A 56,370-nucleotide genomic window follows, 5' to 3' on the forward strand; every position below is an offset into this window, starting at 1 on the left:
AACCTTTATAGGCAGCGTCGTGAACTTTGTTCGGAACAAAGCGTCCCGAACCCTTTTGTTCTTTTTCGTCCTCGTACCGGGTGTGAATGCGCTGGGCGCTGATTTCGTCCTTGACAGCTATCATCCTAAGCTCAACGCGGTACCCAGCCTCTTTCAGCCTAGTCGTGAGCGCTACCAAAGAGTCCGGGCTTTTCGACGTCTGGTCGATAATAAGGTTGCGCCGGCCCTCAATGGCGTCGGTGGTCAGCTGTTTAGTCCATTTTGAGGCGTCAGAATGCGTGAAGTCGGCGGCCTCACGGTCGTTCGCGCGCATGAGCGCTCTATGCTTTGGGTGTTCCGGCCTGAGCAGGTCGGGATCGACAAGAACATAGCCACCTTGCTTTGCCATTTCTTTTTGTGCGTGCGCTGTGATGCCACCTTTGCCTGACCCCGGCTAGCCACCAGTGATCACCGCCATGGGCTTTTCTTGTGGTTCGACGCCTGAGAGACGCCTTTTCGCAATTTCCGCGTAGATCCTGTTGTGATCCACTTTGTCGAGTTCGTGGGATTTTCCATCCTGAGTTATTCCTTCGCGTTCAACGCACGGAGGATGGGCCCATAAGTAGCATTGACCTTGGCGATCCCCGCCGCATCCTCGACGTCCAACGCTTCAAGCAATAGCCTGAGTGACTCTTTTTCATCCTGCCATTGCGTTATCTTCGCCAGGTCGGGCATAGCCTTCTGCTCTTCTTCATAAACAACCTCCGAGTAGTAATCTACCAGGTCGAGTAAGGTACTCTGGGCAAAGTCGTGCTCCCTCCATTTTTCGCGATCGCTCATTCCATTCCTTCCTTCCTATGTGCGCGGTCTTGAAATCGTCCGGCGTCTTCAATACGGTGCGCTTGATTCAAAATTGATAATAATAACCGCCCAATGGGCATTCATGTATAAGGGAATGATATTGGGGAACGCCGCGTGCTCGCAGGCTTTTTGGGAGTTCCCAAACTTACGGCGAAGGTTCGGTTCTCTTCACCCGTTCCAGATCGCCCGGATGAATGACGTTTCTGCCTTGCGGGGATCTCACCAAGCCGCTTTCCGGTCTTTCCGATGCGTCTTGACTCTGGGGCGATCAGTGGGTCTCGCTCATCGCTCCGCTCCCGTTCCGGGTGTGCTTCGCGTGTCGCTTCGCGTTACTCGCGCACTTGTATTTGGGGTAGCTCGCCCCGCTCGATACTTTTCACAATATTTTCCTTGATACGTGCAGAGACGTAGGCTTTCTGCTCGGGTGTCAGGCCATCGGCCTGCACGCGCTTTTCCATTGCAGCGGCGGCGGCATAGGCGCCCGCCAATTCGGGATGCTCCTTGATGCCTTCTCCGGGCGGCTTTTGTGTAAAGGCTTGGACGCGTGCTTGTGCCAGGGCAGTTGCCTGGTCGACGCCGGTGCCGGCGGCAAGATGCCTGCTGTCCGCATTCCGTCCCTGCGCTGTCGTTGGTGCCGAAGCATGCAGCGCATCCTTGGCAATGGCACCATTGGATTCATGCTTGTGCTCTTCCGATTTCAGCTTAAGCTGTGCCTCTGTCAGTAGATGTCGCCCGTCCGCAAACTCTGTCTCCTTTGCCGGATCGAGTACAGGCTTCAGATTCGAACATTGATCGGCCGAAAGGGCTGGCGATGTGCCGTTGATAAAGGCGGCTGTATCGACTGCGGTAACTCTTGCGTTCATAGTGCTGCCTGCATTCCCTGCATGCGATCGAAAGACGAGGCCGCAACAGCTTTGTTCACTTCTTCCAAGGAGCCAGTTGTTTTGTAGATTTCCTTGAACACATCTTTTGTTATGCCGTTGATGGACGGGATATCGTTGTTATTCAATGCTTCACGTAATTCGACCTGGGCAAAGACACGGTCACCTCTGGCATAAGGTGTGGCCGTAACAACTTCAGTCTTGGTATTTTTTACGAAGCGCTCCGACGTGGCCGCCCACATACCATCCTTGCCATCAAACAGGACTTGTTGCCAGGATCAGTGTAATCCTCACGCACTTTTTTTAGCGTTGTCCCATGGACGGTCGCCACCGCGTTGATGAATTCATCGGACGATAGCAGTTTCGCCGCCTCCGTCTTGTCGACGACCCGTACGTCCTTGTCTTGCCTGGCGACAGCAAGTGCCAGTTTATTGCTCGAGACGTCGGCATTTACCATTCCGCGGTAGAGCATCATGACGTTACCGGGCGTGTCGACCGACATTCCACGAACGAGATCCTGCAATGCCTCGCGTGTGTTGAATCGGTCAGGATGCTTGCTTAGGGTTTCTACCGCCTTTGCTGCAGGCAGTTCGGCACGGTTTTCCATCAGAAGGCCATTGTTGCATGGTGATGGGCGCTGCGAGACGACATCCCGAAGCTGCCGTAGGCGGTCAGAGCGTCGCGCAGATCCTGGAGAATCTCGTCCCGATGCGCTTCCAGTTCGGGCGGTAACTCGAGCGGCGGATGAGCCAGCGTCCAGGTCGTGTTTTCCTCGAACGTCGCATCATCCGGAGAGCTGGAAATCAGGTCCAGTTCAAGCAGGACACCCTTCCAGAAAAATGTAAATTCCATTGTGGACGGGCTCTCCTTATCGAGACGTATCCACCGGAGATAAACGTTGCGCGTCCGGTCGATGACCCATCCGTTCCCGAATCCGACCACGAATAAATCTTCGTTAATTTCTCGCAATCCATAAGCAACGATGTCAGTTTCTGGAATGTTTTCACGGACAAAAGCCATATATTTCCTAATGGTATCGTAAGAGTTTTACTTTGGTATGATTGTGGAAAATATAACAAAACGATTGGTGAATGTGTAGAATGCTCGCGCCATTATTCATGCCGGATAGCGCGTACTACCAAAGTGCTTTCCCGCCCCCACCATGTCCACGGCAACGGCCTCACGGCAGCGCGCCCTCCCCAAAGTGACTTGCTTCGCTCTGTAAAGGCGGAGTATCATGCAGCGCAAAATGCGGATATAGGGGAGGGCGATCTTTCGCCAATGTCCCATGATTGCAGGCTTCCTCTAACAGTTCCCAAAGCTTAAGACGAGGGTTCAATCCCTTTCACCCGCTCCAGATATCAGATTTCACTTCGTAGCCAGGCCAAGGCGCCCCTCACGCCAGGCCAGCCAACCGGAAGCCTTCCGCACAGCCGTATGTCTCCGCGCATATTCGTCCAACTGCTGCTCTCCCTGCTGTTGCTGGTTTCCCAGCAGCTGGCGCTGGCGCACGGCTATACGCACGTCCAGCGCACCGTCACGGAGCAGTTGCGCGGCAAGGATGACGGCGCGCCGCCGACGGCGGCGGATCACCTGTGCGCCCAGTGCCTCTCCGCCGACCAGCTCGCGCATGCACTTGCCGTTCCCACGTATCACTTCAAGGTGGCCGGCAATGGCTATCTGCCAGGGATCGAACCCGCAGCAAGGCCGGCCAGCAGCAAGACCGTCCACGCCTTCCAGCCGCGTGCCCCGCCCCGGGCCTGACCAGCACAATCAAGCAGTCACTTGAGCCGCCGCGCAGGCATTGCGCGGCGGCGGCTCGTCATTCCCTATTCGAGGTACGCAACACATGAACACGCAAAAAACGCTGCTGGCCAGCGCCATCCTGGCCGCCATCTCTTCCACCGCATTCGCCGACACTACCAGCGCTGACGCCCAGGGTGCCGGCCCGGTCCAGCAAGTCATCGTCACCGCCAACCCGTTCCGCAGCGGCGAGGGCGACCAGATCCTCACGCCGGCCAAGGTGCTGCAGGGCGACGAGCTGCGCGACAAGGCCGGTAGCTCGCTGGGCGAAACGCTGTCGCAGGAGCTGGGCGTGTCCGCCTCCGCGTTCGGCGCCGGCGCGTCGCGTCCCATCATCCGCGGCATGGAAGGCCCGCGCGTAAAGATGCTGGAGAACGGCATGGCCGTGTCCGACGTGTCCGGCCTGTCGAACGATCACGCGGTGGCCGCCGAAGGCGCCGTCGCGCGCCAGATCGAGATCCTGCGCGGCCCGGCCGCGCTGCTGTATGGTTCGGGCGCGATCGGTGGCCTCGTCAACGTCGTCAACGAACGCATCCCGACAACGCTGGAGCCGAAGCTGACCGGCCAGGCGGAAGCGCGCTACAGCACTGTCGACACGGGCAAGAACGCCTCCGGCACGATCGATGGTTCCATTGGCAAGTTCGCGCTGCATGCGGACGGTAACTGGCGCAACGCGGACGACTACAAGATTCCCGGCACGCGCATCATCGGCGATCCGGCATCGGGTTCCGGCCGCCTCGCCAACTCCTTTACGCGCGAGCGCAATGTGGGTCTCGGCGGTTCGTATGTCGACGATTGGGGCTATGTCGGCGCGTCGGTGTCGCACCTGACGAACCTGTACGGCATCCCCAGCGCCGAAGGCTCGCGCATCGACCAGGAACAGACGCGCTACGACATCGAAGGCTTGGTCCGCGCGCCATTCGCGGGCTTCGAGAACCTGAAGTTCAAGGCCGGCCACACCAGCTACAACCATGCGGAGCTGGGCGAAGATGATGCACCCGAAGTCGTCTTCGACAACCGCTCGACCGAAACGCGCGTGGAGCTGTCGCACCTGCCGGTGGCCGGCTGGCGCGGCACGTTCGGCATCCAGACGGAGAACACGCACTTTTCCGCACTGTCGGCCGAAGGCGGGCCGGATACGGTGCCGGTCACGCGGTCCACGTCGCAGGCCGGCTTCCTCGTCGAGGAAAAAGACCTCGGGCCGGTGCGCCTGTCGGCCGGCGGACGGCTCGAGCACGTGAAGCGTCAACCGAAGACGGGAATAGCTGCGGGCGTTGACCGTTCGTTCGACCTGAAATCGGGCTCCGTGGGCGCGCAGTGGCCGTTCATGCAGGGCTATGCCGCCGGCCTCACGTTCTCGTATGCGCAGCGCGCACCGGCCACCGAGGAGCTGTATTCGCATGGCCCGCACGACGCCACCGTCACGTTCGACATCGGCAACCCGGACTTCGCCAAGGAAGTGTCGCGCAACGTCGAGCTGTCGGTGCAGAAGACCAGTGGCCTGGTGCGCTGGAAGGCGAACCTGTACCGCAACAAGGTCGATGATTTTATCTATGGCAATGTCACCGGCGCGCTCGTGGATGAAGAGGGCAACCCCGGCGAGGAACTGCGCGAGCGCATCTTCGAGCAGGCCAATGCCACGATCCGCGGCGGCGAGGCCGAGCTGACGGTCAACGAGCATGGCGCGGGCTGGTCGGGCCGCCTGTTCGCCGATACCTCGCGCGGCAAGCTCGATGCGGGCGGCAGCCTGCCATTGCAACCGGCCGACCGCATCGGCGCTTCGGTTGCCTACAAGATGGATGCGCTGCGCGCCGGGCTGTCGCTCGTGCATGCGCGCGGGCAGGACAGGCTCGCTGCGTTCGAGAGCACGCCCACGGACAGCTACAACCAGCTCAACGCGAACCTCTCGTACACGCAGAAGGCGGGGGCCTACGACCTCACGTATTTCCTGCTGGCGAAAAACCTCCTCGACGACGAGATCCGCGCGTCGACGTCGGTGCTGAAGGATATCGCCCCGCTGGCCGGGCGCGGCATCGTGTTCGGCATCCGCGCGAAGTTCTGACGGTTCCCGATACTCGGTTACCGGCTGCGCATGCCTGTTCGTCACGACACGGCTGCCGCGGCGGCCGTGCGCGCCGTCCTGCCCGTTTCGCTAAGATTATTCGTCATCACAGCGTTCGGCATCAAGGCGGGAGGATCTATCGTGGACCCGGCATACCTGTACAAATACCGGCCCTTCACCAGCGAGTGCGATATCGAGTTCACGCGGCAGATCGTGTGCGACAACACGATCTACTTTGCGCCGCCGTGCACGTTCAACGATCCGTTCGATTCGCGGCCCGCGTTTTCCTTCGATGCGCCGTTCGACGAGATGAAGGCCTACTACCGCCGGATGTGCAGCAAGCAGATGCCGCAGCTGACCGAGCGGGCATGCGAGGAAGAGCTGGAAAAGATCCTGTCCGATCCCGCCACCGACCTGCGCACGCCGCAGGGGCAGCAAAAGATCCAGCAATTGCATTCGCGGATCCTGGCCGAGGAAGTGGGCGTGCTGTGCCTTTCCTCGGAGCGCGACCATATTTTGATGTGGTCGCACTATGCCGATTGCCACAAGGGTGTGTGCCTGCGCTTCGATCCGCGCGCGGCATTCCTGCGCGATGCACGGCCGATCGGCTACGAGTCGCGGCGCGAACTGGTCAACCCGTTCCGCGACGGCGACGAGGACATGGCGGCCAAGACGTTCCTGATGAAGAGCCGGCACTGGCTGTACGAAGGGGAATGGCGGGCCATCCGCTACGAAGGCCCGGGTCCGGTGGCATTCGCGCCCGAAGCGTTGACGGGCCTCGTGCTGGGAGCGAACGCATCGAAGGAGGCCGAAGAGCTCGTGCGCGAATGGGCGCGCCGCCGGCGCACTCCACTGGAGTTGCTGCGCGCTTACCCGGACCAGCAGGAATTCCGGCTCCATATCCGCCCGCTCGGTGACTGAGATGCGGAACGACCTTGCCGCAAGGTGCGTCATCTAACCGACCGGCAATGCACCGCGAGCGATGCTTTCATGAACGACGTTTGTCGTATCGGGTATTTTGCTTCGGATTATCGATCGAGGAGAACATCATGTCGGACAATCTGCAAGACCGCGGCCCGCAGGACCGCAGCCGCATCAACGTCAACGAAGAGTGGGAACTGCGCTACTGGACCAAGGAGCTGGGCCTGTCGCCGGAAGAATTGCGCAAGGCCGTGCAGGAAGCGGGAACCAGCGCGAAAGCCGTGCGCGAACATCTCGGCAAGGCCCATTGACGTTCCTGTAAGACGGCTTGCCGCCAGGGCGGCAAGCGTGCGCGCGGCCCCGGTCGCGCATGCTAGCATCCGCGCTTTCACAATGTCAAAGTAGCATGACCGAAGATATCTGGGTGAAGGGTTACGTCTACAGCGTCGAGGTGGCGGAAGAGGCCGGGCGCTACCGCGGCTGCATTCACATCAAGGCGCACCGTTATACGGGCCGTGGGTTCGAGCCGCCCATCGTGATCGAAACACCGGCGCTGTTCAAGCGCGAGCATGCGGCCGAGATCGAGGCACGCGCGCTGGCGCGCGAACTGATCGACGGCGGGCACGTCGAAGAACGCATCCTCGCCATCCGGCCGGGAGCGGGACTGCCGGCCGCTCAGCCGGTCAGCGACACATCCAGCCACACCGAATAAGCGAGGCGTTTGCCTTCCCATGTTCCGCCGCCGCGCACCGCGGCGTCCGTCGACGTTGGCTTGCCGTCGATCTCGTGGCGCGCCAGCATCTGGCGCAGCGCCTGCGCATCCTTCGGTGCCAGGTAGCCCACCATGCGGCCGGAGAGGAACACGGCCACGGCCTTGTCCTCGTAGGGGTTCGCATCGTCCGGCAGCAGCAGGGCGGGGTGGCGCGTGTCCGCCTTGCCTTCGCCGTGTTCGCCGGCCAGCGCGCGGATCGTGTCGCGGTAGCGCGATTCCCCCACCACCTCGAGCTCGAAGCGGCCGCCGTCGGACCAGTGCCGCACCGGTTCGCCGTCCGGTACGGGCGTGTAGGAACCACCGGTGGGGTGGCCCTGCCAAGGCGCGGGCTTCGGCCGGCCCTTCAGCAGGAAGTACAGCGCCAGCAGCGCCACGATGATGATTGCGATGTTGAGGACGAGTTGCACGGGTCGATCCGGGAATGAGGGGCCGCTATTATCGCAGCCCAGCCGGTGCCGAATAGGTGAATTCCGTGTGGCGGTCCTGCGATACGGCGCACAGCGTGCCGCCGTGCGCGTGGGCGATTTCCGAAGCGATGTACAGGCCCAGGCCGAGGCCGCGCCGCGGCTGGCCATCGTCGTCGCGCCAGTAGGGCTGGAACAGCTTGCCGAGTTTTTCCGGGGCGATGGTGTCGCCTTCGTTGGCCACGGCCAGCCGGAAAGTGCCGTTTTCCACGTGTGCGGTCACGTGGACGGGCGTGCCGGCTTCGCCATAGCGCAGCGCATTCGCCAGCAGGTTCGACAGCAGTTGCGTTACGCGGTCACGGTTGCACCACACGATGCCGGCAACGGCGATATCGCTGACGATCGTGCGTTGCGGGTGCTCGCTCTTGCATTCGAGGACCACCTGCGCCAGCGCATCGGCCAGGTCGTCCACCGGCTGCAGTTCCGTGGCGATGCCGCCGCCCAGCCGGCCGCGGGCGAAATCGAGCACGTCGTCGATCATGCGCGCGATGCGCTGTCCGCTGCGCAGGATGGTGCGGGCGATCGCCAGCGTGGTGTCGTCGGCGCCACGGCGCTGCAGGATCTCCGCGCCGTGCAGGATCGACGACAGCGGCGTGCGGATATCGTGGCCCAGCACCGCGATGAACTGTTCGCGCAGTTGCGACGTGGTGCGTTCGTCGCTCAGCTTGGACACGTGGTCGGCATGGCGTTTTTCCGCCTCGAGCTGCTTGGAAATGAGCTGCGCGAACAATTCCAGCGATTTCACCGTCTTCGCTTCGGACAACGTGAGCGGCCGCGGATCCAGCCCGCACAGCGTGCCGAAGAAGCTGCCCTGGCTGTCGTAGATGGGAATCGAGATATAGCTTTCGAAGCCGTACTGCTGCGGGCACGGGTGGTTGTGGAACAGGTCGTCCTGGCTGACGTGGTCGATCACGATCACCGCGTCGGCCCGGCGCACGCTGTCGCACAGCGTGGTGCGCACGTCGAGCGGGTCGCCCGGCTGCAGGCCGAAGCCGATCTGGTCGAGCACGGCGCAGGTGGTCCAGCTCGTTGGTGTCACGTGCGCCACGCAGACAAAGCGCAGGCCCGTCATCTCGGCCATCACCGAGAGAATGTCCGGCACGCACGGGAGGGCCTGTACTGCCTGCACGGGGAGCGGCCATGATGTCGCCATGTTCGTTCCAGGAGAAGGTGGTTGAAAGGTAAGTGTAGCAGACGGCAAGGCGCTGGTGGCCTTGGGGCAACTGCTATAATCGCCCTTTTTTTCAGCAAAGTTCCATGTCTTCCGAAACTCCACCGAAGGGCCCCGCGCGGTCCATGCTGTACGACCCGACCGAACGCCGCATCAAGAGCTTCGTCACCCGCGCCGGCCGCCTGTCCACCGCGCAGGAGCGCGCGCTGAACGACCTGGGGCCGCAATTCATGATCGAGTATGCCAAGGCGCCGCTGGACACGGCAGCGGCGTTCGGCCGCACCGCGCCGGTCGTGCTGGAGATCGGCTTCGGCATGGGCCAGACCACGGCCCACATTGCGAAGCACATGCCGGAGAAGGATTTCATCGGTGTCGAAGTGCACACGCCGGGCGTGGGCAGCCTGCTGAAACTGATCGGCGAAGAAGGGCTGGCGAACCTGCGCGTGATCCAGCACGATGCGGTCGAAGTGCTGAACAACATGATCCCGGCCGGCACGCTGGCCGGCGTGCACGTGTTCTTCCCGGACCCGTGGCACAAGGCGCGCCACAACAAGCGCCGCCTGATCCAGCCGCCATTCGTGAAGCTGCTGGTCGACCGGCTGGAAACGGGCGGCTACCTGCACCTGGCCACCGACTGGGAAGATTACGCGGTGCAGATGCTGGAAGTGCTGTCCGCCGAAGAGGGCCTGCAGAACACGGCGGAAGGCTACGCGCCGCAGCCTGCCTACCGCCCGCTGACCAAGTTCGAGAACCGCGGCCTGAAGCTGGGCCACGGCGTGTGGGACCTGGTGTTCACGAAGAAGTAATCCTCATCGCCGTCATGGACGCGCCGGCACCGCCACCGCGGCCGCCGGCGCTTTTGTTTTCGCGGGCAGGAAGGCCAGCAGGTTGCCGGCGATGACGAGCGCCAGCCCGCCGAACGCGGCGGCGCTCCAGTGGTAATCCTCGTAGACCGACGATACCGTCAGCGCCACTACCGGAAACAGCACCGTGCAGTAAGCGGCGCGGTCCGGCCCCATCCGCCCCACCAGCAGCAGGTAGGCCGTGAAACCGATCACGGAGCCGGGGATCGCCAGGTACAGCAGCGATCCCACGTATTGCGCGGTCGGTTCGAAGCGGAACGGCATGCCGAGCGCCAGCGCGCCGAGCGTGAGGATGGCGGCGCCGATGAACATGGCCCACGTGTTCGTCAGCCACGGTGTCAGCCCCAGCGCCTGCATGCGCGACGACAGCAGGTTCCCCGCCGAAAAGCACAGCGTTCCCAGCAGCGCCAGCGCCAGGCCAACAAGCAAGTTCACGTCAGTCCAGTGGCCCTGCATCTGCGGCAGGAACAGCAGGCCGATGCCGGCCAGGCCCAGTGCCGCGCCACCCATCACCGATCCCCGGATCGGCCGCCCCATGAACAGCCGGCCGTTGATCGCGTTCCACACGGGCGCCGTGGAAAACACCACCGCCACGAGGCCGCTCGGCACATGCGCGCTGGCATAGTAAAAGCACAGGAAATTGCAGCAGAACAGGGCCGTGCCCTGCGCCACCAGGTAGCGCCACGCCCGGCGCGGCGGCCACACCGGCTTTTTCGTCACCACCAGGATCAGCAGCAGCACCACCGCCGCCAGCCAGAACCGCCACGCGATCGACACCGGCGCCGGCACGTCGCCCAGCTGGAGCTTGATGGCGAGCCACGTCGTGCCCCAGATCAGCACGGTAATCGCATAAAGAAGAGCATTCATTTCCGTATCCCAAAGTTTCCCAAAACCGGGGGCGTAGCAGGGGTTTCGAGGAGCATGCTCCTCGCCTGCGCAGCGGTTGATGGCCATGCCATCAACCTCTCCAGTCCCTCATTTTGGAAATATTGCGCGGTGGGAGCATTGCCTGGTTGTCTGGTCTTGCGCATTTCGCGGGCGGGGCCGTTGGCGGGATGGTGGAGGGTGCTAGACTTTTCGCCATGAACACCGACCTCGATACCAGACCGATCCCCCATGAGCGCATGACCCCGGCGGCGCGGGCGGCGCTCGACGCGGCGCCGGCCGATGCGATGGGCCACGCGGTGTTTCGCACGATGAGCGGCACCGAGGCCACGCTGGAGCGCTTTGCATGGCTGGGCGATGGCCTGGCGGCGGCCGTATGGGAGCGCCATACGGACGAGCAGGAGACCATCTACAGCGAGCCGGGCCACCACACGCTGTCGTGCTACCTGGGCGGCGGCTACCGGGTGGAGCGCAATGGCTCGCCGGGGCAGTTCGGCGGGCCGCAGCGCCTGTGCTCGTTGCCGGACTGGCACGAGTCGCGCTGGATGGTGCGCGATTCGCTGCGGCTGATGCACATCTACTTCATGCCCGAGCATTTCACGCGCCGCGCCGTGGTGGAACTGGACCGCGAACCGCGCGAACTGATGCTGCAGGACCGCACCTATTTCGACAATCCGCAACTGGCGGCGATGTGCCAGTCGCTGCTGCAGGTGCCCTGGCTCGGCACCGACGGGCTGCTGCGCGCCAACGAGATCATGCACGAGGCGCTGTCGGGCCTGTTGCACGACCAGGCGGCGCTGCGTCCGAACCTGCGGCTGAAAGGGGGATTGGCGCCTTACCTGCGGCGCCGGCTGGCCGAGTGGATCGAGGCGCACCTGCACGAGGCCATCACGCTGGGCCGGCTGGCCGACGTGGCCTGCCTGTCGGAATTCCACCTGGCGCGGATGTTCCGCACGTCGTTCGGCATGCCGCCATCGGCATGGATCGCGGCGCGGCGCATCGACCGTGCCAGGGCGTTACTGAAAACGGGAGCGTTGCCGTTGCAGCAGGTGGCCGACGCGTGCGGCTATGCGGACCTGTCCCACTTCAGCCACCGCTTCCGCGCGGCGACGGGCGTGCCGCCGGGGCAGTGGCGCGCCGCGCTCAGGGGATGAAGCCCGGGTGAACGTCAGGTGAAGGTCAAGTGAGGTCGCGGATCAGGCGCACGATGTCGTCGCCATAGGAAGCCAGCTTCTTTTCGCCCACGCCGGAAACGCCGCGCAACTGGTCCAGCGAAGTGGGCTTGGCCTTGGCGATCTCGCGCAGCGTGGCATCGACGAAGATCACGTAGGCCGGCACGTTGTGCTCGCGCGCGGCGCCCATCCGCCAGGTGCGCAGGCGCTCGAAGATCGACTGTTCTTCCGGAGCGAGATCCGTTTCCACATACCCCTTCGGCGTGGAACCGCGCTTCACCTTGACGGGTTTCTGGTACTGCCGCAGCTGCACCTTCTGGCCGCCCTTGAGCACCGGGCGCGCGGCATCCGTCAGTTTCAGCGACATGTACTGGTCGTGGTCGACCGTGACGAGGCCCAGCGCGATCACCTGGCGCAGGATGGCGCGCCATTCCTGTTCGCTGCGGTCGGCGCCCACGCCGAACACCGACAGGGCATCGTGGCGCCATGTCTTGATCCGCTCGGTCTCCTGGCCGCGCAGCACTTCGATCACGTGGGTGGCGGCAAAGCGCTGGTCGACCCGGTAGATCGTCGACAGCAGCTTTTGCACGGGCACCGTGCCGTCGAACGACACGGGCGGGAACAGGCACGTGTCGCAGTTGCCGCACGGCGAAGACGCCTCGCCGAAATAATCGAGCAGCCGCACGCGCCGGCACGACAGCGTTTCGCACAGGCCCAGCATCGCATCGAGCTTCGATCCCAGAACGCGCTTGAAATCCTCGTCCGCCTCGGATTCGTCGATCATCCGGCGCTGCAGCACCACGTCCTGCAGGCCATAGGCCATCCAGGCGCTGGCCGGCATGCCGTCGCGGCCGCCGCGGCCCGTCTCCTGGTAGTAGCCCTCGATGCTTTTCGGCAGGTCGAGGTGGGCCACGAAGCGCACGTCCGGCTTGTCGATGCCCATGCCGAATGCGATGGTGGCCACCATCACGATGTTTTCCTCGCGCAGGAAGCGGGCCTGGTTGGCCGCGCGCTTTGCGTGGTCCATGCCGGCGTGATAGGGCAGCGCACGGATGCCGTTCTCGTTGAGCATCTCGGCCGTTTCCTCGACCTTCTTGCGCGACAGGCAGTACACGATGCCCGAATCGCCCGCATGTTCGCCGCTGATGAAATCCAGCAGCTGCTTGCGGCCGTTGGTCTTTTCGACAATGGAATAGCGGATGTTCGGGCGGTCGAACGACGACACGAACTGCGCGGCATTCGTGAGGTCGAGGCGGTGCGCGATCTCGGCGCGGGTCTGCTGGTCGGCCGTGGCGGTGAGCGCGATGCGCGGCACGCCCGGGAACTGCTCGTGCAGCACCGACAGCTTGATGTATTCGGGCCGGAAGTCGTGGCCCCACTGCGACACGCAGTGCGCCTCGTCGATCGCGAACAGCGCGATCTGCGAATCCTGCAGCAGGTCGAAGCAGCGCTGCGTCATCAGCCGCTCCGGCGCCACGTACACCAGGTCGAGCTGGCCCGTGCGCACCATGCGCTCGATGCGGGCGGTTTCTTCCCACGTTTGCGTGGAATTGAGGAAAGCGGCGCGCACGCCCACTTCGGCCAGCGCGTCCACCTGGTCCTGCATCAGGGCGATCAGCGGCGAAATCACCACGCCCACGCCATCGCGCAGCAGCGCCGGGATCTGGTAGCACAGCGACTTGCCGCCGCCGGTAGGCATCAGCACCAGCGCATCGCCGCCATTGGCGACCTGTTCGACGATTTCTGCCTGCTGGCCACGGAAGGCCGAGTAACCGAAGACCGATTCGAGCAGGTGCAGGGCGCGTTGGGAGATGTCCAGTTGATCCATTGATAAGCTTTAAAACCCGGGGGTGAGGTTCGGCCCGGGTTTGCTGCCCCACGATCTTGTCGATCCAGGCAACCGCGCCGGTGCAGGCCGTGGCGAAACCACGATGCCGAACACTATACGGTACCACGCAACGATGGTGAAGTCATGCGTGCTGATATAACGCAGCAGCCACCGGAGGCACGGGAAGGCGGGAATAAAGGCGGAAATGGCTTTCACGTCCGCCATCGGCGGGGGTGAGAAACATCATTCGACGCCGTTCGCGGGCATTCGATCCAGCGTGACAGTGTGATAAATCAATCGATAAAGTTTCCGCCTGGACAAAAATTGTCTTCCATTGTTCCGGGAGCCCATGATGAAAAATCACACCAAGACCGCGCGCGTCCATTTCATTTTCGCCGCCGCCTACCTGTTGCCATGCGTGGCGCTGCTCGCTGCGGCACTGTTCGGCAGGGACATCGCCTGGCAATTTCCGGCCGGCGTTGCCGCGCTGTCCATCGCGCACGGCCTGGTGGGATGGGGCGCGTCGCTGGCCAGGAATTGGGCACGTATCCTGACGCTCGCGCTGGCCCTGCCGGCATTGCTGGCCATTCCGCTTGGCACGCTGGTGGCGATCCAGCTGATCTCCTACTGCTGGTTGGGGTGGGATGGCCGCGACGCATCGCCGGCCTTTCCCGCCACCCCGACGACCGCCAGGTGAGCGGAGCAGCGCACGGTTGCGAGCCGGGCGAGCGTGCGCGATTTTTTTGCTTTGACTTTCAGCACCACCCGGCTTACTATTTTCACAAAAATTGGTAGCGGTACCAACAAAATATCCGGTGCCAGGCAAAAGCGTCGGATAACAACCATGACGGAGACAGGATGCAAACCGCTTTCCCGCAATTGCGGCAGCCGCGCTGGCATGGCGTTGCGCGGCATTTGCCGCCCCCGCATTGCAGGCCATCCATGGCCGCCGGCACCCCGTCGTCGACCCGTACGAACCGGAATACACGATGACCGCCGCGAGCACCGAAACGCCTGGAACCGCAAGGACCTGATCCCGCAAAGCGCCAAACGCAAGCAGGCGTTCCATACGCCGAAGGCGTACTACGACAAGAAGCAATAACAATACAAATAAGGAGACACGTCGATGACGTTACGACCCCTTGCGCTGGCTGCCTCGCTCATTGCGCTGCCGGCACTGGCCACCGCCCAGGATGCGATCGACCGCAAGGTCGACGCCCTGCTCAAGCAGATGACCCTGCAGGAAAAAGTGGGCCAGCTGCACCAGCTGGCCGGTGCCGAGGCCACCGGGCCGCAGGCGGCGAAGCGCGCCAGCCAGATGTCCGAAATCAAAGCGGGCAATGTGGGCTCGGTGCTGAACATCAAGGGCGCGAAGGAAACGCGCGAAGCCCAGGCGCTGGCGCTGCAGTCGCGGCTGAAGATTCCGCTGCTGTTCGGGCTGGACGTCACCCACGGCTATAGAACCGTGTTCCCGGTACCGATCGGCGAAGCCGCATCGTGGGACCTGGAAGCGATCGAACAGTCGGCGCAGGTGGCCGCGCGCGAAGCCGCGTCGGCCGGCATCCACTGGACCTTCGCGCCGATGGTCGATGTGAGCCGCGATCCGCGCTGGGGCCGCGTGATGGAGGGCGCCGGCGAAGACACGTATCTCGGCTCGAAGATCGCCGTTGCCCGTGTGCGCGGCTTCCAGGGCGCGAAGCTGGGCGCCACGGACCGCGTGATGGCCACCGCCAAGCACTTCGCGGCCTATGGCGCCGCAGTCGCCGGCCGCGACTACAACGCGGTCGACATGAGCCTGCAGCAGCTGTATGAGGTCTACCTGCCGCCGTTCAAGGCTTCCGCCGACGCCGGCGTCGCTACCTTCATGAATTCGTTCAATACGCTGAATGGCGTGCCGGCGACCGGCAGCGCGTTCCTGCAGCGCGACATCCTGAAAGGGGCCTGGAAGTACAAGGGCTTCGTCGTTTCCGACTGGGCGTCGGTCAAGGAAATGGTCGTGCACGGCTACGCGAAGGACCTGCCCGACGCGGCCGTGAAGGCGATCAATGCCGGCAGCGACATGGACATGGAAGGGGAGGCGTTCATCGCCCACCTGGCGCAGGCCGTCAAGGATGGCAAGGTGCCGCAAAAGAACGTCGATGACGCCGTGCGCCGCATCCTGCGCAAGAAATTCGAAATGGGCCTGTTCGACGATCCGTACCGCTTCTCGGATGCGCAGCGCGAGCAGACCGTGCTGGCCGACCCCCGGCACCGCGCCATCGCGCGCGACGTGGCCCGCAAATCGCTGGTGCTGCTGAAGAACGACAAGAATGTACTGCCGCTGGCGAAGGGGGCGAAGCACATCGCCGTCATCGGCCCGCTGGCCGATTCGCGCCGCGACATGGAAGGCGGCTGGGTGGTCTCCGACGTGCGCGGTGAAGTGGTATCCGTCGTCGACGGCATCCGCAACCATGCGCAAGGTGCGCAGATCAGCCATGCCGCTGCCTGCGCGCCGGGCTGCGCCACAGCCGAAGGATTCGATGCCGCCGTTGCCGCCGCGAGCAAGGCCGACGTGATCGTGCTCGCCGTCGGCGAAACGTGGGACATGAGCGGCGAAGCGAAATCGCGCACCGATATCGGCCTGCCGGGCCGGCAGACGGAATTGTTCCAGCGCCTGAAGGCTACCGGCAAGCCGGTCGTCGCCGTGCTGTTCGCCGGCCGGCCGATGATCTTCAACGAGATCGCCGACAACGCCGATGCCATCCTGTATGCATGGTTCCCCGGCTCGGAAGGCGGCAACGCCGTGGCCGACGTGCTGTTCGGCGACTACAACCCGTCGGGCAAGCTGCCGGCCACGTTCCCCCGCAACCTGGGCCAGATCCCGCTTTCGTACGCGCAGTACAACACGGGCCGCCCCGTCACGGACGAGAAGGACATCGTCTACCGCTCGGCCTACATCGATTCGCCGAACACGCCGCGCTATGCGTTCGGCCACGGCAAGAGCTACACGGCGTTCGGCTACTCGGGCGTGCAGCTGGACCGCACGATCCTGCGGCCGGGCCAGAGCGCCACGCTGTCGTTCGACCTGGAGAACAAGGGCAAGGTGGCCGGCACCGAGATCGCGCAGCTGTACATCCGCGACACCGTGGCCTCGGTCGTTCGTCCCGTGAAGGAACTGAAAGGTTTTACGAAAGTCCACCTGCAGCCGGGCGAGCGCCGCCGCGTCACGTTCACGATCGACCGCGACACGCTGGCGTTCTTCAACAGCGACCTGAAATGGGGTGCCGAGCCGGGCGAATTCAAGCTGATGGTCGGCAGCGCCTCCGACGACATCCGAGTGGAAACCACACTGCACCTGCAATGAAAGAGAACATGAGCGATACCCCAGTCATCACCTCCGTCCGCGTCATTCCCGTGGCGGGGCGGGACAGCATGCTGCTGAACCTCTCCGGCGCCCATGCGCCATTCTTCACCCGCAACCTGCTGATCCTCACGGACAGTTCTGGACGGCAGGGCGTCGGCGAAGTGCCGGGCGGCGAAGCGATCCGCAAGACGCTGCAGGATGCGGAAGGCCTGATCACGGGCCGCTCGATCGGCGACTACAACGCCGTGCTGAACTCGGCTCGCACCGCGTTCGCCAATCGCGATGCCGGCGGGCGCGGCGTGCAGACATTCGACCTGCGCGTGGCGATCCATGCGGTAACGGCGATCGAATGCGCGATGCTCGATTTGCTGGGCCAGTTCCTCGGCGTGCCGGTGGCGGCGCTGCTGGGCGAGGGCCAGCAGCGCGACCAGGTGCCGATGCTGGGCTACCTGTTCTACATCGGCGACAAGCACAAGACCGACCTGCCGTATGCCAGCGAACCGGATGCGCCGGACGCGTGGAGCCGTCTGCGCCACGAAGAAGCGTTGACGCCGGAAGCGGTGGTGGCGCTGGCCGAAGCGGCCTATGAACGCTACGGTTTCCGCGACTTCAAGCTGAAGGGCGGCGTGCTGCGCGGCGAAGAGGAAATCGAAGCGGTGACGGCGCTGGCCGAACGCTTCCCCGAAGCGCGCATCACGCTCGACCCGAACGGCGGCTGGCTGCTGAAGGATGCGATCCGGCTGTGCCGCGACAAGGGCGACGTGCTGGCCTATGCGGAAGATCCGTGCGGCCCGGAAAACGGCTACTCGGGCCGCGAGGTGATGGCCGAGTTCCGCCGTGCCACGGGCCTGCCGACGGCCACGAACATGATCGCGACGGACTGGCGCGAGATGAGCCACGCCATCGCGCTGCAATCGGTGACGATCCCGCTGGCCGACCCGCACTTCTGGACGATGCAGGGCTCCGTGCGCGTGGCCCAGCTGTGCCAGGCCTTCGGCCTCACGTGGGGTTCCCATTCGAACAACCACTTCGACGTGTCGCTGGCGATGTTCACGCACGTGGCCGCGGCGGCGCCGGGCAACATCACGGCGATCGACACGCACTGGATCTGGCAGGATGGCCAGCGCCTCACGAAACAGCCGCTGCAGATTGCCGGCGGCCTCGTCGACGTGCCGAAGAAGCCGGGCCTGGGCGTGGAGCTGGACATGGATGAGGTGGAGGCGGCGCACCAGCGCTACCTGGGCATGGGCCTGGGCGCGCGCAACGACGCGGCCGCGATGCAGTTCCTGATCCCCGGCTGGCAGTTCGACAGCAAACGCCCGTGCCTGGTGCGCTGATGGCGGAGGATTCCACTGCCGACAATGCGGCCGGCAAGCGCCGCCGCCGCAAGGGCCTGGGGCTGACGCTGCGCGACGTGGCGCGCCTGGCCAACGTGGCGCCGATCACCGCGTCGCGCGCGCTGAACACGCCCGATGCGGTGTCCGACGAAATCCTGCGGCGCGTAAAGGATGCCGTCGAGCGCACCGGCTACGTGCCCAACCTGCTGGCCGGCGGCCTCGCTTCGCGCCGCTCGCGACTGGTGGCCGCCGTCGTGCCCACGATTACCGGTTCCGTGTTCCTCGAAACGGTGCAGGCACTGACGGAAACCCTGGCGGCGAACGGCTACCAGATGATGCTGGGCCAGTCCGGCTATCACGGCTCGCGCGAGGATGCGCTGCTGGAAACGATCATCGGCCGCCGCCCGGATGGCGTGATCCTTACCGGCATCATGCACTCCACGCTGGCGCGGCGCCGGCTGATCGCCAGCGGTATTCCCGTCGTCGAAACGTGGGACCTCACGCCCACGCCGGTCGACATGCTGGTCGGCTTCTCGCATGACAAGGTGGGCACCGCCGTCGCGCAGTTCCTGCACGCCCGCGGCCGGCGCCGCATGGCCTGCATCAGCGCCGACGACGAACGCGCCATCCGCCGCAACAACGCGTTCGCCAACGCCGCCCAGGCGCTGGGCGCGAACGTGGTACCGACCCACATGGTGCCCGCACCCAGTTCCGTGGCAAGCGGCCGCGAAGGCCTGCGCGCGCTGCTGGCCAAGGATGCCTCGCTGGACGCGATCTTCTGCAGCTCCGACATGGTGGCGCTGGGCGTGCTGACCGAAGCCCAGGCGCAGGGCATCAAAGTGCCCGAGCAACTGGCCATCGTCGGGCTGGGCGACCTGGCCATGTCGCGCGAACTGCATCCCGCGCTCACTTCCGTGCGCGTCGACGGTACGCTGATCGGGCATACCGCCGCCGAGTACATCATGCAGCGGGCCGACGGGCTGACCGTGGCGGAGCCGGTGCGCGACGTGGGGTTTACGATCGTGGAACGGGCCACGACCTGAACGTGTCACGCCGGAGCGGTCAGCCGCTCCAGCTCCGCCAGCCATACCATCGCCTGCTCGCGGGTTTCGCCGCACATCTCGGCCGAAGGCTGCAACCCGCCGCAGAACGCCGGCCGCTCCGGCTTGCCGAACACGCGGCAGCGGTTATCGTCATCGAGCTGCACGCAGCGCACACCGGCCGGCTTGCCGTTCGGCATGCCGGGAATCGGGCTGGTGATGGAAGGGGCGGTGCAGCAGGCACCGCAATGGTCGCGGCAGTTCATCGGGAGCGAAAAATGCGGGGGAAAGCCGGCTATTGTACCCCTGTCAGTGCCCGCCCAGCAGCAGTGAAATCGAATACAGCAGCACGCCGACTACACCGCCGACCAGCGTGCCGTTGATGCGGATGAACTGCAAATCGCTCCCCACCTGCGTCTCCAGCTTTGCCGAGATCGTCTCCGCATCCCATTTGTCGATCACTTTCCGCACCACGGCCACGATCAGGCTGCGCCGCTCGACGATCGCCTCGGTGGCGAAGCTTTTCAGCCAGTCGTTCAGTTTCGTCCTTACCGTGTCGTTCTTTTCAAGCGCGGTGCTGAAGATGCGCAGCGCGCCCTGCGTGCGCAGCAGCAGGCGCGATTCGGGCGATTCGCTGGCGGCCAGGAGGCGCGAACGGATGTCCGCCCACACGCCGGCCACGTATTCGCGGAACAGCGGGTGCGTGATGCCCCGGGCCAGCAGGCCGCGCAGCCGGGCCTCGTACTCGGGCGATTCCTCGAGCTTCTCGATCAGCTCCATGATTGCGGTGTGGAAGCGCTCGCGCCATGCGCCGTTTTCGTCGGCCATGTCGTCCAGAATGCTCTGGATGCCATCCATCAGCCGTTCGTAGAATTTTTCATCGACCATCTTCGGCATCCACTTCGGGCTGTGGTCATGCACCTTTTGCCGGATGTAGCCGCGGTTTTCCTCCAGCGCGGTGGCCACGAGCCCCAGCACCTTCTGCAGCAGCCGGATATGCTGGCCATTCGCCACCAGCACCGACAGCACCTGCCCCGACAGCGGTGCCAGCTTCACGTCCTTCATGCCCGATGCCAGCGTGCCGCCGAAGAAAGCGGCGGCATCGCGGTCTTCGATCATGTTCAGCACGGCGGGGATCGTGCCGACGATGCGTTCGGCCACGGCGCGGTTGTTGGCATCGTCCGCGAGCCAGCGGGCGCACACGCCGGCCAGGTCCACGTCCTTCAGCTCGTTTCGCACCACTTCGGGGGTAATGAAGTTATGTTCGAGGAATTCGGCGATGTTGGCGCCGATACGGTCCTTGTTGCGGGGGATGATGGCCGTATGGGGGATCGGCAGGCCGAGCGGGTGGCGGAACAGGGCGGTCACCGCGAACCAGTCGGCCAGGCCGCCCACCATGGCCGCTTCGGCGAACGCGGCCACGAAACCCAGCCACGGATAATCCGGCTGGAGCAGCCGCGCGGCAACGAACACGGCAGCCATCGCGGCCAGCAGGCAGGTGGCGATGCGACGGATGCGGCGCAGCCGCAAGAGCGGATCCCTGGACGGCAAGACGGTTCTCCTGGAAAAACACTTGCCCGATGATACGTCGCCGTGGCCGTGCAATACCGTTCGGTACGTCACGATGCGGCAGGCTGGATTAGCATGAACGTTTCATGAAACCTCACAAGAACGGAGATGACCATGGATCGCGAACGACCGAAAGCGGGTGACGTGGTGCGGCCGATCGGCTGGCACCAGCAGATGATCGTCATCGGCACGCGGGGTGACGATATCCGCTGCCGCTGGAACGATGACGATGGCGAACATGAACAGGCGTTTCCGTCCGGGCAGCTGGAAACCGTGCACCGCGGCGCCGAGTTTTCCGCCCACCCGGAGCGCAGCAGGGTCACCCATCGCCCGTGAGGCAGGATGTGGACGCTTGACGTTGCCATAGTGCAGGTCCATAATTTACTGACCCGCAAGTAAGTAAGAAGTAGACAAGCAAGCAGACTAGAAGCAGACAGTTCAAAAGCGTTCATATGCAATCCGACACGAAACCGCGCTGGGAGCGCCGCAAGGACGCCCGGCCGCAGGAACTGCTGGCCGCCGCGCTGGATCTGTTCGTGGACCGCGGCTATGCCGCCACCCGCCTGGAAGACGTGGCCCGCCGCGCCGGCGTGTCGAAAGGCACGCTGTACCTCTATTTCGAAAACAAGGAAGAGCTGTTCAAGGCTGTCGTCCGCGAAAACATCGTGGTGGTGATCGGCCAGGCGGAAAGCGATGTCGCCGCCGCCGACAGCACTTCGTGCAGCGAATTGCTGCGCACGATGCTGCGCCGCTGGTGGGCGGACGTCGCGTCCACGCGCGCTTCCGGGCTGGCCAAGCTGATGGTGGCCGAGGCCGGGAACTTCCCTGAGATTGCCCGCTTCTATAACGAGGAAGTCATATCGCGCGGCCATGCGCTGATCGGCTCGATCGTGCGGCGCGGCGTGGAGCGGGGCGAATTCGTGCCCGCCGATCCCGACATGATGACGCGCGTGCTGACCGCCCCGGTCACGATGCTGATGCTGTGGGCGCACAGCTTCGACCCCTGCTGCGGGCCGGTGGACGCCGAAGCCTTCATGGATACCTGGCTGGGCCTCGTGGAACGGGGCATGGCACGCCCTGCCTGAAACGCAATGTTTTCGCTGGTTCAACCCCGCGAAACTGCAGGCTGTCGCAATTTTCCGCCTTATACCGTCGTTATCGTTAATATCCCTTCCAGACCAGTTCAACGATAAAATGATGGATTCTTATTCCTTCACCAAAGTCTAAAGATGAATATCGAACAAGCCCGATTCAACATGATCGAACAGCAGATTCGTCCCTGGGACGTGCTGGACACCGATATCCTCGATCTGTTGATGGTCGTTAAACGCGAGAATTTCGTGCCGGAAGCCTACCGGAAGCTGGCTTTTGTCGACACCTCCATTCCGCTGCCGGGCGGCGCATCGATGCTGAACCCGAAGATCGAAGCGCGCATCGTGCAGGATGTGCACGTGAAGAAGCATGAAAACGTGCTGCTGGTCGGTGCCGGCAGCGGCTACGTGGCCGCCTTGCTGGCGCACCGCGCGCGCCATGTCACCGTGGTCGAGATCGACCCGGTGCTGAAGGAACTGGCGCAGAAGAACCTGGCCGCCAACGGCATCACCAACGCCACCGTGGAACTGGGCAACGGCGCACAGGGCTGGGCCAACGGCGCGCCGTTCGACGTGATCGTGTTCGCCGGCGCGCTGCCGGTGCTGCCGGAAACGGTGCTGCAGCAAGTGAAGCCGGAAGGCCGCATCCTGGCGATCATCGGCGAATCGCCGGTCATGTCCGCGCACCTGATCACCCGCACCGGCGAGGGCAGCTACGACACGAAGAAGCTGTTCGAAACCGACGTGCAGCCGCTGCAGGCTGCCGTCACGCCGTCGCACTTCACTTTCTAAGGCTGGCGATGCAGCAGATTACCGCCCCGGAGCTGGCCGCCTGGCTGGCCGATGACAAGCGCGCGCGCCCGTTCCTGCTGGACGTGCGCGAGAACTGGGAATTCGACACCTGCCACATCGCAGGTGCCACCCTGATGCCGATGCAGACCATTCCGGCCCGCATCGACGACCTGGACGAGGAGGCGGAAATCGTCTGCATCTGCCACCACGGTGCGCGCAGCCTGCAGGTGGCCGCGTTCCTGGAGCGGCATGGCTTCGCTAGGGTCACGAACCTGACGGGCGGCATCCACGCCTGGGCATTGCAGGTGGATGAATCGATGCCGAAGTACTGAAGCTTCGGCTGGCGCGCGGCGGGACAACAAAAAAACACCTGACCAAAACTTTACGAGTCCAACGGAGAACGCAATGCAGAGACCCCTCATCGCCGTGTTGATTGCCAGTGCGATCACGATGGCCGCGCCAGCGGCACAGGCGGCCGATCTGATCCAGGTTTACCAGCAGGCGCTGGCAAACGATGCCACGTATGCCAGCGCGCGCAATACGCTGACCGCGGGGCAGGAGCGGACCACGCAGGGGCGTTCCCAGTTGCTGCCGGGCGTTACGCTGCAGGGCAATCATTCGCGCTTCTACGGTTCCACCACGCCGCAGAGCGGCCCGAAGATCGATGCCGATACGCACCAGAACGTGTACACGCTGGCGCTGTCGCAGCCGCTGTTCGATTACGCAGCCTGGCAGTCCTACCAGCAGAGCAAGCTGTCGCAGGCGCAGGCCGAGGTGCAGTTCGCGCAGGCGCAGCAAGACGTGATCGTGCGCGTGGCCCAGGCCTATTTCGACGTGCTGACGGCGCAGGACAACCTGGCATCGATCCAGGCGCAGAAGTCCGCCACCACCGAGCAGCTGGCATCGGCCAAGCGCAATTTCGAGGTGGGCACGCAAACGATCACGGACACGCACGAGGCGCAGGCTGCCTACGACCTGGTGGTGGCGCAGGAATTCGCCGCCATCAATGCGCTGGAAGTGGCGCGCACGGCGCTGCAGCAGATCATCGGCACCGCGCCGGCATCGCTGTCCACGCTGCGCGCCGGCGTGACGATCGCGCCGCCGGAGCCGGCCAATATCGAGCCATGGATCACGGCTGCCGAGGCCGATAACTTCAACGTGGCGCTGCAGCGGCTCAACGTGGAAATCGCCAAGCGGGAAATCGCCCGCAACCGCGCTGGCCACCTGCCGACCGTGGACTTCACGGCCAGTTCGACCCGCAACAGCCAGACGTTCGTGGGCATCAACCGCGGCACGACGGTCGGCGTGACGTGGACGGTACCGATCTTCAACGGCTTTGCCGTCACCAGCAGGGTGCGTGAAACGATCGCGCTGGAAGAAAAGGCCCGCAACGACCTGGAAGCGAACCGGCGCGCTGCCGCGCAGAGCGCCCGCCAGGCTTACCTGGGCGTGAACAGCGGCCTGGCCCAGGTGAAGGCGCTGCAAGCGGCCGAAGTATCGAGCCAGTCCGCGCTGGAGTCGAACAAGCTGGGTTACCAGGTGGGCGTGCGGATCAACATCGATGTGCTGAACGCGCAGCGCCAGCTGTATTCCACGCAGCGCGACCTGTCGAAGGCGCGCTATGACACCATCATGAACGGCCTGCGGCTGAAGGCGGCAGCGGGGACGTTGAGGGAAGACGATCTCGCCCCGATCAATGCGCTGCTGACGAATTGATCGGGCACCGTTTCTCTTGTGCCAATAAAAAAACGCCGGCCCGTGCATTGCACGGCCGGCGTTTTTCATTGCGGCTTGCGTGGCTTACCGCAGCCCGCCGCCGTCCGCATCGAACGAGCGCTCGATCAGCTCGACCTTGTAGCCATCCGGATCCGTGATGAACGCGATCACCGTGGTGCCGCCCTTCACGGGGCCCGGTTCGCGGGTCACGTTGCCGCCGCTGGCCTTCGCGGCATTGCAGGCCTCGACGATATTCTCGGTCGAAATGGCGATGTGGCCGTAGGCATTGCCCAGGTCGTAGCTGTCGACGCCGTAGTTGTACGTCAGCTCCAGTTCCGCGTGGTCCGGGTTGTTGCCATAGCCGACGAAGGCCAGCGTGTACTTGTACTCCGGGTTGTCGCTGGTGCGCAGCAGTTTCATGCCGAGCACCTTGGTGTAGAAATCGATGGAGCGCTGCAGGTCACCGACCCGCAGCATGGTGTGCAGGATGCGCATGCTTGTTTTTCCTTGATGCCAAAGATGCGATTGTAGGGTTTTTCGCCGATCTTCGCCGGCGAGCAGCCGTTATTTGCTCGCCGGTACTACGCGCCAGACCGTGTTGCCCACGTCATCCGCCACGAGCAGCGCGCCATCCTTGGCTACGGCCACGCCGACCGGACGGCCCTTGGCGCGTTCTTCCTTGCTGAGGAAGCCGGTGAGGATATCCTGCGGCGGGCCGGAGGGCTTGCCGTCGGCGAAGGGCACGAACACCACCTTGTAGCCGCTGTGCGGCTTGCGGTTCCACGAGCCGTGCTGGCCGATGAAGGCGCCGCCGTGGTAGCTGGCCGGGAACAGCTTGCCGGTATAGAACTCCAGGCCCAGCGAAGCCGTGTGGCCGCCCAGCGCATAGTCCGGCACGATGGCCTTCGCCACCAGGTCGGGCCGCTGTTCCTTGACGCGGGTGTCGACATGCTGGCCGAACCAGCTGTATGGCCAGCCGTAGAAACCGCCATCCTTCACGGAGGTCAGGTAATCGGGCACCAGGTCGTTGCCCAGTTCATCGCGCTCGTTGACGACGGTCCACAGCGCTTTCGTTTTCGGTTCCCACGCCATGCCGTTCGGGTTGCGCAGGCCCGTGGCGAAGAGGCGCGACTTGCCGGTGGCGCGTTCCAGCTCCCAGATCGCGGCGCGGCCTTCTTCCTTGTCGATGCCGTTTTCCGCCACGTTCGAGTTCGAGCCCACCGTCATGTACAGGAACTTGCCGTCGGGGCTGGCGGTGATGTTCTTGGTCCAGTGGTGGTTCAGCGGGCCTGCCGGCAGGCTCATCAATTTTATGCCCGTGGCGGTGATCGTCGTCTTGCCTTCCTCGTAGGGGAAGCGCATCACGGCATCGGAGTTCGCCACATAGAAATCCTTGTCGACCAGCACCATGCCGAACGGCGAATTCAGGTTCTTCAGGAAGACGTGGCGCTGCTGCGCCGCGCCGTCCGCATCCACGCCGCGCAGCAGCGTGATGCGGTTTGCCGACGGCGTGACGGCACCGGCCTTCTTCTGCATGTGCTTCATGATGGCGCCCTTGACGCCCTTGCTGTCCTCCGGCTTGGGCGGGGCGTTCGTCTCGGCCACCAGCACGTCGCCGTTCGGCAGCACGTGGAGCCAGCGCGGATGGTCGAGGTTGCGCGCATAGGCCGTGACCGTGAAGCCGGCCGCGGCCACCGGTTTTTCGTCGCCTTTCCACACGTCGACGGGCGCCACGTTCACGGTGGGGATCAGCGATTTTTCCGGTGCCGGCAACTGGGGAGCCGGACCCCAGCCCGCCGGATACTGGCCGTTCTGGGCCAATACGGCACCACCGGCCAGCAAGGCGCCAATGACGAAGATCGGTTTCATGATGATTCCTGTCGGCGTTGGAAGGAAATCGGTCGCGCCTGCCCGGCCGCGCTTGCCCGGTCGCGCTGGTTCAGCACTGCCTGTTCAGTACTGCCTGTTCAGTACTGCCTGTTCAGTCCCGCTTGATCACCGGCAGCGGGTCCGCTTCCGGCGTTTCGCCGGCGGGCGCGGGCTTCTGGATGCCCGCATCGCGCCCGTAGTTGTCGGTGTCGACGAGGCCCTGTTCGATGTCGCGGCCGGCCTGCTCGATGCGGCTGCGCTCCGGATGGTGGCGCGTGCCTTCCGGCGACTCGTCGCGCTCGTGCGGCAGGCGCTTGCCTGCCGTGTCGTCGATGTGCACGTTGGTGTTGACCTGGCGGTCTTTCGTGTTCGGTTCCCGCGATTCGTTCATGATGCTTCCCTCCAATACTTAACTGAATCTCATCATATCGGCTACTTTCAATCACGGTCGCGCGCTTGGCATGCCGTCCCGCGATGTTGCATGATGGCCCTTGGCGCACTGATCTTGCGGAACTGATCGTCGCCCCTTATACTGGTTAAATATACAGTAATCGTGAGCGTACTTTGTTTCCAAAGGAGTGGCGGACTGGTTTCATGAAGCAGCGGGCGCATGGCGAAACGGCATTGAAATGGGTTACCCTTCGCCGTGTACGCGGGTCACTGCATGATGTATGCACGTATGTATGCGCAAAGGTATGCCCGAAGCAGCATGCAAATACATCACGCAAGTGACCCGCGTGCAGAACCTTGTCCCGTTTGCCGTCCGAGAGCTCCCTATGCCCGCCACTCCTGCCATGTACAACACGATCGCGCTGGTCGTCCGGCCCAATACGGCCGGCATCGAAGATTCCGTGCGCGACGTGCTCGCCTTCCTGCGCGCGGGTGGCTACAGCGTTGTGTTCGATACCGACACGGCCGAGCACCTGAACATGCCCGAGGTCCCCGCCATGAGCGCGCAGGGCATCGGCGAAAAATGCGATTGCGCCATCGTGATGGGCGGCGACGGCACGATGCTGGGCATTGCCCGCCAGCTGGCGCCGTTCGAGGTGCCGCTGATCGGCATCAACCAGGGGCGGCTGGGCTTCATGACCGATATCCCGCGCGACGGCATGTTGCCCGTGCTGGCGCGCATCCTGGCCGGCACGCACAAGGCCGAGCGCCGCACCCTGCTGGAAGGGCACGTGCTGCGCGATGGCAAGGTGATCCACGTCGGCCTGGCCGTCAACGACGTGGTCGTGGCGCGCGGCGCCGGTTCGGGCATGGTGGAATTGCGCGTCGATGTCGACGATCACTTCATGTACAACCAGCGTTCCGACGGCCTGATCGTTTCCACGCCCACCGGCTCCACGGCCTATGCGCTGTCGGCCGGCGGTCCACTGCTGCACCCCACGCTGGGCGGTATCGTGATGGTGCCGATCGCGCCACATGCGCTGTCGAACCGCCCGATCGTGCTGCCCGACTCGAGCGAGATCGTCATCGAGATCAACCGCGGGCGCGACATCACGGTGAACTTCGACATGCAAACGTTCGCCAGCCTGATGCCGCAAGACCGCATCCACATCCGCCGTTCACCGCACGCGATGACCTTCCTGCATCCGGAAGGCTGGAGCTACTACAACACGCTGCGCGAAAAGCTGCACTGGAACGAGTATCCGTCCACGGACGGGAAAATCTAACAAGAAGGCCTTCAAGCGAGACCTATGCTGCGTACATTGTCCATCCGCGATTTCGTCATTGTCGATTCCATCGAACTCGAATTTTCCGCCGGCTTCACGGTGTTCACGGGCGAAACGGGCGCCGGCAAGTCGATCCTGATCGATGCCCTGACACTGGCGCTGGGCGGGCGGGGCGATGCGAGCGTGGTGCGCGAAGGCGCGGCCAAGGCCGACATCACGGCCGATTTCGCGATCACCGAGGCGGCGCGCCAATGGCTCGAAGCGAACGAGTGCGCATCCGAGGATGGCGGCGCGCTGCTGCGCCGCGTGATCGACAACGCGGGCCGTTCAAAGGCCTACATCAACGGCATCGCCGCCACCGCCGCCCAGCTGCGCGAACTGGGCGACCTGCTGGTGGACATCCATGGCCAGCATGCGCACCAGTCGCTGCTGAAAGCCGATGCGCAGCGCGAGCTGCTCGACAGCCAGGCCGGCGCGAACGGCAAGGAAGTGACGATCGCCTACAAGGCATGGCGCGCGCTGGCGAAGCAGCTGGAGGAATTCGAAACCAACGCCGCCAACGTGCTGCTGGAACGCGAGCGCCTGGAATGGCAGGTGAGCGAGCTCGACAAGCTGGCGCCGAAGCCGGGCGAGTGGGCCGAGATCGGCAACGAGCACAGCCGGCTGTCGCATGCGGCCAGCCTGCTCGAGGGCGCGCAGGAGGCGCTGTCGGTGATTTCCGAATCGGACGAGCAGCCGATCGTGTCCCAACTGTCGTCGCTGAACCAGAAGCTCGCCAAGCTCGTGTCGGTGGATACGGAATTGCAGCCGGTCGTCGACCTGATCGAATCGGCGCGCATCCAGTTGCAGGAATCGGCCTATGCGCTGAACACCTACCTCGATCGCGTGGAGCTCGACCCGGAACGCCTGCGCGTAGTCGATGCGCGCATGGAAGCGCTGCATTCGTCGGCGCGCAAATACCGCGTCGACCCGGACGACCTGCCGGCCGAACATGCACGGCTGGTCGCGCAACTGGCCCAGCTGGCCGATGCCTCGGACATCGAAGGCCTGCGCAAGCAGGAAGCAAAGCTGAAGGATGACTACCTGGCGGTGGCGCGCAGGCTGTCCGCCACGCGCGCCACGGCGGCGCGCGCGCTGAGCGATGCCGTCACGAAGGCGATGCAGGACCTGAACATGACGGGCGGCCGCTTCGAAGTGGCGTTGAATCCTTGCGAGCCTTCGGCCAAGGGGCTCGAACAGGTGGAATTCCTGGTGGCGGGCCATGCCGGCGTAGCGCCGCGGCCGCTGGCCAAGGTGGCTTCGGGCGGCGAGCTGGCGCGCATCTCGCTGGCCATTTCCGTCATCACGTCGAACGCCACCACCGTGCCCACGCTGATCTTCGACGAGGTCGACAGCGGCATCGGCGGCGGCGTCGCCGAAGTGGTGGGCCGGCTGCTCAAGCGCCTGGGCCAGGAGCGGCAGGTGCTGTGCGTGACCCACCTGCCGCAGGTGGCGAGCCAGGGCAACAGCCATTTCCAGGTCGCGAAAAGCACGCTGGCCAACGGCAAGACGGCTTCGCGCATCGAAGTACTCGATGCCAAGGCCCGCGTCGAGGAAGTGGCCCGCATGCTGGGCGGCCTCGAGATCACCGCCACCACCCGCAAGCACGCGCGAGAGTTGCTGGCCTCCTGATCGCTCTCGCAGCGTGGCGCTGCGCCCGGTTGCCTCGAGCTGTGCTGCGTTGAGCATGGATGCGCCTCGATGCGCCTGGTTGTACCTGGTTGCACCGCCTTGCGCTTCGTTGAATACCTGAGCCAGAGCGGCCGCGCGCCGGGCCGCATATAATCGAAGGTCCCCTCGATTGATGACCCCGATTCCATGGCTTTCGCGAAAGAACCTCCTCACCAGCACGGCGCCGTCAGCGGCAGTGCGATCGTGCTGGTCAACCTCGGCACGCCCGATGCGCCCACGCGTGGCGCCGTGCGCCGTTATTTGAAGCAGTTCCTGTCCGACCCGCGCGTGGTCGAGATCCCGAGAGCGCTGTGGTGGTTCATCCTGCACGGCGTGATCCTGCCGTTCCGTTCCGGCCAGTCGGCGAAGAAATATGCGTCGATCTGGACGGAAGACGGCTCGCCGCTGCGCATCCACACGCAAAACCAGGCAATGCTGCTGCACGAGGCGCTGCAGGCGCGCGGCCACCAGGACGTGACGGTGGCGATGGCCATGCGCTACGGCACGCCAGCGCTGCCCGACGTGCTGGCCCGCCTGAAGGCCGATGGCTGCGACCGCATCGTCGTGCTGCCCGCCTACCCGCAATATTCCGGCACCACCACCGGTTCAATCTGGGATGCCGTGTTCCGGCATTACCGGAAAATTCGCAATATTCCCGAACTGCGGCTGGTCAAGAACTACCACGACCACGAAGCCTATATCGAGGCGCTGCGCCAGAACGTGCTGGCACATTGGGAGCACCATGGCCGCGCGAAAAAGCTCGTGATGAGTTTCCACGGCGTGCCGAAACGCACGCTGCTGCTGGGCGACCCGTACCACTGCGAATGCCACAAGACTGCGCGCCTTCTCGCCGCCGCGCTGAAGCTGCGCGACGACGACTACATCGTTACGTTCCAGTCCCGCTTCGGCAAGGCCGAATGGCTGCAGCCCTACACGGCACCGACGGTGCAGAAGCTGGCCCAGGATGGCGTGCGCAGCATCGACGTGATCTGCCCGGGCTTCACGAGCGACTGCCTGGAAACGCTGGAAGAGATCGCGATGGAGGTGCGTCACGATTTCCTCGCGGCCGGCGGCAAGGAATTCCATTACATCCCTTGCCTGAACGAAAGCCCGGCCTGGATCGCCGCGCTGGCCGAAATTGCCGAGCAGCACATGATCGGCTGGCCGGCGATGGTCTCGCCATCGCAGCGCGCCATGCGCCAGCACGATGCCGCCCGTGGCCGCGACCGCGCGATTGCCCTCGGCGCCGCGGACTGAGCCCGGTCGCGGCGAGTTCGCAACATAAGCATCCTGATACGTTGTTAGCACTTGCCGTCGGTGAGTGCTAGCCTGTTAAAATAACAGGTTGTCGGGCCACGCCCGGCCATGATTTGCCAGCCGTTTGTCAAGCGCTGTCCGAACAAAGGGTTTGTTTCAACGCCATAAATCCCTTGAAATAGTAGGGGATAGCCCCAGATTCGGCCAGTGCAGCAAGGGCAATGTCAAACAAACACGATTTTCAGGAGTCAAACGATGCAAGACCAGGAAAACCAGGCCAGCCAGAATCCCGAGGAATTGCAGCAGGATGCCCAGGCGCAGCAACAGGCATCGCAGCAGCCTTCGCAGCAGGCTCCTTTCGAGTCCGCAGCCACTCCGAGCCTGGAAGAGCAACTGTCCGCCGCGGAAGCCAAGCTGGCTGAAATGCACGACGCGTTCATGCGCGCCAAGGCCGAGGGCGACAATATCCGCCGCCGTGCCCAGGATGACGTGGCCAAGGCCCACAAGTTCGCTGTCGAGAGCTTTGCCGAGGCGCTGCTGCCGGTGAAGGACAGCCTGGAGATGGCGCTGAAAGTGGAAGCGCCATCCATCGAGTCGCTGAAGGAAGGCGTGGAAATGACGCTCAAGCAGCTGACCTCCGCGTTCGAACGCAACAAGCTGCTCGAAGTCGTGCCTGCCGCCGGCGACAAGCTGGACCCGAACCGGCACCAGGCCGTGGCCATGGTGCCGGCCGAGCAGGAAGCCAATACCGTCGTCGCCGTACTGCAAAAGGGTTACACGATCGCGGACCGCCTGTTGCGCCCCGCCATCGTCACGGCTGCCCAGCCGAAGTGATCCGGGAAAGCGCTGATTTATTCATCGGCGCTTCCTAAGCACTTGAAAAGCAAGAAGCTTTTCCGCATATAAGACTTATTCAGAAACTAATCCGTTACGAGGAAGAACAAACCATGGGCAAAATGATCGGTATCGACCTGGGCACGACCAACTCCTGCGTCGCCATCATGGAAAATGGCCAGCCGAAGGTCATTGAAAACGCCGAAGGCGCGCGCACCACGCCTTCCATCATCGCTTACCAGGAAGACGGCGAGATCCTGGTCGGTGCGCCGGCCAAGCGCCAGGCAGTCACCAACCCGAAGAACACGCTGTTCGCCGTGAAGCGCCTGATCGGCCGCAAGTACGAAGAAAAGGAAGTGCAGAAGGACATCGCGCTGATGCCTTACACGATCAACAAGGCTGACAACGGCGATGCCTGGATCAGCGTGCGCGACAAGAAACTGGCGCCGCCGCAGATCTCCGCCGAAGTGCTGCGCAAGATGAAGAAGACCGCCGAGGACTACCTGGGCGAGGAAGTCACGGAAGCCGTGATCACCGTGCCGGCCTACTTCAACGACTCGCAGCGCCAGGCCACCAAGGACGCCGGCCGCATCGCCGGCCTGGACGTGAAGCGCATCATCAACGAGCCGACCGCGGCCGCGCTGGCGTTCGGCCTGGACAAGACCGAAAAGGGCGACCGCAAGATCGCCGTGTATGACCTGGGTGGCGGCACGTTCGACGTGTCGATCATCGAGATCGCCGACGTGGATGGCGAAAAGCAGTTCGAAGTGCTGTCGACCAACGGCGACACGTTCCTGGGCGGCGAAGACTTCGACCAGCGCGTGATCGACTACATCATCGAAGAGTTCAAGAAGATCAACGGCCTGGACCTGAAGAAGGATCCGATCGCCCTGCAGCGCATCAAGGCTTCGGCCGAGCGCGCGAAGATCGAACTGTCGTCGGCGCAGCAGACCGAGATCAACGAGCCGTACATCGCCATGGCGAACGGCGCGCCGGTCCACCTGAACCTGAAGATCACCCGCGCCAAGCTGGAATCGCTGGTCGAGGAACTGGTCGCCAAGACGATCGAACCGTGCCGCATCGCCATCAAGGATGCGGGCGTGAAGGTCTCCGACATCGACGACATCATCCTGGTCGGCGGCATGACCCGTATGCCGAAGGTGCAGGAAAAGGTGAAGGAATTCTTCGGTAAGGATCCGCGCAAGGACGTCAACCCGGATGAAGCCGTGGCCGTGGGCGCCGCGATCCAGGGCTCCGTGCTGTCGGGCGAACGCAAGGACCTGCTGCTGCTGGACGTGACCCCGCTGTCGCTGGGTATCGAAACGCTGGGCGGCGTGATGACGAAGATGATCCACAAGAACACCACGATCCCGACCAAGTTCGCACAGGTGTTCTCGACGGCCGACGACAACCAGCCCGCGGTGACCATCAAGGTCTACCAGGGCGAGCGTGAGATCGCCGCCGGCAACAAGGCGCTGGGCGAGTTCAACCTGGAAGGCATCCCGCCGGCATCGCGCGGCACGCCGCAGATCGAAGTGACCTTCGACATCGACGCCAACGGCATCCTGCACGTGGGCGCGAAAGACAAGGCCACCGGCAAGGAAAACAAGATCACCATCAAGGCCAACTCCGGTCTGTCGGAAGAGGAAATCCAGAAGATGGTGAAGGATGCCGAACTGAACGCCGAAGAAGACAAGAAGGTGAAGGAGCTGGCCGAGTCGCGCAACCAGGCCGACGCACTGGTGCACTCCACCAAGAAGTCGCTGACCGAATACGGCGACAAGCTGGGTGCCGACGAGAAGGCGAAGATCGAAGCGGCCATCACCGACCTGGAAGGCGAGATCAAGTCCGGCGACAAGGCCACGATCGACTCCAAGGTGGCCGCGCTGACCGAAGCCGCGCAGAAGCTGGGCGAGAAGATGTACGCCGACATGCAGGCGCAGCAGGCTGCGGCCGGCGGTGGCGCGGACGCGGGTGCAGCGGGTGCGGGCCAGCAGGCCGGCGGCGCGGACAACCGCGCGCAGCAGGATGACGTTGTCGATGCCGACTTCAAGGAAGTCAAAGACAACAAGTAATCCGGCGCGTGCCGTCAAGACCGGCCGGGAACATGTCCATCGACGATGTTCCCGGCCCCGCCGAGCGGAGCGGCCGTAGCACGGTGGCCCGCTCGGCGTTTTTGCATAATCGGCAGGGTTTTGAGGTTGTTTCACAACGCCAATGTTGCCCCCTTCGATAGGGGGCAGCGACAGGCGGCGGTGCAGGTAGCGACAACCCCGTCGTCCTGCTACAGTCTCCCTTCTATTCAGTTCAGTTAGGTGCCTGCATATGGCAAAGCGTGATTTTTACGAGATTCTCGGTCTGGCAAAAAATGCCTCGGAAGACGAGATCAAGAAGGCTTATCGCAAGCTTGCGATGAAGTACCACCCGGACCGCAACCCGGACAACAAAGAGGCGGAAGAGAAGTTCAAGGAAGTCAAGGAAGCCTACGAGATGCTGACCAATCCGGAAAAGCGCGAGGCGTATGACCGCTATGGTCACGCCGGCGTGGATCCGAACATGGGCGGCGGCGGCTTTGGCGGCGCCGGCGGTTTCGGCGATGCATTCGGCGACATCTTTGGCGATATCTTCGGCGGTGGCGGTGGCCGGCGCGGCGGTGGCCCGCAGGTGTACCGCGGCGCCGACCTGCGCTACAACCTCGAGATCACGCTGGAACAGGCCGCGCACGGCTTCGACACGACGATCCGCGTGCCCGCATGGGACAAGTGCGATTCGTGCCACGGCTCGGGCGCCAAGCCGGGCACGTCGCCCGTCACCTGTTCCACGTGCGGCGGCCACGGCCAGGTGCGCATGCAGCAGGGTTTCTTCAGCATCCAGCAAACGTGCCCGAAATGCCATGGCACGGGCAAGATCATTCCCGAGCCGTGCCCCGCCTGCTCGGGCGCCGGTCGCATCAAGCGCAACAAGACGCTGGAAGTGAAGATCCCGGCGGGTATCGACAACGGCATGCGCATCCGCTCGTCCGGCAACGGCGAGCCGGGAACGAATGGCGGGCCGCCGGGCGACCTGTACGTGGAAATCCACATCAAGGCGCACCCGGTGTTCCAGCGCGAAGGCGACGACCTGCACTGCGAAATGCCGATCTCGTTCGCCAAGGCGGCACTGGGCGGTGAAATCGAAGTGCCCACGCTGTCCGGCAAGGTGTCGTTCACCGTGCCCGAGGGCACCCAGTCCGGCAAGACGTTCCGCCTGAAGGGCAAGGGCGTGAAAGGCGTGCGCTCCGGCTACCCGGGCGACCTGTTCTGCCACGTGGCCGTCGAAACGCCGGTCAAGCTGACCGACAAGCAGAAGGAACTGCTGCGCGAGTTCGAGCGCGCCACGGTCGAGGGCGGCTCCAAGCACAGCCCGCAATCGAAAGGCTGGATGGACAAGGTGAAGGATTTCTTCGAGTAAGTTTGAAGCGCCATGAACCCAACGGCGTGAGTCTGGGGTCAGACCCGACGGGGCGTAGCCGGGGTTTCAAGGAGCATCGCTCCTTGCCGGCATAGCGGTACTGGCCTGCAGGCCGGTACTTCCTCCTGACCCCGGCATTTGCCCTTGGGTTGAAAGCCTGCAAGAGACCGCTACCAAAAAAGTACGTTCGGCCGACAGCAGTCGGATCGGATAAACTGGCAGCTGAATTTACGGCCGCCGCGTTGTGAGGCAGCAACCGGCGGCCTTGTTACGTCTGAAAGGAGCATCATGAACGATACCAAGCCCTCCGACCTGCGGGAACTCCTCAACAACAACCGCCGCTGGGCCGACTCGATGGTCCAGCGCGACCCCGAGTTCTTCCACCGGCTGGCCAACCAGGCTTCGCCGGAATACCTGTGGATCGGCTGTTCGGACAGCCGCGTACCCGCCAACGAACTGCTCGGCCTGCTGCCGGGCGATGTGTTCGTCCACCGTAACATCGCCAACGTCGTCGTCCACTCCGACCTGAACTGCCTCTCCGTGCTGCAATTCGCGATCGAAGTGCTGAAGGTGAAGCACGTGATCATCGTGGGCCACTACGGCTGCAAGGGCGTGCATGCCGCGCTGACGGGCGCCCGCGTGGGCCTCGTCGACAACTGGCTGCGCCACGTGCAGGACGTGAGCCAGAAGCACGAGCGCTACCTGGGCACCGTGCTCGACGAACGCGTGCGCAGCGAAAAGCTCGTGGAGCTGAACGTGGTGGAGCAGGTCGTCAACGTGTGCTCGACGACGATCCTGCGCGACGCCTGGGACCGTGGCCAGGAAGTGGCCGTGCACGGCTGGGTGTACGGCATCAACGACGGCCACCTGCACGACCTGGGCATGTCGATCACCGAATACCCGCAGCTGCAAACGAAGCTGAAAGACCGGCTGGCCAACCACTACAACGCTGCCTGATCCGGCAACGTCCAAAACTGGGGACGTACCCCTGTTTACAGGAAATCTTTCCTGCAAACAGGGGTACGTCCCCAGTTTTCCTGAACCGCAGCTGACCCGCTAATCGCCGCTGCTTGTACCGTGTCCTGAACAGGCTTCCGTTATACTGTATATCTGTACAGTTGGGTGCCGATGATGGAGCTGAACGACAAGCTGGAAATCCTCGCCGATGCGGCGAAATACGATGCCTCCTGCGCCAGCAGTGGCGCGCCGAAGCGTTCGTCCGAGGGCAAGGATGGCCTGGGTGCCACCAACGGCATGGGCATCTGCCACAGCTATACGCCCGATGGCCGCTGCGTCTCGCTGCTGAAGATCCTGCTGACGAATTTCTGCGTCTACGACTGCCAGTATTGCGTCAACCGCCGCACGTCGAACGTGCCGCGTGCCCGTTTCACCGTGCAGGAAGTGGTGAAGCTTACCGTCGACTTTTACCTGCGTAACTACATCGACGGCCTGTTCCTCAGTTCCGGCATCATCCAGTCCGCCGACTACACGATGGAGCAACTGGTCGCCGTCGCGCGCGAGCTGCGCGAAGTGCACCAGTTCCGCGGCTACATCCATCTCAAAACGATTCCCGATGCCGATCCGGCCCTGATCGAAGCGGCCGGCCGCTATGCGGACCGCCTGTCCGTCAACATCGAACTGCCGACGCAGGACAGCGTGCAAAGGCTGGCGCCGGAAAAGAACGTCCACACGATCAAGCTGGCGATGGGGAACATCCGCCTGAAGCTGGACGAAAAGGAAGGCGAGCCGAAGGCGCCGAAGTTCGCACCGGCCGGCCAGAGCACGCAGATGATCGTGGGCGCCGATGCGAGCGACGATGCGCGCATTCTCACCACGGCCGAAACGCTGTACGGCAGCTACAAACTCAAGCGCGTCTACTACAGCGCTTTCAGCCCGATTCCCGAAAGCCCGAAGAGCGTGCCGCTGGCGCCGCCGCCGCTGCTGCGCGAGCACCGGCTGTACCAGGCCGACTTCCTGTTGCGCAGCTATGGCTTCCAGGCGAAGGAACTGCTGCCGGGGACGGGCAACCTGTCGCTCGACATCGACCCCAAGCTGGCCTGGGCACTGGCCCACCGCGAGCACTTCCCGATGGACCTGAACCGCGCCGAGCCCCAGATGATCGCGCGCATTCCCGGCATCGGCATCCGCAACGCGCAGCGCATCGTCGAGCTGCGCCGCATGCGGCAGGTGCGCTGGGCCGATCTCGCGCGCCTGCGCTGCAGCATGAAGAAAGTGGCGCCATTCATCGTTACCGCCGACTACCGTCCGGCGCAGGACACCACGCCGTCCGATACGCTGCGCCGGTCCATGGCCGACGTACCGCAGCAGATGGCACTGTTCCCCGAGCTGCAGGCCGCATGACGGCCAGCCAGACGGACGCGGTGGCGCGGGCGCTGTCCGGCCAGCCGGTCGTCGTGACATCGTTCGCCGAATGGCGGGCCGCCGCGCGGGATTTGATCGTGCGCCGCATTCGGCCCGAATACGTACAATGGGTCATGCAGGATGGCGGCGGAGACCTGCTGAGTGCAATGCCTCCAATGGCTTTAGGTGAGCTGGTGAATGACTCGGGCAGCAACGTAGTAAAGCAAGTGGCAGTAAAGGAAGTTGAAGTAGCAGTTGAAGTTGAAGTTGAAGTAGCAGTTGAAGTTGAAGTCGAAGTAGCAGGTGAAGTTGATGTAGCAGGTGAAGCAGGCAGCAACGCAGTAACCGAGTCGGCAAGTGAACCAGCAAGCGCAGTAGCAAGCGCAGTAGCAAGCGCAGTAGCAAGCACCTTGGTAAGTAAGTTGGCCAGTGAGGAAACTCATAACCCCGATGAGCGATCGGACCCGCCGCCCTCGAATTTCCAGCCAGGCGCGCAGCTGCGCATCTCCCGCAAGCTGATGGAGATGCTGCAAGGCGCCGCCTGCTATCGCGCCCACGACCGCTGGGCCTTCCTGTACCGCGTGCTGTGGCGCTGGCACAGTGGCGAACACGAGGTCGTCTCGATGGCCGACGTCGATGGCGCCCGCCTCGCCAGCATGGTGAGGGCGGTGCGGCACGAGGAACACGACATGCATGCCTACCTTCGCTTTCGCGAGCGCCCCGAGGAAGCGGGGGCGCCACGTTTCGTTGCATGGTTCGAACCCGCGCACGATGTGCTGCCGCAGGTTGCCCAGCACTTCGCAAAACGCATGGGCAAGACAAGCTGGATGATCGCCACGCCCGAAGCCACCGTGCTGTGGGACGGCGTCACCCTGCACACCGGCGAAGCCCTGGCGCGCAGCGCGGCGGACTTCGACGATGCCGGCGAATCGCTGTGGCTCACCTACTATCGCAGCATCTTCAATCCCGCCCGCCTGAATGCGGACATCATGCACGGCCACATCCGCCAGCGGTTCTGGAAGAATTTGCCCGAAGCGGCCGTGGTGCCGCACATGGTCACGCAGGCCGCGGCCGGCGCGCGCAAGGTGGGGCAGCTCGATACCGTCGGCAAGCGTGGCGGCACCACCATTCCGATCTCCTCCGAAAAGGCGGCGCCCGAGCGCCAGCAACCGAGTTCGCTCGACGAGTGCCGCCGCTGCGACCTGTGGCAGAACGCCACGCAGGCCGTGGCCGGGCAGGGCGCCCGCCGCGCGAAGATCATGCTGGTGGGCGAGCAGCCGGGCGACCAGGAAGACCTGGCCGGCAAACCGTTCGTGGGCCCGGCTGGCGACCTGCTGGACAAGGCGATGGATGAAGCGGCGCTCGACCGCCGCACGGTGTATGTGACCAACGCCGTCAAGCACTTCAAATGGGAACCGCGCGGCAAGCGCCGCCTGCACAAGACGCCCGCGCAAAAGGAAGTGATGGCCTGCCGCTACTGGCTCGAGACGGAACTGGAAACCGTGGCGCCCGATGTTCTCGTGGCGCTCGGCAGCACGGCGCTGAAATCGATCCTGCAGACCGGCAGCGTGACGATGAAGGATTACATGGGCGCGCCGTTCGAGCATGAAGGGCGCTGGGTTGTCGTCACGTATCACCCCGCCTATGCGCTGCGCGTGCCCGACCGCGAGTCGCGCCAGGCGGCGTTCGCGGCGATCGTCGAGGCATTGAAGACAGCGCAGCAACTGGCCGGCGGCACCGCGCCCGGCTTGTAAAAACCGCATATCGATATCAAAAAGCATTCGTTTTCATCATGATGCGCGAGGCCTAGACTGGCTTCACTCGTTCGGTGCCGTGGCCGTGGAAAGCGCGGTGCCGGGCGAGCTTCCGACCCCGTCAGCTGGAGCGCATCACATGTCCGCAGTCTTGAGTGCTGTTGTAGAAAATGCCGCAGTTCCCCCGGATGGCACCCTGCGCATTCGCCCGTTCGAAGGCCCGGTTGGCGCTGAAGTGATTGGCCTCGATCTGGCACGGCCGCTCTCCCGCAAGGCCTTGTTGCAGCTGCATGCCGCCCACCTGGCGCACCATGTACTGGTGTTTCGGGACCAGCGCATCACGCCGCAACAGCAGGTGAATTTTTCCCGCCTGTTCGGTCCCTTGCAAATCCATGTGCTGAGAAATTTCCAGCTGGCGGGGCACCCGGAAGTCCTCGTCGTGTCGAACGTCGTTGAAAGCGGCAAGCCGATCGGTCTTGGCGATGCCGGCCATTTCTGGCACTCCGATCTGTCGTACAAGGAAAAGCCCAGTCTCGGCTCGATGCTGCATGCGCAGGAATTGCCGGCCGAGGGAGGCGACACGCTGTTCGCCAACATGCACCTGGCCTGGGACACGCTTCCCGCGGCGTTGAAAAGCCAGATCCGCTACGCCAGGGCCGAGCACAGCTACCTGAAGCAGTATTCCGAACTCCAGCGCCGCAGCCCGTGGCGCCCGAATCTCACGCAGGCGCAGATCGACGAAGTAAAACCCGTCGTGCATCCGGTGGTGCGCACGCACCCGGAAACGGGGCGCCAGGCGCTGTTCGTCAGCGAACATTTCACCACCCGCATCGTCGGCATTCCCGAGGATGAAAGCGCGGCGCTCCTGGACGAGCTGTTCGCTCACAGCGTGCGGCCCGAGCACGTGTACCGCCACCAGTGGCAGCCGCACGACATGGTGTTCTGGGATAACCGCTCGCTGATGCACCTGGCCGCCGGTTGTCCGGCCGACCAGCGCCGCAAGCTGTACCGCACCACGATCGAAGGCGACGTGCCTTACTAGCCCGACCAGGCAATCCTGCAGCGTCTCCGATCCGAGGAAATATTCCCAGAAAACTGGTGTCTGTCACCGGTTTCTTTGCAACATTCCCGGAAAACCGGTGACAGACACCAATTAATTTGGAAGATTTCATGAAAGCATTTCGAATCGCCGCGGGTGCGTTCGCGCTCGTGCTGGCCACCGGCGCCCATGCCGAAGGCACCATCCGTATCGCCCAGCAGTTCGGCGTGCCGTTCCTGATCCTGAACATCGCCCAGGAGCAGAAGCTCATCGAGAAATACGGCAAGCAGAATGGCGTGGACGTGAAGGTCGAATGGAAGCAGCTTTCGGGCGGCGCCGCCATCAACGATGCGCTGCTGGCAGGCAGCGTCGATATTGCCGGTGCCGGCGTCGGCCCGCTGCTCACGGTATGGGACCGCACGAAGGGCCGGCAGAACGTGAAGGGCGTGGCGTCGCTGGGCAGCTTCCCGTACTACCTGATCACCAACAACCCCAAAGTGAAATCGATCGCGGACTTTACCGAGAAGGACCGCATCGCGCTGCCCGCCGTTACCGTTTCCGTGCAATCGCGCATCCTGCAACTGGCCGCCGCGCAGAAATGGGGCGACAAGGAATTTGCCCGGCTGGACAAGTTCACGCAAACGCTGCCGCACCCGGATGCGGCCACGGCGATCATCTCCAACGGTACCGAAATCACGACCCACTTCGCCACGCCGCCGTTCCAGGAACAGGAACTGGCCCAGAACCCGAATGCGCGCGTGATCCTGAAATCGTATGAAGTGCTGGGCGGTCCGTCATCGGCCACGCTGCTGTACGCTACCGAGAAATACCGCAAGGAGAACCCGAAGACGCTGCGCTCGTTCGTGCAGGCGCTGGCCGAGGCGGCCGACTACGCGGCGAAGAACCCGGAAGGCGCGGCCGACATCTACCTGAAGGCGAACAAGAGCAATATCGATCGTGCGCTGCTCGTGAAGATCTTCAAGAACCCCGAAGTGCAGTTCAATATCGCGCCGCAGAACACGCTGAAGATCGCGCAGTTCATGCACCGCGTGGGCGCCGTGAAGAACAAGCCGGCCACATGGCGCGACTATTTCTTTGAAGAGCCGCTGGTGGCCAAGGGGAGCTGACATGATATCGCCGCTGCAGGTCGTCCGCCCATCCTCGCCTTCCGAAGCGCTGCTGCGCGCCCGTGGCGTTACCCTCGAATACCGTAGCGGCGGCAACGCCGTGCGCGCCACGCAGGACGTCGACTTCGATGTGTTCGGGGGTGACCGCTTCGTGCTGCTCGGGCCTTCCGGCTGCGGCAAATCGTCGCTGCTGAAGGCTGTCGGCGGCTTCATCGAACCCGCCGCGGGCACGATCACGCTGAACGGCCAGGTCATCACGAAGCCAGGGCCGGACCGCATCTGCGTGTTCCAGGAATTCGACCAGCTGCCGCCGTGGAAGACGGTGCTGCAAAACGTGATGTTCCCGTTGCTGGCGTCGAAAAACTGCGGCCGCGCCGAAGCACGGGAACGTGCGCGCCACTGGATCGCCCGCGTGGGGCTGGACCGTTTCGAGAACGCGTACCCGCACACGCTGTCCGGCGGCATGAAGCAGCGCGTGGCCATTGCCCGCGCGCTGGCGATGCAGCCGGCCGTGCTGCTGATGGACGAGCCGTTCGCAGCGCTCGACGCCCTCACGCGCCGCACGATGCAGGAAGAGTTGACGAAGCTGTGGGAGGAATCGCCGTTCACGCTGCTGTTTGTCACCCACTCGATCGAGGAAGCGCTGGTGGTCGGCAACCGCATCCTGTTGCTGTCGCCGCATCCGGGCCGCGTGCGTGCGGAGCTGAACAGTCACCAGTTCGGCTTGCACAGCGGCGGCGGCGCCGAGTTCCAGCATGCCGCGCAGCGCATCCACTACCTGCTGTTCGGCGAGGCCCCGGCGGCGCAGCCGGAACATGAAGAGGAAAGGATCGCCCTGTGAGCAACCTGGTCCCGCCGATCCGGCAAGAGTTTCAATATGACCTGGCGCCCGCCGCACCGGCATCGCTGCAGCGCCGCCTCCCGGTCGCGCAGCGCCTGTGGCAGCAGGGCTGGCTGCGCAAGAGCGCCGTGCTGGCCTTGCTGGCGCTGCTGTGGGAACTGGCCGCGCGCTGGCAGGACAACGACCTGCTGCTGCCCACGTTCGTGCAAACGGCACGGGCATTCTTCGAAGGCATCGCCAGCGGCGAGCTGGTCGAAAAAGTCCATGTGTCGCTGGCCGTGCTGGTACAGGGCTACGTGGCCGGCATCGCGCTGGCGTTCGTGCTGACCGCGCTCGCGGTGTCGACACGCCTGGGGCGCGACCTGCTGGAAACGCTCGTCGCCATGTTCAACCCGCTGCCCGCCATCGCGCTGCTGCCGCTGGCCATGTTGTGGCTGGGACTCGGCAACGCCAGCCTCGTGTTCGTCATCGTGCACGCCGTGCTGTGGCCGCTGGCGCTGGGCACGTATGCCGGCTTCCAGTCGGTGCCGGCCACGCTGCGCATGGCGGGCCGCAACTATGGTCTCGGCGGGCTGCCGTTCGTCATCCAGATCCTCGTGCCCGCCGCGCTGCCGGCCATCGTCTCGGGGCTGAAGATCGGCTGGGCATTCGCCTGGCGCACGCTGATCGCCGCGGAACTGGTGTTCGGCGCCTCGTCCGGCAAGGGCGGCCTGGGCTGGTACATCTTCCAGAACCGCAACGAGTTGTATACAGACAAGGTCTTCGCCGGCCTCGCCGCCGTGATCCTCATCGGGCTTGCCGTCGAGCACCTGCTGTTCGCCGCGCTGGAGCGTATGACGGTACAGAAATGGGGCATGCGCTCCAATAGCTGAGTTCGTGTTGCCGGGCTATAGCCCGGCTGCCTGGCACGGAGACACGAACTCATCAACAAGAACAAGTCGGTAAACAAGTGCCGATATCGACGGGAGCGGATTGGCTGAGCCCGTGTTGCCGGGCTATAGCCCGGCTGCCAGGCACCGGGACACGGGCTCAACAATGGGCAATTTGTTCACCACTCTGGCACATTTATTGCTCTGCAATAGGGCATGAGCCGCCATCTCCGCATCGTTTTAGTTCACCCTCCCCACGAAAGTGATGCTTCGTTGCGTGCCGCCGCGCTGCACGAAGGCCTTATCGAGGCCGGCTACGAGCTGGTGGCGTCGCTGCCGGCCGATTTTCATCTGCCGGAAGAGATCGCCCGCCTGCAGCCGGACATGATCATCGTCGACGCCGAATCCGACGCGCGCGATGTGCTGGAGCACATCGTCGTGGCCACCCGCGACGAGCGCCGCCCCATCGTCATGTTCACCGAGGATGCCAAGCAGTCGTCGATGGATGCGGCGATCGAGGCGGGGGTGTCGGCCTATATCGTGGCCGGCCTGAAGCCGGAGCGCATCAAGCCGGTGCTCAGCGTGGCGATGGCGCGCTTTCGCAAGGAGCAGAAGCTGCTGGATGAACTGCAGGACACGAAGCTCAAGCTGGCCGAGCGCAAGGTGGTCGACCGCGCCAAGGGCCTCTTGATGAGCCGTCACGGCATGACGGAGGACCAGGCCTACCAGCGCCTGCGGACGATGGCGATGAACAAGAACCTGAAGCTGGCCGACATCGCCCAGCGGATACTGGATGTGGAGGACTTGCTGGGTTGACCACGTATCGCGTGCGCACCCGGCTGGAGCAGTCATGATCGAAAAAACAACCGTCAACGTAGGATTCAACCCGCTGACCGACTGCGCGTCGGTCGTCATGGCAGCGATGCTGGGCTTCGACGAGAAGCACGGTATCCGCATCGCGCTGTCCCGCGAAACGTCGTGGGCCGGCGTGCGCGACAAGCTGATGACCGGCGAGCTCGATGCGGCGCACGCCCTGTATGGCCTGGTCTACGGCACCCAGCTGGGCATCGGCGCGCAGCCGCGCGACATGGCCGTGCTGATGAACCTGAACCGCAACGGGCAGGCCATCACGCTGTCGCGCCGCCTCGCCGAGCAGGGCGCGAAGGATGGCGCTTCGCTGGCGACACTGATGGCCAAAGACGTTGGCGACAGCCGGCGCAAGTATGTCTTTGCCCAGACTTTCCCGACCGGCACGCACGCGATGTGGCTGTATTACTGGCTGGCCGCCCATGGTATCAACCCGTTGCAGGATGTGCGGGCGATCACCGTGCCGCCATCGCAGATGGTCTACAACCTGGTCGAGGGCCACATGGACGGCTTCTGCGCCGGCGAACCCTGGGGCCACCAGGCGGTCATCGAAGGGATCGGCGTCACCGCCGCCGCCAGCCAGGAGATCTGGCCCGACCACCCCGAGAAGGTACTGGGCGCCTCCCTCGATTTCGTGCGCGCCCACCCGAACACGTGCCGGGCGCTGGTCGCCGCCGTGCTGGAGGCCAGCCGGTGGATCGATGCGAGCGATGAGAACCGCCGCGCCACGGCCGAGATCATCGCCGGCGTGCCGTTCGTGAACACGGACAAGGCGGCGATCCTGCCCCGCATGCTGGGCCGTTACGACAATGGCATCGGCCACGCATGGCAGGACCGGCACCCGATGCGCTTCCACCAGGATGGCCAGGCGAACTACCCTTGGCTGTCCGACGGCATGTGGTTCATGACGCAGTTCCGCCGCTGGGGGCTGCTGAAAGCCGACCCGGAATACCTGGAGGTGGCGCAGGCCGTCACCCAGCTGCAGCTGTACCGCGAGGCGGCCGAGATGGCCGGCGTGGCGGTACCGAAGGATGTGCTGCGCAGCTCGACGCTGGTCGACGGTCACACCTGGGACGGCACCGACCCGGCGCGTTACGCCGCCTCCTTTGCGATCCACCAGCGCTGACATCACGCTGAGCGCTGCATTGCACCATAAGCGGGCGGCACTGCACCGCTAACTTGCACGCCGCCCTGTTTTTCCCGCCCCAAAGCACGGCGTTCCCCCTGCGCCGCTTTCTGCAAGCCCCTGAAAATAGCTGGCACGCCTCTTGCAAAGTACAGGGCAAGAGGTCAATGGCGATCTCCCGAACATTGCATAGCCGCCCCAATGGCGGGGCGGCATCAGGACAACGGCGTCCGAGCAGTACTCACGAAACATGTTTTCGCGGGACTGCCCGGGCGCCTTTTTTTTTGCTTTGAAGCTTCCACCAACAGGGATCACAAAAATGACCAGCGACCTGACCCGCAAAGCTGACAGCATCAAGCTCTTCTCGCTTGCCACGCCGCAGATGCGTGCATTCCACCTGGCGTGGCTGGCGTTCTTCGCCTGCTTCTTCGCCTGGTTCGCCTGCGCCCCACTGATGCCGGTGATCAAGGGCGAATTCGGCCTGACCGCCGGGCAGATCGCCAACATCAACATCGCCGCGGTGGCCATCACGATCGTGGTGCGCATGATCATCGGCCCGATGTGCGACCGCTACGGCCCGCGCAAGGCGCACACCGCGCTGCTGGTATTCGGCTCCATCCCCGTGTTCGGCGTGGCCGCTTCGCAGAGCTACGAGAGCTTCCTGTTCTTCCGCATGCTGATCGGCGCGATCGGCGCCAGCTTCGTCATTACCCAGTACCACACGTCGGTGATGTTCGGCCCGCGCGTGGTGGGCACCGCCAACGCGGCTACCGCGGGCTGGGGCAATGCGGGCGGCGGCGTCACGCAGGCCACCATGCCGCTGATCCTGGCCGCGATCCTGATGCTGGGCGTGTCGGAAACGATGGGCTGGCGCCTCGCGCTGATCGTGCCGGGCGTGCTGATGATCATCGTGGGCGCGCTGTACTGGAACTTCACGCAGGATTGCCCGCAAGGTAACTACGCCGAGCTGCGCAAGGCCGGCATCGAACTCGAAAACGGCAAGAAGGGCGGCTGGGAAAGCTTCAAGCTGGCCGCCTCGAACTACCGCGTGTGGCTGCTGTTCGTCACCTACGGCGCGTGCTTCGGCGTGGAACTGTTCATCCACAACGTCGCTGCCACCTACTACGTCGACCAGTTCGACATGTCGCTGAAACAGGCCGGCCTGGCCGCCGGCAGCTTCGGCCTGCTGGCACTGTTCGCCCGTGCCCTGGGCGGCATCGTGTCCGACCGGATGGCCCTGCGCGGCAGCCTGAATGCCCGCGTCACCTTGCTGTTCATCCTGATGCTGGGCGAAGGCGCCGGCCTGATCTGGTTCGCCAAGGCCGATACCGCCACGGTCGCCATCTTCGCCATGCTGTCCTTCGGCATGTGCGTGCACATGGCCTGCGGCGCCACTTACGCGCTGGTGCCGTTCATCGACAAGCGGGCACTGGGCGGCGTTACCGGGATCATCGGCGCGGGCGGCAACGTGGGCGCCGTGGCTGCCGGTTTCCTCATGAAGGGCGTGGGCAGCACGCAGCAGACGCTGTCGATCCTGGGCTTCCTGGTGCTGATCTCCGCAGTCTGCGCCATCGCGCTGCGCTTCTCGGCCGCCACCAACGAAGAACATGCGCTGGCTCGTGCCGCCGCCTGATCACCAATACCGCATTTTTGAATACTGATTCACGGAGCACACAATGAAAATCGTCGTCATCGGTCATGGCATGGTCGGCCACAAATTCCTCGAAAGCCTGGCGGACAATCCCGTCGCCGACATGCAGGTCACCGTGCTGTGCGAAGAACCACGGCCGGCCTACGACCGCGTGCACCTGTCGGAATTCTTCAGCGGCAAGAGCGCGGACGACCTGTCGCTGGTGAAGCCGGGCTTCTTCGAGCGTTCCGACATGGTGCTGCGCCTCAATGCGCGCGCCGAGTCGATCGACCTGCAAGGCAAGACGGTGACCGCCAGCACCGGCGAAGTGCTCCCTTACGACAAGCTCGTCATGGCCACCGGTTCCTTCCCGTTCGTGCCGCCGATCGAAGGCCGCGACCGCAAGGACTGCTTCGTCTACCGCACCATCGAAGACTTGGAAGGCATGGCCGAAGCGGGTGCGCGCCTGAAGACCGGCGTCGTCATCGGCGGCGGCCTGCTGGGTCTGGAGTGCGCGAAAGCGCTGCGCGACCTGGGCCTGATCACGCACGTCGTTGAATTCGCGCCGCGCCTGATGGCCGTGCAGGTCGACGACGGCGGTGGCCGCATCCTGCGCAACAAGATCGCCGAACTGGGCGTCACGGTCCACACGGGCAAGAACACCACCGCCATCGTCGATGGCGAAGAGGGCGCGCACCGCATGCAGTTCGCCGACGGCACGCACCTCGACGTGGACATGATCGTGTTCTCCGCCGGCATCCGTCCGCGCGACCAGCTGGCCAAGGAAGCCGGCCTGGCCGTGGGCCCGCGCGGCGGCATCACGATCGACAACCATTGCCGCACCTCCGATCCGGACGTGTACGCGATCGGCGAATGCGCGCTGTGGAACGGCATGATCTACGGCCTCGTCGCGCCGGGCTACGACATGGCCCGCGTGGTGGCGAAGCAGCTGGCCGGCCAGGCCGCCGAATTCGGCGGCGCCGACATGAGCACGAAGCTGAAACTGATGGGCGTGGACGTGGCATCGATCGGCGACCCGCACGGCAAGGTGGAAGGTGCGCGCAGCTACCAGTTCACCGACGAGCGCAAGCAGGTCTACAAGAAGATCGTCGTGTCCGACTGCGGCAAGTACCTGCTGGGCGGCGTGATGGTGGGCGATGCCGGCGAATACGGCACCTTGCTGCAGATGATGCTGAACCGGATCGAGCTGCCCGAGTCGCCCGAATTCCTGATCCTGCCGCAATCCGACGGTAAAGCAAAGCCCGGCCTGGGCGTGGATTCGCTGCCGGACGCCGCGCAGATCTGCTCGTGCAACAACGTGACCAAGGGCGCGATCTGCGCCGCGGTGGCCGATGGCGCCACGTCGATCGGCGCGCTGAAGAGCTGCACCAACGCCGGCACGTCGTGCGGCGGCTGCGTACCGCTGGTCACGCAGGTGATGAAGGCCGAGATGAAGAAGCAGGGCATGGACGTCAACAACCATGTCTGCGAACACTTCCCGCACTCGCGCCAGGAACTGTTCCACATCATCCGCGCCGGCAATATCAGGACCTTCGACGAACTGCTGGCCCAGCACGGCAAGGGCCTCGGCTGCGACGTTTGCAAGCCGCTGGCCGGCTCGATCCTGGCCACGTGCTGGAACGATTTCGTGCTGAAGAAGGAACACGCCAGCCTGCAGGACACGAACGACTACTACCTGGGCAATATCCAGAAAGACGGCACGTATTCGGTGGTGCCGCGCATGCCGGGCGGCGAAGTGACGCCCGACGGCCTGATCGCCGTGGGCCAGGTGGCCAAGAAATACGGCCTGTACACCAAGATCACGGGCGGCCAGCGCGTCGACCTGTTCGGTGCCCGCGTCGACGAACTGCCGTCGATCTGGGAAGAGCTGATCGCCGCCGGCTTCGAAACCGGCCATGCGTACGGCAAGTCGCTGCGCACCGTGAAGTCGTGCGTGGGCTCCACGTGGTGCCGCTACGGCGTGGACGACAGCGTGGGCCTGGCGATCGAACTGGAGAACCGCTACAAGGGCCTGCGCACGCCGCACAAGATCAAGTTCGGCGTATCGGGCTGCACCCGCGAGTGTGCCGAGGCGCAGGGCAAGGACGTGGGCATCATCGCCACCGAAAAGGGCTGGAACCTGTACGTGTGCGGCAACGGCGGCATGAAACCGCGTCACGCCGAACTGTTCGCCTCCGACCTGGATAAAGAGACGCTGATCAAGTATGTCGACCGCTTCCTGATGTTCTACAGCCGCACGGCCGACCGCCTGCAGCGCACCAGCACGTGGCGCGACAACCTGGAAGGCGGCCTGGAATACCTGCAGGACGTGGTCATCAACGACAAGCTCGAACTGGCTGCCGAACTGGAAGCGGACATGCAGCGCGTGGTCGATACCTACCTTTGCGAGTGGAAGGAAGCCGTGAACAATCCGGAAACGCGTGCCCGCTTCCGCCACTTCGTCAACAGCGAGAAGAAGGACGAGAACGTGGTGTTCATCGAGGAGCGCGGCCAGATCCGGCCCGCCACCGTGCAGGAAAAGAAACGCGTCATCCCCATCAAAGCCGCTTGATAGTTGTTTGAAAAAGCCGACAAGGAGCCATCATGAAACGTGAAAACGAAGCCGCAAGCTGGACCGCGATCTGCGCCGTGGAAGACATCGTGCCGAATACCGGCGTATGCGCCCTGCTGAACAACGAGCAGGTTGCCGTGTTCCGCCTGAACGACGGCGCCGATGCGCGCGTGTTCGCGATCGGCAACTACGATCCGAATTCTGAAGCCTCCGTGCTGTCGCGCGGCCTGGTGGGCAGCCTGGGCGAGCGCATCGTCGTGGCATCGCCGATCTACAAGCACCACTTCGACCTGCAGACGGGCGAATGCCTGGAAGCGCCGGAAAACTCGGTGCCCACCTGGCCGGCGCGCATCGACGCCGGCAAGGTATGGGTCGGGGCCTGAGGCAGACATCATGAAACCCGCCCTGGTCGTCATCGGCAACGGCATGGCCGGCATGCGCACGGTCGAGGAGCTGCTCGCGCTGGCGCCCGGCCTGTACGACATCACCGTGTTCGGCGCCGAACCGCACGGCAACTACAACCGCATCCTGCTGTCGCCCGTGCTGGCCGGCGAAAAGTCGGTCGACGACATCATGCTCAACACGCGCGAGTGGTACGACGCAAACGGCATCACGCTGCACGCCGGCGACCCGGTGGTGCACATCGATCGCCGCCGCCGCATCGTGCGCGCGCAGTCCGGCCATGAGGTGCGCTACGACCGGCTGCTGATTGCGACCGGGTCGAAACCGTTCATCATTCCCGTGCCGGGCCACGAGCTGCCCGGCGTGCTGGCGTTCCGCGACATCGCCGACGTCGAAGGCATGATGGCCGCCGCGCGCGACCACCAGCATGCCGTCGTCATCGGCGGCGGCCTGCTGGGGCTGGAGGCGGCCAACGGCCTGCTGAAGCAGGGCATGACGGTCACGGTGGTGCACGTGACCGATGCGCTGATGAACCAGCAGCTCGACAAGCCGGCAGCGCAGCTGCTGCAGCGGGCGCTCGAGGCACGCGGCCTGAAGTTCATGCTGGAAGCGCAGACCGCCGAAATCGTCGGCCTGGACCGCGTGACGGCCGTGCGCTTCAAGGACGGCACCGAAATCCCGGCGGACCTGGTGGTGATGACGGCCGGCGTGCGCCCGAACATCGAACTGGCGAAATCGGCCGGCCTGCATTGCGAGCGCGCCATCGTGGTGGACGACACGCTGCAGTCCTACGACCCGCGCGTGTATGCGGTGGGCGAGTGCGTGCAGCACCGCCGCGCCACGTTCGGCCTCGTCGCGCCGATCTGGGAACAGGCCAAGGTGTGCGCCGCCCACCTGGCGGGCGCCGGCCACCGCCGCTATGTGCAGCAGGCGTCGCCCACGCGGCTGAAAGTGACCGGCATCGAGCTGTATTCGGTGGGCGACTTCATCGGCGCCGAAGGCAGCGAAGACCTGGTGCTGCGCGACGCGCGCCGCGGCGTCTATAAACGGCTGGTGCTGGATGGACCATGCCTGGTCGGCGCCGTGCTGTATGGCGACGTGCAGGACGGACCATGGTATTTCGACCTGATCCAGCGTGGCGCCGACATCAGCGCGATGCGCCACCAGCTGCTGTTCGGGCCCGCGCTCGCCGCATAAAACCTCAGTTACTGTCCTGTATTGGAACCATCGTGAACCTGTCCCAGCAACACCTGTCCATCGCCACCACCTGTCCCTATTGCGGCGTCGGCTGCGGCGTCAAGGCCGTGCCGCAAGGGCCGCAGGCGGCCACCGTGTCCGGCGACGTGGATCACCCGGCGAACTTCGGCCGGCTGTGCGTAAAGGGCTCGGCGCTCGGCGAAACGCTGGGCCTCGATGGGCGGCTGCTGCATCCACAGGTTCGCGAGGGTGCGCAACTGGGCGGCGCATTGCGGCAAGTGTCGTGGGACGAAGCGCTGGACCGCGCCGCCGGTCAATGGCGTGCGATCGTCGACGAGCATGGGCCCGATGCGGTGGCGCTGTACGTGTCCGGCCAGCTGCTCACGGAAGACTATTACGTCGCCAACAAGCTGATGAAGGGCTATGTCGGCAGCGCCAACATCGACACCAATTCCCGGCTGTGCATGTCGTCCGCCGTGGCGGGGCACAAGCGCGCGTTCGGCGAAGACCTGGTGCCGGTGAACTACGACGACCTGGAAAACGCCGACATGATCGTGCTGGTCGGCTCGAACCTGGCGTGGTGCCATCCGATCCTGTTCCAGCGCATCATGCGCGCGAAGGAGTCGCGCCCCGGACTGAAACTGGTGGTCATCGACCCGCGCCGCACCGCCACGTGCGAGCTGGCCGACCTGCACCTGCCCGTGAAGCCGGGCACGGACGTCTGGCTGTTCAACGGCCTGCTGGCTTACCTGTCGCGCGGCGATGCGGTGGATGCGGCGTTCATCGCCAACCATACGCGCGGCCTGAACGAAGCCCTGGAAGCGGCCGACCTCACGCCCGAAGCGGTGGCGAAGGCGTGCCGGCTGCCGCTGGAAAACGTGCTGGCGTTCTACGAGTCGTTCGCCGCCACGGCCAAGGTGATCACCGGCTTCTCGATGGGCGTGAACCAGTCGTCCGCCGGCACCGACAAGGTCAATGCGATCATCAACTGCCACCTCGTCACGGGCCGCATCGGCAAGCCGGGCATGGGGCCGTTCTCGATCACGGGCCAGCCGAACGCGATGGGCGGGCGCGAAGTGGGCGGTCTCGCCAACATGCTGGCCGCGCACCTGGACCTGGACAAGCCGGACCACCGCGCCGCCGTGCGCAAGTTCTGGGACTCGCCGCGCATCGCCGACAAGCCGGGCCTGAAAGCCGTGGACCTGTTCCAGGCCATCGAATCCGGCAAGGTAAAAGCGGTGTGGGTAATCGCCACGAACCCGATGGTGAGCCTGCCGGATGCCGACCAGGTGCGCCGCGCGCTGTCGAAAGCCGAGCTGGTGATCGCATCGGACGTGGTGCAGGATACCGACACGAACGCCTTCGCCCACGTGCTGCTGCCGGCGCTGGCCTGGGCCGAAAAGGATGGCACGGTCACCAACTCCGAGCGCCGCATTTCGCGCCAGCGGGCATTCCTGCCGGCGCCGGGCGAGGCGAGGGGCGACTGGGACATCCTGTGCGACTTCGCACGGCGCCTCGGCTACGCCGGCTTCGATTTCGCGCACCAGTCCGAGATCTTCGCCGAACATGCGCGGCTGTCCGCATGGCGCAACACGCCGGACGAGCTGCCGCGCGCGTTCGACATCGGCGCGCTGGCCTCGCTCGACCGTGCCGGCTACGACGCCATGCAGCCGGTGCAGTGGCCGCTGGGCCGCCGCGTCTTCGCGGACAACCGTTTCTCGTTCCCGGACGGGCGCGCCCGCTTCGTGCCGACGGTGCCGCGCCTGCCGGTCAACACGGCCGGCGGCGACTATCCGCTGGTGCTGAACACGGGCCGCGTGCGCGACCAGTGGCACACCATGACGCGCACCGGCCGCGCGCCCAAGCTGGCCGAGCACACGCCGGAATCGTTCGTCGACCTGCATCCGCAGGATGCGCTGCTGTGCGGCGTGCGCGACGGCGAACTGGCGCGCATTTCGTCGCAATGGGGCAGCATGGTGGCGCGCGTGCGGCATGGCGGCGGCATCGCCCGCGGCAGCGTGTTCGTGCCGATCCACTGGAACGGGCAGACGGCATCCGACGCCCGCGTGGGCGCCGTGGTGAACCCGGTGGTCGATCCCGTCTCCGGCGAGCCGGAATTCAAGCACACGCCGGTGATGGTCGACCGTTTCCCCGTGCAGTGGCACGGCTTCGTGCTGTCGCGCACGGCGCTGGACCTGGACAAGGTGGCCTACTGGACCCGCGCGCAGGGCGCCGGCTTCACCCGCTATGAACTGGCCGGCCGCAACCGCATCACCGATTTCGGCGCCTGGGCGCGCGACCTGCTGGGCATCGACGACGCCGATGCCGACTGGCTCGAATATGCCGACCGCAGCGCGGGCGTGTACCGCGCCGTGCACATCGTCGACGACCGCATCGCCCAGTGCATCTTCGTGTCGCCACGGCCCGACCTGCCCGAGCGCGCCTGGCTGGCCGGCCTGTTCTCGAATGCGGAACTGGCCGATGCGGAACGGGCCGGCGTGCTGGCTGGCCGGCCGCTGGCGCAGGGCGCCGATACCGGGCCGACCGTGTGCTCGTGCTTCGGCGTGGGGCGCAATACGATCTGCAATGCGATCCGCGAGCATGACCTGAAGACCACGGGCGAGGTCACCGCGTGCGTGAAGGCGGGCGGCAATTGCGGTTCGTGCGTGCCGGAGATCCGGCAATTGCTGGCCGAGGTGCGCGTGCCTGCCTGATCCCGGATCGTCCTCCCGTGCCGCCCTTCGGGGCGGCTGGCGCTAAAATTCCTCGCAACCGACACATTTGCAAGGAATGGCGATCATGGAAAAATGCCCCGACTGCGGTGCACCTGACCTGGTGCACGACACCCACGGCGTGTCCTACACGTACAAGGACCGCCATACCACGATCCCGTCCGTGGCCGGCTACCACTGTGCCCAGTGCGGCGGCGTGGCGCTGGACCGCGCTGCCGTGGAACGCTACGACGACCTGGTGGCGGCGTTCCACCGTCGCGTGGACGACGAGCTGGTCGATCCCGCCACGATTGCGGCCGCGCGCAGGAAGCTCAAGCTGGACCCGCGCGATGCCGACGACGTGCTCGGCACGAACCATGGCGACATCGCGCGCTTCGAGGCAGGCAGGGCGCATCCGCACCCGTCGACCGTCAGGCTGCTGAAACTGCTCGAGCGGCATCCGGAGCTGCTCGCCGAACTGCGCGACTGATCTGCGCAACTCATCTGCGCGGCTGGTGGCGCGGCATGCGCCAGCATGTAAAAAACGCCTGAAAATCGCGTCCACCAGCCCAAAAAACCCGTAAAACCCCGTTTTAGGGCCCAAGGGGCCGCTACGATTGACCTCATGTGAAACGGGAAAGAACGGGAATTGTGTTAAATTAAATACATCGGTCACCAACGTTCATGGAGCCGCCTATGCGCCGTCCTATCGTCCTCGTTCCAGCGTGCACCCGGCAGATCGGGCATTTCCCCAATCACGCCGCCCAGAACAAGTATGTGAATGCCGTCGTCCTCGGCGCGCGCTGCATGCCCCTGGTATTGCCTGCGCTGGCAGAGCTGACGGACATGGAGGCGGTGCTGCATGTGGCAGACGGGATCATGCTGACCGGCTCGGCGTCGAACGTGCACTCCGATCTGTATGGCCAGCCGATCCGCAATCCGGACCTGCCGCTGGACGCGGCGCGCGATGCCACCACGCTGCCCCTGATCCGGGCTGCCATCAAGCGCGGCATTCCCCTGCTGGGCATCTGCCGCGGCTTCCAGGAGATCAACGTGGCGCTGGGGGGCACGCTGCACCAGGCGGTGCAGGAATTGCCGGGCATGATGGACCACCGCGACCGCGAGGACGATTCGCTGGAAGTGCAGTACGGTCCTGCCCACCCGATCTACCTCACGAAAGGGGGGAAGTTCGCGGAGATGCTGGGCAATCCGGATGAGATCACCGTCAATTCCCTGCATGGCCAGGGGATCGACCAGCTGGCCCCCGGCGTGACCGTGGAAGCGGTGGCGCACGACGGGCTGGTGGAAACCTATACCGTGGATGCAGCGCACGGCTTCACGCTGGCGGTGCAGTGGCACCCCGAGTGGCGCATCACGGAAAACCCCGACTCCATGAAGATGTTCCAGGCGTTCGGCAACGCCTGCCGCGAATACCAGGCAGGCCGGCAGGGGCGGGACTGATGACTACCTACGAGGCCTGGGCGGGCGGACTCCCATAGCTGTACTTCCATGTGAAGTTCGAGGGACGCGGCCCGCAACTGGCCGTGTGCATTGACTTACTGGAGCTAAGAATGGCAATCCGCGAGAATTTCAGTTACACCGACATGGACGAGTGGCTCAACGAAAAACGGGTCACCGAAATCGAATGCCTGGTGCCGGACCTGACCGGCGTCGCACGCGGCAAGATCCTGCCCCGCGGGAAGTTCACGCAGGAGCGCGGCATGCGCATCCCCGAGGCAGTGCTGGGCATGACCGTCACCGGCAATTCCCCCACCGACGACCCGGCCTACGACCGCGCCATCTCGCAGACCGACCGTGACATGATCCTGAAGGCCGACCCCGGCACGATCACGATGGTGCCATGGGCCACCGACCCCACCGCGCAGGTGATCCACGACTGCTATTTCGCCGACGGCCGGCTGGTCGACTTCGCGCCGCGCTCGGTGCTGCGCCGCGTGCTGAAGCTCTACGAGGACAAGGGCTGGAAGCCGGTGGTGGCGCCCGAGCTGGAGTTCTACCTCACCGCGAAGATCTCCGACCCCGACCTGCCGCTGAAGGCGCCGGTGGGCCGTAGCGGCCGCGCCGAAACGTCGCGCCAGGTGTACAGCATCGATGCCGTCAACGAATTCGATCCGCTGTTCGAGGACATCTACGACTATTGCGACCTGATGGGGCTTGACGTGGACACGCTGATCCACGAGATCGGCGCCGGCCAGATGGAAATCAACTTCCTGCACGGCGAGCCGCTCGGCCTGGCGGACAAGGTGTTCTTCTTCAAGCGCACGCTGCGCGAGGCGGCGCTGAAGCACAATATGTACGCCACCTTCATGGCCAAGCCGATGGCCGGCGAGCCCGGCTCGGCGATGCACATCCACCAGAGCGTGGTCGACGCGAAGACGGGCTGGAACATCTTCTCGAACGAGGACGGTTCGCCGTCGCCGCTGTTCAAGCACTACATCGGCGGCCTGCAGCGCTACATGCCGTCGGCGCTGGCGATCGTGGCGCCGTATGTGAATTCGTACCGCCGC

Annotated in this window: 54 protein-coding genes and 2 pseudogenes (2 of these 56 running past the window's edge); 40 read left to right on the forward strand and 16 right to left on the reverse strand. The window is 64.4% G+C overall.

Annotated elements, in window-relative coordinates; genetic code table 11:
• The 6 genes and pseudogenes from ACY65G_RS09975 to ACY65G_RS10000 all read right to left on the reverse strand — a co-directional run.
• Window positions 1-421: pseudogene (locus tag ACY65G_RS09975) on the reverse strand (zeta toxin family protein) (its annotated part extends 395 nt beyond the left edge of the window); the annotation flags it as partial.
• Between the two features lie 140 nt (window positions 422-561).
• On the reverse strand, window positions 562-819 hold the full coding sequence (locus ACY65G_RS09980) for a hypothetical protein (protein WP_464997210.1): 258 nt from the start codon (window positions 817-819) through the stop codon (window positions 562-564).
• A gap of 350 nt (window positions 820-1,169) precedes the next feature.
• A complete protein-coding gene (locus ACY65G_RS09985) occupies window positions 1,170-1,703 on the reverse strand; it encodes a hypothetical protein (RefSeq protein ID WP_464997211.1) in 534 nt (177 codons plus the stop codon).
• Window positions 1,700-1,963, reverse strand: coding sequence for a hypothetical protein (locus ACY65G_RS09990; RefSeq protein WP_464997212.1), 264 nt, complete (start codon window positions 1,961-1,963; stop codon window positions 1,700-1,702). Before ACY65G_RS09990 ends, ACY65G_RS09985 begins: the two co-directional genes overlap by 4 nt.
• A complete protein-coding gene (locus ACY65G_RS09995; protein ID WP_464997213.1) occupies window positions 1,933-2,328 on the reverse strand; it encodes a hypothetical protein in 396 nt (131 codons plus the stop codon). The genes ACY65G_RS09990 and ACY65G_RS09995 overlap by 31 nt, the downstream gene beginning before the upstream one ends.
• Entirely contained in the window at window positions 2,328-2,741 is a 414-nt protein-coding gene (locus ACY65G_RS10000) for a hypothetical protein (RefSeq protein WP_464997214.1), read from the reverse strand. The genes ACY65G_RS09995 and ACY65G_RS10000 overlap by 1 nt, the downstream gene beginning before the upstream one ends.
• 417 nt (window positions 2,742-3,158) lie before the next feature.
• On the opposite strand from ACY65G_RS10000, the gene ACY65G_RS10005 reads away from it, so the two are divergent.
• From ACY65G_RS10005 to ACY65G_RS10025, 5 genes are all read left to right on the forward strand, one after another.
• Complete coding sequence (locus tag ACY65G_RS10005; protein ID WP_464997215.1) at window positions 3,159-3,485, forward strand: hypothetical protein; 327 nt, start codon at window positions 3,159-3,161, stop codon at window positions 3,483-3,485.
• A gap of 85 nt (window positions 3,486-3,570) precedes the next feature.
• Window positions 3,571-5,586 carry a TonB-dependent receptor gene (locus ACY65G_RS10010; protein ID WP_464997216.1) on the forward strand — a complete coding sequence of 672 codons (2,016 nt, stop codon included), beginning with the start codon at window positions 3,571-3,573 and terminating at the stop codon, window positions 5,584-5,586.
• Window positions 5,587-5,616: 30 nt separating this feature from the next.
• Complete coding sequence (locus ACY65G_RS10015) at window positions 5,617-6,507, forward strand: DUF2971 domain-containing protein (RefSeq protein ID WP_464997217.1); 891 nt, start codon at window positions 5,617-5,619, stop codon at window positions 6,505-6,507.
• Between the two features lie 128 nt (window positions 6,508-6,635).
• Window positions 6,636-6,818, forward strand: a complete 183-nt coding sequence (locus ACY65G_RS10020) for a DUF3606 domain-containing protein (protein ID WP_464997218.1) — start codon at window positions 6,636-6,638, stop codon at window positions 6,816-6,818.
• 95 nt (window positions 6,819-6,913) lie between these two features.
• On the forward strand, window positions 6,914-7,219 hold the full coding sequence (locus tag ACY65G_RS10025) for a hypothetical protein (RefSeq protein ID WP_464997219.1): 306 nt from the start codon (window positions 6,914-6,916) through the stop codon (window positions 7,217-7,219).
• On the opposite strand, the gene ACY65G_RS10030 is transcribed toward ACY65G_RS10025, so the two are convergent.
• The gene (locus ACY65G_RS10030; protein WP_464997220.1) at window positions 7,183-7,686 is read right to left on the reverse strand and encodes a hypothetical protein; all 504 of its coding nucleotides are present in this window, start codon (window positions 7,684-7,686) and stop codon (window positions 7,183-7,185) included. The two genes, ACY65G_RS10025 and ACY65G_RS10030, sit on opposite strands and share 37 nt — an antisense overlap.
• 28 nt (window positions 7,687-7,714) lie before the next feature.
• Window positions 7,715-8,896: a GAF domain-containing sensor histidine kinase gene (locus tag ACY65G_RS10035; protein ID WP_464997221.1), complete on the reverse strand. Its 1,182-nt coding sequence runs from the start codon at window positions 8,894-8,896 to the stop codon at window positions 7,715-7,717.
• A gap of 143 nt (window positions 8,897-9,039) precedes the next feature.
• Here ACY65G_RS10035 and trmB point away from each other — a divergent pair, with 143 nt between their 5' ends.
• Window positions 9,040-9,720 (forward strand): tRNA (guanosine(46)-N7)-methyltransferase TrmB, encoded by a 681-nt coding sequence (gene trmB / locus ACY65G_RS10040; RefSeq protein ID WP_464997595.1) that lies wholly within the window; start codon window positions 9,040-9,042, stop codon window positions 9,718-9,720.
• A 12-nt stretch (window positions 9,721-9,732) separates the two neighbouring features.
• On the opposite strand, the gene ACY65G_RS10045 is transcribed toward trmB, so the two are convergent.
• Window positions 9,733-10,644: a DMT family transporter gene (locus ACY65G_RS10045; RefSeq protein WP_464997222.1), complete on the reverse strand. Its 912-nt coding sequence runs from the start codon at window positions 10,642-10,644 to the stop codon at window positions 9,733-9,735.
• A 215-nt stretch (window positions 10,645-10,859) separates the two neighbouring features.
• On the opposite strand from ACY65G_RS10045, the gene ACY65G_RS10050 reads away from it, so the two are divergent.
• A complete protein-coding gene (locus tag ACY65G_RS10050) occupies window positions 10,860-11,816 on the forward strand; it encodes a helix-turn-helix domain-containing protein (protein WP_464997223.1) in 957 nt (318 codons plus the stop codon).
• Window positions 11,817-11,841: 25 nt separating this feature from the next.
• On the opposite strand, the gene recQ is transcribed toward ACY65G_RS10050, so the two are convergent.
• On the reverse strand, window positions 11,842-13,662 hold the full coding sequence (gene recQ, locus ACY65G_RS10055; RefSeq protein WP_130187327.1) for a DNA helicase RecQ: 1,821 nt from the start codon (window positions 13,660-13,662) through the stop codon (window positions 11,842-11,844).
• A gap of 58 nt (window positions 13,663-13,720) precedes the next feature.
• Window positions 13,721-13,863, reverse strand: a pseudogene (locus ACY65G_RS10060) (undecaprenyl-diphosphate phosphatase); the annotation flags it as partial.
• A gap of 148 nt (window positions 13,864-14,011) precedes the next feature.
• Between ACY65G_RS10060 and ACY65G_RS10065 the strand changes: the two are divergent.
• Genes ACY65G_RS10065 through ACY65G_RS10085 form a run of 5 tightly spaced genes read left to right on the forward strand, consistent with a single transcriptional unit; the run spans window position 14,012 to window position 19,385 of the window.
• Window positions 14,012-14,359 (forward strand): hypothetical protein, encoded by a 348-nt coding sequence (locus ACY65G_RS10065; RefSeq protein ID WP_464997224.1) that lies wholly within the window; start codon window positions 14,012-14,014, stop codon window positions 14,357-14,359.
• Window positions 14,360-14,392: 33 nt separating this feature from the next.
• Window positions 14,393-14,764 carry a hypothetical protein gene (locus ACY65G_RS10070; RefSeq protein ID WP_464997225.1) on the forward strand — a complete coding sequence of 124 codons (372 nt, stop codon included), beginning with the start codon at window positions 14,393-14,395 and terminating at the stop codon, window positions 14,762-14,764.
• Between the two features lie 24 nt (window positions 14,765-14,788).
• Window positions 14,789-17,005 (forward strand): glycoside hydrolase family 3 N-terminal domain-containing protein, encoded by a 2,217-nt coding sequence (locus ACY65G_RS10075; RefSeq protein WP_464997226.1) that lies wholly within the window; start codon window positions 14,789-14,791, stop codon window positions 17,003-17,005.
• An 8-nt stretch (window positions 17,006-17,013) separates the two neighbouring features.
• A complete protein-coding gene (gudD, locus tag ACY65G_RS10080; protein WP_464997227.1) occupies window positions 17,014-18,342 on the forward strand; it encodes a glucarate dehydratase in 1,329 nt (442 codons plus the stop codon).
• Window positions 18,342-19,385: a LacI family DNA-binding transcriptional regulator gene (locus ACY65G_RS10085; protein WP_464997596.1), complete on the forward strand. Its 1,044-nt coding sequence runs from the start codon at window positions 18,342-18,344 to the stop codon at window positions 19,383-19,385. Before gudD ends, ACY65G_RS10085 begins: the two co-directional genes overlap by 1 nt.
• A 5-nt stretch (window positions 19,386-19,390) precedes the next feature.
• On the opposite strand, the gene ACY65G_RS10090 is transcribed toward ACY65G_RS10085, so the two are convergent.
• Both ACY65G_RS10090 and ACY65G_RS10095 read right to left on the reverse strand, forming a co-directional pair.
• Complete coding sequence (locus ACY65G_RS10090; RefSeq protein WP_130187333.1) at window positions 19,391-19,648, reverse strand: YkgJ family cysteine cluster protein; 258 nt, start codon at window positions 19,646-19,648, stop codon at window positions 19,391-19,393.
• Window positions 19,649-19,691: 43 nt separating this feature from the next.
• Window positions 19,692-20,933 (reverse strand): DUF445 domain-containing protein, encoded by a 1,242-nt coding sequence (locus tag ACY65G_RS10095; RefSeq protein ID WP_464997228.1) that lies wholly within the window; start codon window positions 20,931-20,933, stop codon window positions 19,692-19,694.
• Window positions 20,934-21,065: 132 nt separating this feature from the next.
• On the opposite strand from ACY65G_RS10095, the gene ACY65G_RS10100 reads away from it, so the two are divergent.
• From ACY65G_RS10100 to ACY65G_RS10120, 5 genes are all read left to right on the forward strand, one after another.
• Entirely contained in the window at window positions 21,066-21,287 is a 222-nt protein-coding gene (locus ACY65G_RS10100) for a hypothetical protein (protein ID WP_464997229.1), read from the forward strand.
• A 116-nt stretch (window positions 21,288-21,403) separates the two neighbouring features.
• Window positions 21,404-22,036 carry a TetR/AcrR family transcriptional regulator gene (locus tag ACY65G_RS10105; RefSeq protein ID WP_464997230.1) on the forward strand — a complete coding sequence of 211 codons (633 nt, stop codon included), beginning with the start codon at window positions 21,404-21,406 and terminating at the stop codon, window positions 22,034-22,036.
• A 144-nt stretch (window positions 22,037-22,180) separates the two neighbouring features.
• A complete protein-coding gene (locus ACY65G_RS10110) occupies window positions 22,181-22,834 on the forward strand; it encodes a protein-L-isoaspartate O-methyltransferase family protein (protein ID WP_464997231.1) in 654 nt (217 codons plus the stop codon).
• Between the two features lie 8 nt (window positions 22,835-22,842).
• Window positions 22,843-23,166 (forward strand): rhodanese-like domain-containing protein, encoded by a 324-nt coding sequence (locus ACY65G_RS10115; protein WP_464997232.1) that lies wholly within the window; start codon window positions 22,843-22,845, stop codon window positions 23,164-23,166.
• Window positions 23,167-23,239: 73 nt separating this feature from the next.
• A complete protein-coding gene (locus ACY65G_RS10120) occupies window positions 23,240-24,550 on the forward strand; it encodes a TolC family outer membrane protein (protein ID WP_464997233.1) in 1,311 nt (436 codons plus the stop codon).
• A gap of 84 nt (window positions 24,551-24,634) precedes the next feature.
• Here the strand turns inward: ACY65G_RS10120 and gloA are convergent, their stop codons facing one another.
• The 3 genes from gloA to ACY65G_RS10135 all read right to left on the reverse strand — a co-directional run bounded on the left by gloA (window position 24,635) and on the right by ACY65G_RS10135 (window position 26,810).
• Complete coding sequence (gene gloA / locus ACY65G_RS10125) at window positions 24,635-25,045, reverse strand: lactoylglutathione lyase (RefSeq protein WP_464997234.1); 411 nt, start codon at window positions 25,043-25,045, stop codon at window positions 24,635-24,637.
• Window positions 25,046-25,114: 69 nt separating this feature from the next.
• Window positions 25,115-26,419: a PQQ-dependent sugar dehydrogenase gene (locus ACY65G_RS10130; RefSeq protein ID WP_464997235.1), complete on the reverse strand. Its 1,305-nt coding sequence runs from the start codon at window positions 26,417-26,419 to the stop codon at window positions 25,115-25,117.
• A gap of 112 nt (window positions 26,420-26,531) precedes the next feature.
• A complete protein-coding gene (locus tag ACY65G_RS10135; RefSeq protein ID WP_464997236.1) occupies window positions 26,532-26,810 on the reverse strand; it encodes a hypothetical protein in 279 nt (92 codons plus the stop codon).
• 385 nt (window positions 26,811-27,195) lie between these two features.
• Here ACY65G_RS10135 and ACY65G_RS10140 point away from each other — a divergent pair, with 385 nt between their 5' ends.
• The 23 genes from ACY65G_RS10140 to ACY65G_RS10250 all read left to right on the forward strand — a co-directional run.
• Complete coding sequence (locus ACY65G_RS10140; protein ID WP_464997237.1) at window positions 27,196-28,095, forward strand: NAD kinase; 900 nt, start codon at window positions 27,196-27,198, stop codon at window positions 28,093-28,095.
• A gap of 24 nt (window positions 28,096-28,119) precedes the next feature.
• Window positions 28,120-29,766, forward strand: a complete 1,647-nt coding sequence (recN, locus tag ACY65G_RS10145) for a DNA repair protein RecN (RefSeq protein ID WP_464997238.1) — start codon at window positions 28,120-28,122, stop codon at window positions 29,764-29,766.
• Between the two features lie 186 nt (window positions 29,767-29,952).
• On the forward strand, window positions 29,953-31,062 hold the full coding sequence (hemH, locus tag ACY65G_RS10150) for a ferrochelatase (RefSeq protein WP_464997239.1): 1,110 nt from the start codon (window positions 29,953-29,955) through the stop codon (window positions 31,060-31,062).
• 255 nt (window positions 31,063-31,317) lie between these two features.
• A complete protein-coding gene (gene grpE / locus ACY65G_RS10155) occupies window positions 31,318-31,896 on the forward strand; it encodes a nucleotide exchange factor GrpE (protein WP_464997240.1) in 579 nt (192 codons plus the stop codon).
• Window positions 31,897-32,009: 113 nt separating this feature from the next.
• Complete coding sequence (gene dnaK / locus ACY65G_RS10160) at window positions 32,010-33,971, forward strand: molecular chaperone DnaK (RefSeq protein WP_464997241.1); 1,962 nt, start codon at window positions 32,010-32,012, stop codon at window positions 33,969-33,971.
• 250 nt (window positions 33,972-34,221) lie between these two features.
• Window positions 34,222-35,346, forward strand: coding sequence for a molecular chaperone DnaJ (gene dnaJ / locus ACY65G_RS10165; protein ID WP_130187349.1), 1,125 nt, complete (start codon window positions 34,222-34,224; stop codon window positions 35,344-35,346).
• Window positions 35,347-35,634: 288 nt separating this feature from the next.
• Window positions 35,635-36,303: a carbonate dehydratase gene (can, locus tag ACY65G_RS10170; protein ID WP_464997242.1), complete on the forward strand. Its 669-nt coding sequence runs from the start codon at window positions 35,635-35,637 to the stop codon at window positions 36,301-36,303.
• 174 nt (window positions 36,304-36,477) lie between these two features.
• Window positions 36,478-37,707 (forward strand): putative DNA modification/repair radical SAM protein, encoded by a 1,230-nt coding sequence (locus tag ACY65G_RS10175; RefSeq protein WP_464997597.1) that lies wholly within the window; start codon window positions 36,478-36,480, stop codon window positions 37,705-37,707.
• A gap of 176 nt (window positions 37,708-37,883) precedes the next feature.
• Entirely contained in the window at window positions 37,884-39,461 is a 1,578-nt protein-coding gene (locus ACY65G_RS10180) for a UdgX family uracil-DNA binding protein (protein WP_464997598.1), read from the forward strand.
• Window positions 39,462-39,600: 139 nt separating this feature from the next.
• A complete protein-coding gene (locus ACY65G_RS10185) occupies window positions 39,601-40,503 on the forward strand; it encodes a TauD/TfdA dioxygenase family protein (RefSeq protein ID WP_464997243.1) in 903 nt (300 codons plus the stop codon).
• Between the two features lie 128 nt (window positions 40,504-40,631).
• On the forward strand, window positions 40,632-41,627 hold the full coding sequence (locus ACY65G_RS10190; RefSeq protein WP_464997244.1) for an ABC transporter substrate-binding protein: 996 nt from the start codon (window positions 40,632-40,634) through the stop codon (window positions 41,625-41,627).
• Window position 41,628: 1 nt separating this feature from the next.
• Window positions 41,629-42,468: an ABC transporter ATP-binding protein gene (locus tag ACY65G_RS10195; protein WP_464997245.1), complete on the forward strand. Its 840-nt coding sequence runs from the start codon at window positions 41,629-41,631 to the stop codon at window positions 42,466-42,468.
• On the forward strand, window positions 42,465-43,340 hold the full coding sequence (locus ACY65G_RS10200) for an ABC transporter permease (RefSeq protein WP_464997246.1): 876 nt from the start codon (window positions 42,465-42,467) through the stop codon (window positions 43,338-43,340). The genes ACY65G_RS10195 and ACY65G_RS10200 overlap by 4 nt, the downstream gene beginning before the upstream one ends.
• Window positions 43,341-43,553: 213 nt before the next feature.
• Window positions 43,554-44,153, forward strand: a complete 600-nt coding sequence (locus ACY65G_RS10205; protein WP_464997247.1) for an ANTAR domain-containing response regulator — start codon at window positions 43,554-43,556, stop codon at window positions 44,151-44,153.
• Window positions 44,154-44,187: 34 nt separating this feature from the next.
• A complete protein-coding gene (locus ACY65G_RS10210) occupies window positions 44,188-45,330 on the forward strand; it encodes a CmpA/NrtA family ABC transporter substrate-binding protein (protein WP_464997248.1) in 1,143 nt (380 codons plus the stop codon).
• 319 nt (window positions 45,331-45,649) lie between these two features.
• Window positions 45,650-46,963: an MFS transporter gene (locus ACY65G_RS10215; protein ID WP_464997249.1), complete on the forward strand. Its 1,314-nt coding sequence runs from the start codon at window positions 45,650-45,652 to the stop codon at window positions 46,961-46,963.
• Window positions 46,964-47,006: 43 nt separating this feature from the next.
• Window positions 47,007-49,532: a nitrite reductase large subunit NirB gene (nirB, locus tag ACY65G_RS10220; RefSeq protein WP_464997250.1), complete on the forward strand. Its 2,526-nt coding sequence runs from the start codon at window positions 47,007-47,009 to the stop codon at window positions 49,530-49,532.
• Between the two features lie 32 nt (window positions 49,533-49,564).
• Window positions 49,565-49,915 (forward strand): nitrite reductase small subunit NirD, encoded by a 351-nt coding sequence (gene nirD / locus ACY65G_RS10225; protein WP_464997251.1) that lies wholly within the window; start codon window positions 49,565-49,567, stop codon window positions 49,913-49,915.
• 10 nt (window positions 49,916-49,925) lie between these two features.
• A complete protein-coding gene (locus ACY65G_RS10230) occupies window positions 49,926-51,131 on the forward strand; it encodes an NAD(P)/FAD-dependent oxidoreductase (RefSeq protein ID WP_464997252.1) in 1,206 nt (401 codons plus the stop codon).
• Window positions 51,132-51,163: 32 nt separating this feature from the next.
• Entirely contained in the window at window positions 51,164-53,845 is a 2,682-nt protein-coding gene (locus ACY65G_RS10235) for a molybdopterin-dependent oxidoreductase (protein WP_464997253.1), read from the forward strand.
• Window positions 53,846-53,930: 85 nt separating this feature from the next.
• The gene (locus tag ACY65G_RS10240) at window positions 53,931-54,332 is read left to right on the forward strand and encodes a type II TA system antitoxin MqsA family protein (protein ID WP_464997254.1); all 402 of its coding nucleotides are present in this window, start codon (window positions 53,931-53,933) and stop codon (window positions 54,330-54,332) included.
• 206 nt (window positions 54,333-54,538) lie between these two features.
• Window positions 54,539-55,303 carry a gamma-glutamyl-gamma-aminobutyrate hydrolase family protein gene (locus ACY65G_RS10245; protein ID WP_464997255.1) on the forward strand — a complete coding sequence of 255 codons (765 nt, stop codon included), beginning with the start codon at window positions 54,539-54,541 and terminating at the stop codon, window positions 55,301-55,303.
• A 110-nt stretch (window positions 55,304-55,413) separates the two neighbouring features.
• Window positions 55,414-56,370, forward strand: partial view of a glutamine synthetase family protein gene (locus ACY65G_RS10250; protein ID WP_464997256.1) — the 5' portion only. It continues 414 nt past the right edge of the window; the window shows 957 of its 1,371 coding nt (coding positions 1-957); it begins with the start codon at window positions 55,414-55,416; its stop codon lies off the right edge, out of view.

The sequence above is a fragment of the Pseudoduganella sp. jia 12 genome, assembly GCF_055502675.1.

What these genes read in the sequence shown, in the direction of transcription:
- ACY65G_RS09980 (WP_464997210.1), bottom strand. Translation starts at nt 819, where the DNA reads ATGAGCGATCGCGAAAAATGGAGGGAGCACGACTTTGCCCAGAGTACC.
- ACY65G_RS09985 (WP_464997211.1), bottom strand. Translation starts at nt 1,703, where the DNA reads ATGAACGCAAGAGTTACCGCAGTCGATACAGCCGCCTTTATCAACGGC.
- ACY65G_RS09990 (WP_464997212.1), bottom strand. Translation starts at nt 1,963, where the DNA reads ATGTGGGCGGCCACGTCGGAGCGCTTCGTAAAAAATACCAAGACTGAA.
- ACY65G_RS09995 (WP_464997213.1), bottom strand. Translation starts at nt 2,328, where the DNA reads ATGGAAAACCGTGCCGAACTGCCTGCAGCAAAGGCGGTAGAAACCCTA.
- ACY65G_RS10000 (WP_464997214.1), bottom strand. Translation starts at nt 2,741, where the DNA reads ATGGCTTTTGTCCGTGAAAACATTCCAGAAACTGACATCGTTGCTTAT.
- ACY65G_RS10005 (WP_464997215.1), top strand. Translation starts at nt 3,159, where the DNA reads ATGTCTCCGCGCATATTCGTCCAACTGCTGCTCTCCCTGCTGTTGCTG.
- ACY65G_RS10010 (WP_464997216.1), top strand. Translation starts at nt 3,571, where the DNA reads ATGAACACGCAAAAAACGCTGCTGGCCAGCGCCATCCTGGCCGCCATC.
- ACY65G_RS10015 (WP_464997217.1), top strand. Translation starts at nt 5,617, where the DNA reads ATGCCTGTTCGTCACGACACGGCTGCCGCGGCGGCCGTGCGCGCCGTC.
- ACY65G_RS10020 (WP_464997218.1), top strand. Translation starts at nt 6,636, where the DNA reads ATGTCGGACAATCTGCAAGACCGCGGCCCGCAGGACCGCAGCCGCATC.
- ACY65G_RS10025 (WP_464997219.1), top strand. Translation starts at nt 6,914, where the DNA reads ATGACCGAAGATATCTGGGTGAAGGGTTACGTCTACAGCGTCGAGGTG.
- ACY65G_RS10035 (WP_464997221.1), bottom strand. Translation starts at nt 8,896, where the DNA reads ATGGCGACATCATGGCCGCTCCCCGTGCAGGCAGTACAGGCCCTCCCG.
- trmB (WP_464997595.1), top strand. Translation starts at nt 9,040, where the DNA reads ATGCTGTACGACCCGACCGAACGCCGCATCAAGAGCTTCGTCACCCGC.
- ACY65G_RS10045 (WP_464997222.1), bottom strand. Translation starts at nt 10,644, where the DNA reads ATGAATGCTCTTCTTTATGCGATTACCGTGCTGATCTGGGGCACGACG.
- ACY65G_RS10050 (WP_464997223.1), top strand. Translation starts at nt 10,860, where the DNA reads ATGAACACCGACCTCGATACCAGACCGATCCCCCATGAGCGCATGACC.
- recQ (WP_130187327.1), bottom strand. Translation starts at nt 13,662, where the DNA reads ATGGATCAACTGGACATCTCCCAACGCGCCCTGCACCTGCTCGAATCG.
- ACY65G_RS10065 (WP_464997224.1), top strand. Translation starts at nt 14,012, where the DNA reads ATGATGAAAAATCACACCAAGACCGCGCGCGTCCATTTCATTTTCGCC.
- ACY65G_RS10075 (WP_464997226.1), top strand. Translation starts at nt 14,789, where the DNA reads ATGACGTTACGACCCCTTGCGCTGGCTGCCTCGCTCATTGCGCTGCCG.
- gudD (WP_464997227.1), top strand. Translation starts at nt 17,014, where the DNA reads ATGAGCGATACCCCAGTCATCACCTCCGTCCGCGTCATTCCCGTGGCG.
- ACY65G_RS10085 (WP_464997596.1), top strand. Translation starts at nt 18,342, where the DNA reads ATGGCGGAGGATTCCACTGCCGACAATGCGGCCGGCAAGCGCCGCCGC.
- ACY65G_RS10090 (WP_130187333.1), bottom strand. Translation starts at nt 19,648, where the DNA reads ATGAACTGCCGCGACCATTGCGGTGCCTGCTGCACCGCCCCTTCCATC.
- ACY65G_RS10100 (WP_464997229.1), top strand. Translation starts at nt 21,066, where the DNA reads ATGGATCGCGAACGACCGAAAGCGGGTGACGTGGTGCGGCCGATCGGC.
- ACY65G_RS10105 (WP_464997230.1), top strand. Translation starts at nt 21,404, where the DNA reads ATGCAATCCGACACGAAACCGCGCTGGGAGCGCCGCAAGGACGCCCGG.
- ACY65G_RS10110 (WP_464997231.1), top strand. Translation starts at nt 22,181, where the DNA reads ATGAATATCGAACAAGCCCGATTCAACATGATCGAACAGCAGATTCGT.
- ACY65G_RS10115 (WP_464997232.1), top strand. Translation starts at nt 22,843, where the DNA reads ATGCAGCAGATTACCGCCCCGGAGCTGGCCGCCTGGCTGGCCGATGAC.
- ACY65G_RS10120 (WP_464997233.1), top strand. Translation starts at nt 23,240, where the DNA reads ATGCAGAGACCCCTCATCGCCGTGTTGATTGCCAGTGCGATCACGATG.
- gloA (WP_464997234.1), bottom strand. Translation starts at nt 25,045, where the DNA reads ATGCGCATCCTGCACACCATGCTGCGGGTCGGTGACCTGCAGCGCTCC.
- ACY65G_RS10130 (WP_464997235.1), bottom strand. Translation starts at nt 26,419, where the DNA reads ATGAAACCGATCTTCGTCATTGGCGCCTTGCTGGCCGGTGGTGCCGTA.
- ACY65G_RS10135 (WP_464997236.1), bottom strand. Translation starts at nt 26,810, where the DNA reads ATGAACGAATCGCGGGAACCGAACACGAAAGACCGCCAGGTCAACACC.
- ACY65G_RS10140 (WP_464997237.1), top strand. Translation starts at nt 27,196, where the DNA reads ATGCCCGCCACTCCTGCCATGTACAACACGATCGCGCTGGTCGTCCGG.
- recN (WP_464997238.1), top strand. Translation starts at nt 28,120, where the DNA reads ATGCTGCGTACATTGTCCATCCGCGATTTCGTCATTGTCGATTCCATC.
- hemH (WP_464997239.1), top strand. Translation starts at nt 29,953, where the DNA reads ATGGCTTTCGCGAAAGAACCTCCTCACCAGCACGGCGCCGTCAGCGGC.
- grpE (WP_464997240.1), top strand. Translation starts at nt 31,318, where the DNA reads ATGCAAGACCAGGAAAACCAGGCCAGCCAGAATCCCGAGGAATTGCAG.
- dnaK (WP_464997241.1), top strand. Translation starts at nt 32,010, where the DNA reads ATGGGCAAAATGATCGGTATCGACCTGGGCACGACCAACTCCTGCGTC.
- dnaJ (WP_130187349.1), top strand. Translation starts at nt 34,222, where the DNA reads ATGGCAAAGCGTGATTTTTACGAGATTCTCGGTCTGGCAAAAAATGCC.
- can (WP_464997242.1), top strand. Translation starts at nt 35,635, where the DNA reads ATGAACGATACCAAGCCCTCCGACCTGCGGGAACTCCTCAACAACAAC.
- ACY65G_RS10175 (WP_464997597.1), top strand. Translation starts at nt 36,478, where the DNA reads ATGGAGCTGAACGACAAGCTGGAAATCCTCGCCGATGCGGCGAAATAC.
- ACY65G_RS10180 (WP_464997598.1), top strand. Translation starts at nt 37,884, where the DNA reads ATGGCTTTAGGTGAGCTGGTGAATGACTCGGGCAGCAACGTAGTAAAG.
- ACY65G_RS10185 (WP_464997243.1), top strand. Translation starts at nt 39,601, where the DNA reads ATGTCCGCAGTCTTGAGTGCTGTTGTAGAAAATGCCGCAGTTCCCCCG.
- ACY65G_RS10190 (WP_464997244.1), top strand. Translation starts at nt 40,632, where the DNA reads ATGAAAGCATTTCGAATCGCCGCGGGTGCGTTCGCGCTCGTGCTGGCC.
- ACY65G_RS10195 (WP_464997245.1), top strand. Translation starts at nt 41,629, where the DNA reads ATGATATCGCCGCTGCAGGTCGTCCGCCCATCCTCGCCTTCCGAAGCG.
- ACY65G_RS10205 (WP_464997247.1), top strand. Translation starts at nt 43,554, where the DNA reads ATGAGCCGCCATCTCCGCATCGTTTTAGTTCACCCTCCCCACGAAAGT.
- ACY65G_RS10210 (WP_464997248.1), top strand. Translation starts at nt 44,188, where the DNA reads ATGATCGAAAAAACAACCGTCAACGTAGGATTCAACCCGCTGACCGAC.
- ACY65G_RS10215 (WP_464997249.1), top strand. Translation starts at nt 45,650, where the DNA reads ATGACCAGCGACCTGACCCGCAAAGCTGACAGCATCAAGCTCTTCTCG.
- nirB (WP_464997250.1), top strand. Translation starts at nt 47,007, where the DNA reads ATGAAAATCGTCGTCATCGGTCATGGCATGGTCGGCCACAAATTCCTC.
- nirD (WP_464997251.1), top strand. Translation starts at nt 49,565, where the DNA reads ATGAAACGTGAAAACGAAGCCGCAAGCTGGACCGCGATCTGCGCCGTG.
- ACY65G_RS10230 (WP_464997252.1), top strand. Translation starts at nt 49,926, where the DNA reads ATGAAACCCGCCCTGGTCGTCATCGGCAACGGCATGGCCGGCATGCGC.
- ACY65G_RS10240 (WP_464997254.1), top strand. Translation starts at nt 53,931, where the DNA reads ATGGAAAAATGCCCCGACTGCGGTGCACCTGACCTGGTGCACGACACC.
- ACY65G_RS10245 (WP_464997255.1), top strand. Translation starts at nt 54,539, where the DNA reads ATGCGCCGTCCTATCGTCCTCGTTCCAGCGTGCACCCGGCAGATCGGG.